Annotated in this window: 50 protein-coding genes (2 of these 50 running past the window's edge); 20 read left to right on the top strand and 30 right to left on the bottom strand. The window is 71.6% G+C overall.

Annotated elements, in window-relative coordinates; genetic code table 11:
• The 4 genes from infB to rimP all read right to left on the bottom strand — a co-directional run.
• On the bottom strand, positions 1–2,746 hold the 5' portion of the coding sequence (gene infB, locus Q5762_RS22100; protein ID WP_315893926.1) for a translation initiation factor IF-2. 371 nt of this gene lie to the left of the window's left edge; the window shows 2,746 of its 3,117 coding nt (coding positions 1–2,746); the start codon lies at positions 2,744–2,746; its stop codon lies off the left edge, out of view.
• A 149-nt stretch (positions 2,747–2,895) separates the two neighbouring features.
• Positions 2,896–3,174: a YlxR family protein gene (locus Q5762_RS22095; protein WP_315893925.1), complete on the bottom strand. Its 279-nt coding sequence runs from the start codon at positions 3,172–3,174 to the stop codon at positions 2,896–2,898.
• A 163-nt stretch (positions 3,175–3,337) separates the two neighbouring features.
• Positions 3,338–4,345: a transcription termination factor NusA gene (gene nusA, locus Q5762_RS22090; protein WP_315893924.1), complete on the bottom strand. Its 1,008-nt coding sequence runs from the start codon at positions 4,343–4,345 to the stop codon at positions 3,338–3,340.
• A 2-nt stretch (positions 4,346–4,347) separates the two neighbouring features.
• Entirely contained in the window at positions 4,348–4,845 is a 498-nt protein-coding gene (rimP, locus tag Q5762_RS22085) for a ribosome maturation factor RimP (RefSeq protein ID WP_315893923.1), read from the bottom strand.
• Between the two features lie 152 nt (positions 4,846–4,997).
• On the opposite strand from rimP, the gene Q5762_RS22080 reads away from it, so the two are divergent.
• From Q5762_RS22080 to Q5762_RS22065, 4 genes are read left to right on the top strand one after another with little or no spacing between them, the layout of a single operon-like run.
• On the top strand, positions 4,998–5,591 hold the full coding sequence (locus Q5762_RS22080; protein ID WP_315893922.1) for a hypothetical protein: 594 nt from the start codon (positions 4,998–5,000) through the stop codon (positions 5,589–5,591).
• Positions 5,588–6,004, top strand: coding sequence for a ferritin-like domain-containing protein (locus Q5762_RS22075; RefSeq protein ID WP_315893921.1), 417 nt, complete (start codon positions 5,588–5,590; stop codon positions 6,002–6,004). The genes Q5762_RS22080 and Q5762_RS22075 overlap by 4 nt, the downstream gene beginning before the upstream one ends.
• 30 nt (positions 6,005–6,034) lie before the next feature.
• A complete protein-coding gene (locus Q5762_RS22070; protein ID WP_315893920.1) occupies positions 6,035–6,946 on the top strand; it encodes an aminoglycoside phosphotransferase family protein in 912 nt (303 codons plus the stop codon).
• Between the two features lie 50 nt (positions 6,947–6,996).
• A complete protein-coding gene (locus tag Q5762_RS22065; RefSeq protein ID WP_315893919.1) occupies positions 6,997–7,911 on the top strand; it encodes a slipin family protein in 915 nt (304 codons plus the stop codon).
• Between the two features lie 322 nt (positions 7,912–8,233).
• On the opposite strand, the gene Q5762_RS22060 is transcribed toward Q5762_RS22065, so the two are convergent.
• The 9 genes from Q5762_RS22060 to Q5762_RS22020 all read right to left on the bottom strand — a co-directional run bounded on the left by Q5762_RS22060 (position 8,234) and on the right by Q5762_RS22020 (position 19,071).
• Complete coding sequence (locus Q5762_RS22060) at positions 8,234–9,934, bottom strand: proline--tRNA ligase (RefSeq protein WP_315893918.1); 1,701 nt, start codon at positions 9,932–9,934, stop codon at positions 8,234–8,236.
• A gap of 177 nt (positions 9,935–10,111) precedes the next feature.
• Positions 10,112–10,660 carry a GNAT family N-acetyltransferase gene (locus Q5762_RS22055; RefSeq protein ID WP_315893917.1) on the bottom strand — a complete coding sequence of 183 codons (549 nt, stop codon included), beginning with the start codon at positions 10,658–10,660 and terminating at the stop codon, positions 10,112–10,114.
• A gap of 21 nt (positions 10,661–10,681) precedes the next feature.
• Positions 10,682–11,527, bottom strand: a complete 846-nt coding sequence (locus tag Q5762_RS22050; RefSeq protein ID WP_315893916.1) for a GNAT family N-acetyltransferase — start codon at positions 11,525–11,527, stop codon at positions 10,682–10,684.
• A gap of 86 nt (positions 11,528–11,613) precedes the next feature.
• Positions 11,614–11,781, bottom strand: coding sequence for a hypothetical protein (locus Q5762_RS22045; RefSeq protein ID WP_315893915.1), 168 nt, complete (start codon positions 11,779–11,781; stop codon positions 11,614–11,616).
• An 84-nt stretch (positions 11,782–11,865) separates the two neighbouring features.
• Positions 11,866–13,023 (bottom strand): flavodoxin-dependent (E)-4-hydroxy-3-methylbut-2-enyl-diphosphate synthase, encoded by a 1,158-nt coding sequence (gene ispG, locus Q5762_RS22040; RefSeq protein WP_315893914.1) that lies wholly within the window; start codon positions 13,021–13,023, stop codon positions 11,866–11,868.
• A gap of 102 nt (positions 13,024–13,125) precedes the next feature.
• Entirely contained in the window at positions 13,126–14,430 is a 1,305-nt protein-coding gene (locus Q5762_RS22035) for a site-2 protease family protein (protein WP_315893913.1), read from the bottom strand.
• A complete protein-coding gene (gene dxr, locus Q5762_RS22030; protein ID WP_315893912.1) occupies positions 14,427–15,689 on the bottom strand; it encodes a 1-deoxy-D-xylulose-5-phosphate reductoisomerase in 1,263 nt (420 codons plus the stop codon). The genes Q5762_RS22035 and dxr overlap by 4 nt, the downstream gene beginning before the upstream one ends.
• A gap of 34 nt (positions 15,690–15,723) precedes the next feature.
• Complete coding sequence (aroA, locus tag Q5762_RS22025; protein ID WP_315893911.1) at positions 15,724–16,998, bottom strand: 3-phosphoshikimate 1-carboxyvinyltransferase; 1,275 nt, start codon at positions 16,996–16,998, stop codon at positions 15,724–15,726.
• Between the two features lie 144 nt (positions 16,999–17,142).
• Positions 17,143–19,071: an acyl-CoA dehydrogenase family protein gene (locus Q5762_RS22020; protein WP_315893910.1), complete on the bottom strand. Its 1,929-nt coding sequence runs from the start codon at positions 19,069–19,071 to the stop codon at positions 17,143–17,145.
• 141 nt (positions 19,072–19,212) lie between these two features.
• Here Q5762_RS22020 and Q5762_RS22015 point away from each other — a divergent pair, with 141 nt between their 5' ends.
• A complete protein-coding gene (locus tag Q5762_RS22015; RefSeq protein ID WP_315893909.1) occupies positions 19,213–19,404 on the top strand; it encodes a hypothetical protein in 192 nt (63 codons plus the stop codon).
• 71 nt (positions 19,405–19,475) lie between these two features.
• On the opposite strand, the gene Q5762_RS22010 is transcribed toward Q5762_RS22015, so the two are convergent.
• The 4 genes from Q5762_RS22010 to Q5762_RS21995 form a co-directional block, all read right to left on the bottom strand.
• Positions 19,476–20,921: an aldehyde dehydrogenase family protein gene (locus Q5762_RS22010; RefSeq protein ID WP_315893908.1), complete on the bottom strand. Its 1,446-nt coding sequence runs from the start codon at positions 20,919–20,921 to the stop codon at positions 19,476–19,478.
• 194 nt (positions 20,922–21,115) lie between these two features.
• Entirely contained in the window at positions 21,116–22,078 is a 963-nt protein-coding gene (locus Q5762_RS22005) for an EamA family transporter (protein WP_315893907.1), read from the bottom strand.
• Positions 22,079–22,840: 762 nt separating this feature from the next.
• Positions 22,841–24,400, bottom strand: coding sequence for a PucR family transcriptional regulator (locus Q5762_RS22000; protein ID WP_315893906.1), 1,560 nt, complete (start codon positions 24,398–24,400; stop codon positions 22,841–22,843).
• A gap of 168 nt (positions 24,401–24,568) precedes the next feature.
• Entirely contained in the window at positions 24,569–26,941 is a 2,373-nt protein-coding gene (locus Q5762_RS21995) for an ATP/GTP-binding protein (RefSeq protein WP_315893905.1), read from the bottom strand.
• 239 nt (positions 26,942–27,180) lie between these two features.
• On the opposite strand from Q5762_RS21995, the gene gabT reads away from it, so the two are divergent.
• The 3 genes from gabT (at position 27,181) to Q5762_RS21980 (ending at position 30,056) form a co-directional block, all read left to right on the top strand.
• Positions 27,181–28,515 carry a 4-aminobutyrate--2-oxoglutarate transaminase gene (gene gabT / locus Q5762_RS21990; protein WP_315893904.1) on the top strand — a complete coding sequence of 445 codons (1,335 nt, stop codon included), beginning with the start codon at positions 27,181–27,183 and terminating at the stop codon, positions 28,513–28,515.
• Between the two features lie 334 nt (positions 28,516–28,849).
• Positions 28,850–29,383, top strand: coding sequence for a phosphatase PAP2 family protein (locus tag Q5762_RS21985; protein WP_399495227.1), 534 nt, complete (start codon positions 28,850–28,852; stop codon positions 29,381–29,383).
• A 19-nt stretch (positions 29,384–29,402) separates the two neighbouring features.
• Entirely contained in the window at positions 29,403–30,056 is a 654-nt protein-coding gene (locus tag Q5762_RS21980; protein ID WP_315893902.1) for a hypothetical protein, read from the top strand.
• Positions 30,057–30,173: 117 nt separating this feature from the next.
• Here the strand turns inward: Q5762_RS21980 and Q5762_RS21975 are convergent, their stop codons facing one another.
• A complete protein-coding gene (locus Q5762_RS21975; protein WP_315893946.1) occupies positions 30,174–31,955 on the bottom strand; it encodes a glycoside hydrolase family 18 protein in 1,782 nt (593 codons plus the stop codon).
• Between the two features lie 133 nt (positions 31,956–32,088).
• Positions 32,089–32,559, bottom strand: a complete 471-nt coding sequence (locus tag Q5762_RS21970; protein WP_315893901.1) for a hypothetical protein — start codon at positions 32,557–32,559, stop codon at positions 32,089–32,091.
• Positions 32,560–32,886: 327 nt separating this feature from the next.
• Between Q5762_RS21970 and Q5762_RS21965 the strand changes: the two genes are divergently transcribed.
• Positions 32,887–35,172, top strand: a complete 2,286-nt coding sequence (locus tag Q5762_RS21965; protein WP_315893900.1) for an MMPL family transporter — start codon at positions 32,887–32,889, stop codon at positions 35,170–35,172.
• A 15-nt stretch (positions 35,173–35,187) separates the two neighbouring features.
• Here the strand turns inward: Q5762_RS21965 and Q5762_RS21960 are convergent, their stop codons facing one another.
• From Q5762_RS21960 to Q5762_RS21935, 6 genes are read right to left on the bottom strand one after another with little or no spacing between them, the layout of a single operon-like run.
• Positions 35,188–36,606 (bottom strand): FAD-binding oxidoreductase, encoded by a 1,419-nt coding sequence (locus tag Q5762_RS21960; RefSeq protein WP_315893899.1) that lies wholly within the window; start codon positions 36,604–36,606, stop codon positions 35,188–35,190.
• A gap of 35 nt (positions 36,607–36,641) precedes the next feature.
• On the bottom strand, positions 36,642–37,436 hold the full coding sequence (locus tag Q5762_RS21955; protein WP_315893898.1) for an ABC transporter permease: 795 nt from the start codon (positions 37,434–37,436) through the stop codon (positions 36,642–36,644).
• Positions 37,436–38,368, bottom strand: coding sequence for an ABC transporter permease (locus tag Q5762_RS21950; protein WP_315893897.1), 933 nt, complete (start codon positions 38,366–38,368; stop codon positions 37,436–37,438). The genes Q5762_RS21955 and Q5762_RS21950 overlap by 1 nt, the downstream gene beginning before the upstream one ends.
• Complete coding sequence (locus Q5762_RS21945) at positions 38,365–39,516, bottom strand: ABC transporter ATP-binding protein (protein WP_315893896.1); 1,152 nt, start codon at positions 39,514–39,516, stop codon at positions 38,365–38,367. The genes Q5762_RS21950 and Q5762_RS21945 overlap by 4 nt, the downstream gene beginning before the upstream one ends.
• 42 nt (positions 39,517–39,558) lie before the next feature.
• Positions 39,559–40,806: a spermidine/putrescine ABC transporter substrate-binding protein gene (locus tag Q5762_RS21940; RefSeq protein ID WP_315893895.1), complete on the bottom strand. Its 1,248-nt coding sequence runs from the start codon at positions 40,804–40,806 to the stop codon at positions 39,559–39,561.
• Positions 40,807–40,835: 29 nt separating this feature from the next.
• A complete protein-coding gene (locus Q5762_RS21935) occupies positions 40,836–42,350 on the bottom strand; it encodes a gamma-aminobutyraldehyde dehydrogenase (RefSeq protein ID WP_315893894.1) in 1,515 nt (504 codons plus the stop codon).
• Positions 42,351–42,524: 174 nt separating this feature from the next.
• On the opposite strand from Q5762_RS21935, the gene Q5762_RS21930 reads away from it, so the two are divergent.
• Positions 42,525–43,112, top strand: a complete 588-nt coding sequence (locus Q5762_RS21930; RefSeq protein WP_315893893.1) for an NADAR family protein — start codon at positions 42,525–42,527, stop codon at positions 43,110–43,112.
• A 270-nt stretch (positions 43,113–43,382) separates the two neighbouring features.
• Here the strand turns inward: Q5762_RS21930 and Q5762_RS21925 are convergent, their stop codons facing one another.
• Positions 43,383–44,030, bottom strand: a complete 648-nt coding sequence (locus tag Q5762_RS21925; RefSeq protein ID WP_315893892.1) for a DUF4190 domain-containing protein — start codon at positions 44,028–44,030, stop codon at positions 43,383–43,385.
• Between the two features lie 75 nt (positions 44,031–44,105).
• Between Q5762_RS21925 and Q5762_RS21920 the strand changes: the two genes are divergently transcribed.
• The 6 genes from Q5762_RS21920 to Q5762_RS21895 all read left to right on the top strand — a co-directional run bounded on the left by Q5762_RS21920 (position 44,106) and on the right by Q5762_RS21895 (position 49,790).
• Positions 44,106–45,134 carry an adenosine deaminase gene (locus Q5762_RS21920; protein ID WP_315893891.1) on the top strand — a complete coding sequence of 343 codons (1,029 nt, stop codon included), beginning with the start codon at positions 44,106–44,108 and terminating at the stop codon, positions 45,132–45,134.
• A gap of 16 nt (positions 45,135–45,150) precedes the next feature.
• Complete coding sequence (locus Q5762_RS21915; RefSeq protein ID WP_315893890.1) at positions 45,151–45,843, top strand: glycerophosphodiester phosphodiesterase; 693 nt, start codon at positions 45,151–45,153, stop codon at positions 45,841–45,843.
• Entirely contained in the window at positions 45,840–46,625 is a 786-nt protein-coding gene (locus Q5762_RS21910) for an SAM-dependent methyltransferase (RefSeq protein WP_315893889.1), read from the top strand. Before Q5762_RS21915 ends, Q5762_RS21910 begins: the two co-directional genes overlap by 4 nt.
• A gap of 150 nt (positions 46,626–46,775) precedes the next feature.
• Entirely contained in the window at positions 46,776–47,846 is a 1,071-nt protein-coding gene (locus tag Q5762_RS21905; RefSeq protein WP_315893945.1) for a histidine kinase, read from the top strand.
• Positions 47,843–48,520 (top strand): response regulator transcription factor, encoded by a 678-nt coding sequence (locus Q5762_RS21900; RefSeq protein WP_315893888.1) that lies wholly within the window; start codon positions 47,843–47,845, stop codon positions 48,518–48,520. Before Q5762_RS21905 ends, Q5762_RS21900 begins: the two co-directional genes overlap by 4 nt.
• A 103-nt stretch (positions 48,521–48,623) precedes the next feature.
• Complete coding sequence (locus Q5762_RS21895; RefSeq protein WP_315893887.1) at positions 48,624–49,790, top strand: serine hydrolase domain-containing protein; 1,167 nt, start codon at positions 48,624–48,626, stop codon at positions 49,788–49,790.
• Here Q5762_RS21895 and Q5762_RS21890 read toward each other — a convergent pair.
• The 3 genes from Q5762_RS21890 to Q5762_RS21880 all read right to left on the bottom strand — a co-directional run bounded on the left by Q5762_RS21890 (position 49,769) and on the right by Q5762_RS21880 (position 52,125).
• Positions 49,769–50,281: a hypothetical protein gene (locus Q5762_RS21890; RefSeq protein ID WP_399495226.1), complete on the bottom strand. Its 513-nt coding sequence runs from the start codon at positions 50,279–50,281 to the stop codon at positions 49,769–49,771. The two genes, Q5762_RS21895 and Q5762_RS21890, sit on opposite strands and share 22 nt — an antisense overlap.
• Positions 50,282–50,377: 96 nt before the next feature.
• On the bottom strand, positions 50,378–50,890 hold the full coding sequence (locus Q5762_RS21885) for an HXXEE domain-containing protein (RefSeq protein WP_315893886.1): 513 nt from the start codon (positions 50,888–50,890) through the stop codon (positions 50,378–50,380).
• 71 nt (positions 50,891–50,961) lie between these two features.
• Positions 50,962–52,125 (bottom strand): extracellular solute-binding protein, encoded by a 1,164-nt coding sequence (locus Q5762_RS21880; protein ID WP_315893944.1) that lies wholly within the window; start codon positions 52,123–52,125, stop codon positions 50,962–50,964.
• 218 nt (positions 52,126–52,343) lie between these two features.
• Between Q5762_RS21880 and Q5762_RS21875 the strand changes: the two genes are divergently transcribed.
• Positions 52,344–53,219 carry an AraC family transcriptional regulator gene (locus tag Q5762_RS21875; protein ID WP_315893885.1) on the top strand — a complete coding sequence of 292 codons (876 nt, stop codon included), beginning with the start codon at positions 52,344–52,346 and terminating at the stop codon, positions 53,217–53,219.
• 74 nt (positions 53,220–53,293) lie between these two features.
• Here Q5762_RS21875 and Q5762_RS21870 read toward each other — a convergent pair whose 3' ends face one another.
• Positions 53,294–54,730, bottom strand: a complete 1,437-nt coding sequence (locus Q5762_RS21870) for a gamma-aminobutyraldehyde dehydrogenase (RefSeq protein ID WP_315893884.1) — start codon at positions 54,728–54,730, stop codon at positions 53,294–53,296.
• Positions 54,731–54,918: 188 nt separating this feature from the next.
• Between Q5762_RS21870 and Q5762_RS21865 the strand changes: the two genes are divergently transcribed.
• The 3 genes from Q5762_RS21865 to Q5762_RS21855 all read left to right on the top strand — a co-directional run.
• Positions 54,919–55,425: an Lrp/AsnC family transcriptional regulator gene (locus Q5762_RS21865; protein WP_315893883.1), complete on the top strand. Its 507-nt coding sequence runs from the start codon at positions 54,919–54,921 to the stop codon at positions 55,423–55,425.
• The gene (locus Q5762_RS21860; protein ID WP_315893882.1) at positions 55,410–56,789 is read left to right on the top strand and encodes an aspartate aminotransferase family protein; all 1,380 of its coding nucleotides are present in this window, start codon (positions 55,410–55,412) and stop codon (positions 56,787–56,789) included. Before Q5762_RS21865 ends, Q5762_RS21860 begins: the two co-directional genes overlap by 16 nt.
• A 247-nt stretch (positions 56,790–57,036) precedes the next feature.
• On the top strand, positions 57,037–57,671 hold the 5' portion of the coding sequence (locus Q5762_RS21855; RefSeq protein ID WP_315893881.1) for an ATP-binding cassette domain-containing protein. 94 nt of this gene lie beyond the right edge of the window; only the first 635 of its 729 coding nucleotides appear in the window; the start codon lies at positions 57,037–57,039; its stop codon lies off the right edge, out of view.

The raw sequence follows: 57,671 nt of genomic DNA, 5'->3' as shown, positions 1-57,671 counted from the left end.
ACCGGACGTCGACGCCTTCGCGCTCCGCCATCTGGGCCGCACGGCCGGCAGCCCGGACGTTGTAGCCGATGACGATGGCGTCGGAGCCCATGGCCAGGTCGATGTCGGACTCGGTGACCGCACCCACACCGCGGTGCAGGACACGGATGTCGACCTCTTCACCGACGTCGAGCTGGAGCAGCGAGGACTCGAGAGCCTCGACCGCACCGGACGCGTCGCCCTTGATGATGAGGTTGAGTTCCTGGACCAGACCGGCCTTGAGCACCTTGTCGAGGTCCTCGAGGGACACCCGGCGGACGCGCTTGGCGAAGGCGGCGTTGCGCTCACGCGCAGCGCGCTTCTCGGCGATCTGACGGGCCGTACGGTCCTCGTCGACAACCAGGAGGTTGTCGCCGGCACCCGGCACGTTGGTGAGACCGAGCACCAGGACGGGAGTCGACGGGGTCGCCTCCTCGACGTTGTTGCCCTTGTCGTCGAGCATCGCCCGGACACGGCCGTACGCGTCGCCGACCACCACGGTGTCGCCGATGCGCAGCGTTCCGCGCTGGACCAGGACGGTCGAGACGGCACCGCGACCACGGTCGAGGTGGGACTCGATCGCAATACCCTGCGCGTCCTGGTTCGGGTTGGCCCGCAGGTCGAGCGAGGCGTCGGCGGTGAGGACGACGGCCTCGAGCAGGGAGTCGATGTGCAGACCCTGCTTGGCGGAGATGTCGACGAACATCGTGTCGCCGCCGTACTCCTCGGCCACCAGACCGAACTCGGTCAGCTGACCACGGACCTTGACCGGGTCCGCACCCTCGACGTCGATCTTGTTGACCGCGACGACGATCGGGACGCCGGCGGCCTTGGCGTGGTTGAGCGCCTCGATCGTCTGCGGCATGACGCCGTCGTTGGCCGCGACCACGAGGATCGCGATGTCGGTCGACTTCGCACCACGGGCACGCATGGCGGTGAACGCCTCGTGACCCGGGGTGTCGATGAAGGTGATGCGACGCTCTTCGCCGTTGACCTCGGTACCCACCTGGTAGGCACCGATGTGCTGGGTGATGCCACCGGCCTCGCCCGCGACGACGTTCGTCTTGCGGATCGCGTCGAGCAGTCGGGTCTTTCCGTGGTCGACGTGACCCATGACGGTGACGACCGGCGGACGGGAGACCAGAGCCTCTTCGCCACCCTCGTCCTCGCCGAACTCGATGTCGAAGGACTCGAGAAGCTCGCGGTCCTCCTCCTCGGGGCTGACGATCTGAACGGTGTAGTTCATCTCGTCGCCGAGCATCGACAGCGTGTCGTCGGAGACGGACTGCGTGGCCGTCACCATCTCACCGAGGTTCATCATCACCGCGACGAGCGACGCCGGGTTGGCGCCGATCTTCTCGGCGAAGTCGGTGAGGGAGGCACCGCGCGACAGACGAATGGTCTCGCCGCCGCCGCGGGGCAGCATCACGCCGCCGACCGACGGGGCCTGCATGGCCTCGTACTCCTGGCGCCTCTGCCGCTTCGACTTGCGACCACGACGCGCGGGACCGCCGGGGCGACCGAAGGCGCCCTGCGTGCCACCACGGCCACCGGGGCCACCGGGACGGCCACCGAAGCCGCCGGGACGACCGCCGAAGCCGCCGCCACCGCCGCCGGGACCACCCGGACGACCGCCGCCGCCGCCACCGGGACCGCCGGGACGGCCGGCGAAGCCGCCGCCGCCACCACCGGGACCGGCCGGACGGCCGGCGAAGCCGCCGCCGCCGGGACGACCGCCGCCACCGCCGCCACCACCCGGACGACCGCCGGGGCCACCGGGACCACGACCGCCGCCGGGGCCACCGCCGGGACGCGGGCTGCCGGCAGCGGGACGCTGCGGCATCATGCCCGGGTTCGGACGGTTACCGCCGGGCGCGCCGCCCGGACGGGGAGCCTGCGGGCGAGGCATGCCACCGGGGGTGGGACGCGCGCCGCCCTGACCCTGGGGACGCGGGGCGCCACCGGGGCCGCCCTGCGGACGCGGGGCACCCGGACGGGCATCGCCGCCGGGACGGGGGGCGCCGCCACCCGGACGGGGCGCCTGCGGGCGCGCCATACCGGTGGAGCCACCCGAGGTGAAGGGGTTGTTGCCCGGACGCGGACCGGCCGGACGGGCACCGCCCGGACGCGGAGCGCCCTGGCCCTGCGGACGCGGGGCACCCTGGCCCTGCGGACGCGGCGCGCCCTGACCCGGACGGGCCGGACGCTCGGGACGCTCGCCGGCGGGACGGGATGCCGGGGCCGCGCCACCGGGACGCTGACCGGCGGCGGGGGCCGACGGAGGCGCGGTGAACTCGGGGGCGGCCGGAGCCGGCGTGACCGGCTTGGGCGCGGGCTTCGGGCCCGGGCGGGGGCCCGAGGCGGCCGGAGCCGGAGAGGGGGTGCTGCTCGCGGGGGCCGCCGGGGTGACCGGGGCCGCAGGCGCGGCGGCGGCCGGCTTGGGGGCCGGTGCGCCGGGCTTGGGGGCAGCGGGACGAGCCGCGGCGGCCGGGGACGGCGCCCCGGGCTTCGCGGGGGCGGCCTTACGAGGCGCGCCAGGCTTGGCAGCGGTCTTGCCGGCGTTACCGCCGGGACCCTGCAACGCATCAGTCAACTTGCGCACGACCGGCGCCTCGATAGTCGAGGACGCCGAACGGACGAATTCACCGAGTTCTTGGAGCTTGGCCATGACGACCTTGCTCTCCACACCGAACTCCTTGGCGAGTTCGTATACCCGGACCTTAGCCACTTCGCTCCTTTTAGGTCCGGGTTACCGCCGGACCGTCGCTACTTCATGGGCGTACTCATCGCGTACTCATCGAGTGCTCATCGCAATCTCGACCTACTTCCAACTCGCGAGGTACCTGACCGCACGGTTCATCCGTGCCGTACTTCTTCTTACAAGTGCTGCTGCTCCACCTGAAACCGGATTTCCGTCGTTTCGAGCGGACCCTGGACCTTGAAGGCCCTCGGGAACGCCCGGCGACGGACCGCCAGGTCGAGACAGACCGAGGCGGGGTGCAGATACGCACCCCGGCCGGGCAGCGTACCGCGATGATCGGGGACGCAAGCGCCCTCGACCGCCACGATGCGCAGCAGATCGCTCTTGGCCGCTCGCTCCCGGCATCCCACACAGGTTCGCTCAGGGCACGCGCGGGCATGCGTCCGGCCAGACACGCTTAAGTCTACCTCCCCGTAACGACCTCACCCGTTTGGGGCAGAAATCGAACGGTCGTCTGTCGTGATCTCGCCGTCGCACAACGTGACAACGGCGTGATTCATTCCTTGGGGGACCCTCAGGGATCCCCCCAGGGACCCCTGAGGGGGTCCCCGCACACGCTCAGTCGCGGTCGCGGTCGTCCTCGGACGGGTGCTCCGTGTCCGGGCGGATGTCGATGCGCCAGCCGGTGAGGCGGGCGGCGAGGCGAGCGTTCTGGCCCTCCTTGCCGATCGCCAGCGAGAGCTGGTAGTCCGGCACGGTCACCCGGGCGGAGCGGGCCATCAGGTCGACGATCTCGACCTTGGAGACCCGGGCCGGGGAGAGCGCGCTGGCGACCATCTCGGCCGGGTCGTCGGACCAGTCCACGATGTCGATCTTCTCGCCGTGCAGCTCCGCCATGACGTTGCGCACCCGGCTGCCCATCGGGCCGATGCAGGCGCCCTTGGGGTTCAGTCCCGAACGGGTGGACCGTACGGCGATCTTGGTGCGGTGGCCGGCCTCACGGGCGATCGCCGCGATCTCGACGGAACCGTCGGCGATCTCGGGGACCTCCAGGGCGAACAGCTTCTTCACCAGATTGGGGTGCGTACGCGAAAGGGTGACGGACGGGCCGCGGACACCCTTGGCGACCCGGACGACGTACGTGCGCAGTCGCAGACCGTGCGTGTACTCCTCGCCCGGCACCTGCTCCTGCACCGGAAGGATGGCTTCCAGCTTGTCGTCCAGGCGGACGAGGACGTTCTTCGGGTCCTTGCCCTGCTGCACCTGGCCGGACACGATGTCGCCCTCACGGCGGGCGTACTCGCCGAAGGTGACGTCGTTCTCGGCGTCCCGCAGCCGCTGCTGGATGACCTGGCGGGCGGTGCTCGCCGCGATCCGGCCGAAGTCCGACGGGGTGTCGTCGAAGTCCTTGGGCTCCTGGCCCTCCTCCAGCTCGGAGGGGTCCTCCTTCGCCCACACCGTCACGTGGCCGGTCTGCCTGTTCAGCTCCACGCGCGCGTGGCGCCGGGCCGAGGGGGTGCGGTGGTACGCGATGAGGAGGGCCGACTCGATCGCCTCGACCAGCAGGTCGAACGAGATCTCCTTCTCTTGTGCCAAGCCCTTCAGGAGCTTCACGTCGATGTCCACGGCTACGCCTCCTCTTCCTTCTTGTCCTTGCGGCTGAATTCGATCTCGACACGCGCCTTGGCGATGTCCGCGAACTCGATCCGGCGGGCGGTGGGCTTGCGCCCCTTCACGCCCGGCACTTCGAGGTCCACGCCGGCGTCGTCCACGGCGAGGATCCGCGCGACGACCTCGTCCCCCTCGTGCAGCTGCAGCTTGGCAAGACGGCCGGTGGCGCGCACGTAGTGGCGGTGCTCGGTGAGCGGACGCTCGGCGCCCGGGGTGCCGACTTCGAGGGTGTACTCCCCCTCGCCCATCGCGTCGGTCTCGTCCAGCTTCTCCGAGAGCGCGCGGCTCACGTCGGCGACCTGGTCCAGGTCGGCGCCTTCATCGGAGTCGACGGTCACACGCAGCACCCGCTTGCGTCCCACGGAGGCCACCTCGATCTCTTCGAGGTCGAGTCCCTGCGAGGCGATGAGCGGCTCGAGGAGAGCTCGCAGCCTGTCGCTCTGGGTGGTGCTCATCCGGGTGACTCCTCGGCCGCGTGTGCTGTTGTGGGTTCGTCGCGTGTCAGACCAAAGGGTATCCGGTCGCGGGGGGTGTTGCCGTCCACGGGCCCGGCGGCCGCGGGTACGCTCGCCTGCGGTGATCTTCGATCCGGGCCGAGGGAGTGGATGTGGGGCGCACGGGGACCGTAGGCAGGCGCGCGCTCCTGGCGGCCGGGGCCGCCGCCGGCGCGGTGACGCTGGCCGGCTGCACCTCCGAGGGCGGCACCGAGCGGCCCGGGAAGCCGAGCGCGGCGGAGCGGGCGGCGCGGGCCGAGGCGGCGCTGCGGCGCTCGTCGGCGGCGACGAGCAGGACGCTGCGGGAACGTTACGACGCGGTGCTCGCCGCGCATCCCGCGCTGACGGGGCGGCTGACGCCGCTGCGGGCGGCGGTGGCCGAGCAGGCGGCGGCGCTTGCGGGGGACAGGGGTTCGGCGGGGAACGCCGCTCCTTCGGCGGACACCCGGTCGGCGGATCCCACCGGGTCGGCGACTCCCTCCGGGTCCGCGACTCCGGGAGCCGCCACCTCGGCGCCCGGGCCCGTACCCGTACCGGCCGATCCGGCCGTCGCGCTCAAGGAGCTGGCGGCGGTGGCGCGGAGGACCGCCGACGCGCACGCGGCGGCGCTGCTCGGTGCGGAGCCGGAGTACGCGCGGCTGCTCGCCTCGGTGGCGGCCTCCGGCGCGGCGCACGCGTATCTGCTGACCGAGGGAGGCCGGGCATGAGCGCCCTGGACGCGGCGCGGGCCGCGCTCGCCGCCGAGCACGCGGCGGTGTACGGGTACGGGGTCGTCGGCGGCCGGATCGGGGCCGAACGGCGCGTGGAGGCCACGGCGGCGTACGAGGCGCACCGGGCCCGGCGCGACGGGCTGCGCAGGACCGTACGGGACCTGGGCGGCGAGCCGGTCGCCGCGGCGGCGGGTTACGAGCTGCCGTTCGCGGTGCCGGACACGGCCGCCGCCGTAAGGCTCGCGGCCGTCCTGGAGGACCGGGTGGCCGGGGTGTACTCCGATCTCGTACGGGCGGCGGAGGGCCCGCTGCGGCGGGACGCGGCCGCCGCGTTGCGCGAGGCGGCGGTACGCGCCGTTCGCTGGCGCGGCACCGACGTAACCTTTCCTGGGCTCGCCGAGCGGGCGTAAGCCCCTTTGATCAGAAGGAACAACGCACGTATGGGTTTCGAACCGCCGCAGCGACTGGTGCGGACGCTCGGCGAGACGTACGGGGAGGATCTCGCGGCCGCGTGGCTGGAGAAGCTGCCCGAGCTGGCTCGGAGCGCGGTGGAGCACGCGTCCCTGGACGTCGAACGGGTGATGGCGCCCGGCGGGCGGAGCAGCCTGGTGGTGCTCGTACGGCAGGCGGACGGCTCCCCCGCGGCGCTGAAGATCGCCCCCGAGGCGGCCCGGCCGGATCTGGAGCGGGACGCGCTGGCGCACTGGGACGGCTGGGGCGCGGTGCGTCTGCTGGCGGCTCCCGAGGATGGTTCGCTGCTGCTTGAGCGGCTGCATCCGGAGGTCTCGCTGCGGTCCCTGCCGGAGGCGAAGGCGCTCCTGGAGGCAGCGGGCACGGTACGGAGGCTGTGGGTCGAGCCGCCCGCGGGGCACGGTTTCGAGTCGGTGACGGAGCGGACGGCGCGGCAGGCGGCGGCCATGGACGCCTACCGCGCGGACGCGGAGACCGGGGCTCTGACGGCGGCCGCGCTGGAAGCGCGGGAGGGGCTGGTCGCGCCTTCCCCGGAGACCTCCCCGGAGACGCTGCTGCTGCACGGGAACTTCCGTCAGGGCAAGGTGCTGGGCGGGGACCGGGTGCCGTGGCTGGCCGTCGGCCCTGAGCCGCTGGTCGGCGAGCGGGCGTACGACCTGGCGCGGCTGGTACGGGACCGGGTCGAGGACCTGGTGGCGGCGTCGGCCGGGGCGTCGGCGGCCCGGCGGCGGGTCAACAAGCTGGCGGACTCGCTGGAGGTGGACCGGGAGCGGCTGCGCGGCTGGACGCTGTTCCGGGCGGTGGAGTCGGCCACTCGGGCGCTGACGGCGGGGCGCCGTCAGGACGCGGAGCTGCTCCTGGAGTTCGCGGGCTGGCTGTAGGGGAATACCTATGCTGTAAGGCAGCTCGGCTCGGACCTTTGGGGGCCGTGATGGTCGAGGAGCTTCTGGCAGCGGCGGCGGCGACCGGAGCAGCGGCCGTGGTGTACGTGGCGGCGGCGGCGCGCGTGGTGAAGCAGTACGAACGGGGTGTGGTCTTCCGCTTCGGTCGGCTGATGAGCGAGGTACGGCAGCCGGGATTCACGATGATCTTGCCGGTCGTCGACCGGCTCCACAAGGTGAACCTCCAGATCGTGACGCTGCCGGTGCCGGCGCAGGAGGGCATCACCCGGGACAACGTCACCGTGCGGGTGGACGCGGTCGTCTACTTCAAGGTGATCGACGCGGCGGACGCGCTGGTGCGGGTGGAGGACTACCGGTTCGCGGTGTCGCAGATGGCGCAGACGTCGCTGCGGTCGATCATCGGCAAGAGCGACCTCGACGACCTGCTGTCGAACCGCGAGAAGCTCAACCAGGGCCTTGAGCTGATGCTCGACAGCCCGGCCATGGGCTGGGGCGTCGCGATCGACAGGGTCGAGATCAAGGACGTCTCGCTGCCGGAGACCATGAAGCGGTCGATGGCGCGGCAGGCGGAGGCGGACCGGGAGCGGCGGGCGCGGGTGATCAACGCGGACGCGGAGCTTCAGGCGTCGAAGAAGCTGGCGGAGGCGGCGGGGGTGATGTCGACGCAGCCGGCGGCGCTGCAGCTGAGGCTGTTGCAGACGGTGATGGCGGTGTCTGCGGAGAAGAACTCGACGCTGGTGCTGCCGATTCCGGTGGAACTGCTTCGGTTCCTGGAGCGCGCGGCGCCGACGCCGGGGGCGGCTGCCCCGGAGGCCGTGCAACCGGTGGTCCAGGACCCGCTCCCGGGCATCGAGAATCTGCCCCTCCCGGAGCTCCCGGAGCATGCGCCCGACACCCTGACGGGCGCCCCGGCGGAACCGTTCCCCCGAGACGAGGCGGCCTGACACGGCCCATCGCCCCCCGTGTGGGCAATCGTCCCGCAGGGCGGGACGGTGGGCACACGGGACGGCGCCCATGCGGGCGCGCTCCGCACAAGAGTCCGGACCCGCACCCCAGGGCCGTTGCACGCGCAGGGCCCTCGGGCTGGACGTAGGGACACGGGGCGGACACGCCCGCCCAGGGCGCCGTTGCGTTGTGCCCACCCTCCCCCAAGCTCTCGCCCAAGCTCTCGGCTTCGCTCGAGCAGGGGGACCCCCATCGCCTGGGGGTCCCCCCGGACGAAGTCTGGGGGAGGGACGAATGCCCACAACGGGGGTGGCTCTGGAGTTACGCCGTCAGACGGGCGATCGCCTCGGCCACCGTCAGCTCCTCGCGCTCCCCCGTGCGGCGGTCCTTCAGTTCCAGGACGCCCTCCGCCGAGCGGCGGCCCGCGACGAGGATCTTGGGGACGCCGATCAGTTCCGCGTCGGTGAACTTGACGCCCGGGGAGACACCCGCGCGGTCGTCGACCAGGACCCGGAGGCCCGCGGCGCGCAGCTGCTCCGAGACGTCGAGGGCCAGCTCGATCTGGACCGCCTTGCCCGCCGCCACCACGTGGACGTCGGCCGGGGCGACCTCGGCGGGCCAGCACAGGCCCTTGTCGTCGGCGGACTGCTCGGCCAGGGCCGCGACCGCGCGCGAGACGCCGATGCCGTACGAGCCCATCGTGACCCGGACCGGCTTGCCGTTCTGGCCGAGGACGTCGAGCTTCAGCGCGTCGGCGTACTTGCGGCCCAGCTGGAAGATGTGGCCGATCTCGATCGCGCGGTCCAGCTTCAGGCCGGTGCCGCACTTGGGGCACGGGTCGCCGTCCTGGACGACCACGACGTCGACGTACTCGTCGACCTCGAAGTCACGCCCCGCGACGACGTTCTTCGCGTGCATGCCGTCCTTGTTGGCGCCCGTGATCCACGCCGTGCCCGGCGCCACGCGCGGGTCGGCGATGTACTTCACCTTCTCCAGGCCCTGCGGGCCGACGTAGCCGCGGACGAGGTCCGCCCGCTCGGCGAAGTCCGTCTCGGTGACCATCTCGACGGTGGCCGGCGCGAAGTGCGCCTCGACCTTGCCCAGGTCGACCTCGCGGTCGCCGGGCACGCCCACGGCCACGATCTCGCCGTCGACCTTCACCAGCAGGTTCTTCAAAGTGGCGGAGGCCGCGACGCCGAGCGAGGCCGCGAGGGTCTCGATCGTCGGGGTGTCGGGGGTCGGGATGTCCTCGGCCGCCGCGACGCCGGAGCCGTCCACCGCGACCAGCCCGTACGAGACCGCCTCCGTGTTCGCCGCGAAGTCGCAGTTCGGGCAGTCGGCGAAGGTGTCCTCGCCGGCCTCGGCCGGGGCGAGGAACTCCTCGGACTTCGAGCCGCCCATCGCGCCCGCCGTGGCGGCGCAGATGCGGTAGTCGAGGCCCAGGCGCTCGAAGACGCGCCGGTAGGCCTCGCGGTGCAGGGCGTAGGACTTGGCGAGGCCCTCGTCCTCCGTGTCGAAGGAGTACGAGTCCTTCATCAGGAACTCGCGGCCGCGCAGGATGCCGGCCCGGGGGCGGGCCTCGTCGCGGAACTTGTTCTGGATCTGGTAGAGGATGACCGGCAGGTCCTTGTAGGACGAGCACTGGTCCTTCACCAGCAGGGTGAAGATCTCCTCGTGGGTCGGGCCGAGGAGGTAGTCGCCGCCCTTGCGGTCCTGGAGGCGGAAGAGCTCGGCGCCGTACTCGTCCCAGCGGCCGGTCGCCTCGTAGGGCTCGCGGGGCAGCAGGGCGGGCAGCGAGACCTCCTGCGCGCCGATGGCGTCCATCTCCTCGCGCACGATGCGCTCGACGTTGGAGAGCACCTTCTTGCCGAGCGGCAGCCAGCTCCAGATGCCGGCGGCGGTACGGCGGACGTAGCCGGCCCGGACGAGGAGCTTGTGACTGAGGACCTCGGCGTCGGCCGGGTCGTCGCGCAGCGTCTTCGCCATCAACTGGGACATGCGCTGGACCGGTGCGTTGGCCATGGTTCTCGTACTCCTGCCGGACGAAAGGTGATGGCATGGAGGTTAGCCGGGCGGCCCGCGCGGGCGGAAATCAGTTCCGGCGCGGCAACGGCAGCGGGGCGCCCATCACGGCGTACGGACGGGGTGCGCTGGGACTGCATCTCCCGGGGGCAACCCCCGGACCCCCGGCAGGACGGGTCACCCCCGCGGCAGCGGCAGCGGGGCGCCCATCACGGCGTACGGGCGGGGTGCGCTGGGGAAGTGGACCTGGCGGGCCAGGTCGACGTAGCCGAGGGAGCGGTAGAGGCCGCGGGCCGGGCTCTCGGTGTCGATGGCGGAGAGGATCGAGCGGGGCAGCTTCGACTGGTCGGTGATGGTGGTGATCAGCGCACGGCCCACGCCCCGCCCCTGGTAGCCGGGGTGGACATGGAGTTCGGTGATGACGAAGGAGTCGTCCAGCCAGGTGTCGTTGCCGGTGGCGCGGAGGTACGGCTGCACGACGGTGGACCACCAGTGGGTCCGGTCGTTCGGCATCCCGTACACGAAGCCGACCAGCCGTCGGGACCCGGTGGTCGCACCGTACGCGCGGGCGCCGGGGTTCTGGAGATGGCGCAGCATGATGTGGTGGCGGACGACGACCTCGTCCTCGCTCAGTCCGAAGGCGATGGCCTGTACGGCGAGGGCGTCGTCGACCCGGGCGGCGAGGTCGATCGGTCCGATCGTGACGTCGGTGTCAGCGTCATCCATGCGCCGCACCTTACAAGCGCCTCAGAAGAGCACGCTCATGAAGGCGCCGACCTCGCGGAATCCGACGCGGCGGTACGCGGCCCTGGCGGGGGTGTTGTAGTCGTTCACGTACAGGCTGACGACCGGGGCGACGTCGGAGAGGGCGTAGCGGAGGACGGCGGCCATGCCGGTCTCGGAGAGGCCGCGGCCCCGGTGCTCGGGGGCGACCCAGACGCCCTGGATCTGGCAGGCCTGGCGGGTGGCGGCGCCGATCTCGGCCTTGAAGACGACCTCGCCGTCCTCGATGCGGGCGAAGGAGCGGCCGGATCCGACGAGTTCGGCGACGCGGGCCTGGTAGAGCAGTCCGCCGTCGCCGGCCATCGGCGAGATGCCGACCTCCTCGGTGAACATGGCCACGCACGCGGGCATGATCAGCTCCATCTCCTCCTTGCGGATGCGACGGACGAGGGGGTCGGGGTCGACGGTCGCGGAGGGCGCCTCCGTGACCATCAGCGGCTGGTGGGCGCGGACGTCGCGGGCGGGGCCCCAGCTGGGTTCCAGGAGGCTCCAGAGCAGGGTGGTGGGCTCGGACGGGCCGACGATCGAGGAGCAGCGGCGGCCGGTCCTGCGGGCGCGGTCGGCGAAGGCGCGGACGGCTTCGGGGGTGGCGCAGATGGGGACGAGGTTGGCACCGGAGTAGCAGAGGGAGCGCAGCCGTCCGTCGGTGTACCAGCCCCACATCTCGCCGCCGAGGCGCCAGGGGTCGAGCCCGGCGGCCTGGACGCGGGCGGCGACGAAGGCGTTCTCGACGGGGGCGCTCTCCAGGACGGCGAGCGCGGCGCCGAGGTCGGCGGGTTCGAGGACCCGGGTGGTGGTCTGCGTCAACACGAGGGGGCCTCACCATGCGGTCTGCTGATTCTCCGCACTGTACCTGGCGCGTCGGGGAGGCGGCGGGTGAGTGCGCGGGGTCCCGGTCAGGAGCCCGCGGACGGCCTGCCCGGCACCTGTCGGGGCCGGTGGGCCCCTGCCGGGCTCGCCTCGCGCGAGCAGCGCGGGCCAAGCGCGGGCAGCGCGGGGCGGGAGGAGTACGCGGAGTACGTGTCGGCCACGGCAGCCACCGCGAGCGCCAGGCGCCTGGCCACGGCTGCAGGCCCGGCGGCAGAAACCCCGGGGCCCCCGGCGCTTCCGCGCCGGGGGCCCCGGGGTGTGCGTACCCGCGTACGTCGTCAGACGCCGATGGCGACCGTCGGCTCGCCCGACATCACGCCGTCCTTCTCCATCTGCTCGGCGATCTTCATCGCCTCCTCGATCAGGGTCTCGACGATCTTCGACTCGGGGACGGTCTTGATGACCTCGCCCTTGACGAAGATCTGGCCCTTGCCGTTGCCCGACGCGACGCCCAGGTCGGCCTCGCGGGCCTCGCCGGGGCCGTTGACGACGCAGCCCATGACGGCGACGCGCAGCGGGACCTCCATGCCGTCCAGGCCGGCGGTCACCTCTTCGGCGAGCTTGTAGACGTCGACCTGGGCGCGCCCGCAGGACGGGCAGGACACGATCTCCAGGCGGCGCGGCTTGAGGTTCAGCGACTCCAGGATCTGGTTGCCGACCTTGACCTCCTCGACCGGCGGCGCGGAGAGGGAGACGCGGATGGTGTCGCCGATGCCCTCGGACAGCAGCGCGCCGAAGGCGACGGCGGACTTGATGGTGCCCTGGAAGGCGGGGCCGGCCTCGGTGACGCCGAGGTGCAGCGGGTAGTCGCACTGGGCGGCGAGCTGGCGGTAGGCGTTGACCATCACGACCGGGTCGTTGTGCTTGACCGAGATCTTGATGTCGCCGAAGCCGTGCTCCTCGAAGAGGGAGGCCTCCCACAGCGCGGACTCGACCAGCGCCTCGGGGGTGGCCTTGCCGTACTTCTTCAGCAGTCGCGCGTCGAGCGAGCCGGCGTTGACGCCGATCCGGATCGGGGTGCCCGCGTCCTTGGCGGCGTGGGCGATCTCCTTGACCTTGTCGTCGAACTGCTTGATGTTGCCCGGGTTGACGCGGACGGCCGCGCAGCCGGCCTCGATGGCGGCGAAGACGTACTTCGGCTGGAAATGGATGTCGGCGATCACGGGGATCTGCGACTTCCTCGCGATCGTGGCGAGCGCGTCGGCGTCGTCCTGCGTGGGGCAGGCGACGCGCACGATCTGGCAGCCGGAGGCGGTCAGCTCGGCGATCTGCTGGAGCGTGGCGCCGATGTCGGACGTCCGGGTCGTCGTCATGGACTGGACCGAGACGGGTGCGTCGCCGCCGACGGCCACCGTGCCGACCTGGATCTGGCGGCTCTTGCGCCGCTCGGCGAGCCGGGTCGGAACGGACGGGATACCGAGAGAGATCGCGGTCATCAGCTGTACAACCCCAAGGTGTGGTTCATCGGGCTCAGGTCTTCGAGATTACCGCCCCGGCGGTGGGTGGCCGGACACCCCGGGGGTCCGGCCACCCAAGGGTCACGTCAGCTTCACCGGGTTGACGATGTCCGCGGCGAGGACGAGCAGGGTGAAGCAGACGAACACGCCCGCCACCACGTACGCGGCCGGCATCAGCTTGGCCACGTCGAACGGGCCCGGGTCGGGACGCCGGAAGATCCGCGCGGTGTGGCGGCGCAGGGACTCCCACAGGGCGCCGGCGATGTGACCGCCGTCGAGCGGGAGCAGCGGCAGCATGTTGAACAGGAACAGCGAGACGTTGAACATGACGAGCAGCTGGAGGAAGAAGACCAGCCGGGTCTCCGCCGGGGCCTCGATGCTCATCAGCTCGCCGCTGATGCGGGCCGCGCCGACGACGCCGACCGGGGAGTCCTGCTTGCGTTCGCCGTCGCCGAAGGTGGCGTCCCAGAGGTCCGGGATCTTGCCGGGCAGGGCGAGGACGGACTCGAAGCCGGCCTGGAGCTGGTCGGTCATCCGGGAGGCGGACTCGCCGAAGGTGAGCGGCACGACCTCGCGGCCGGACTCGAAGCCCAGGTAGCCGGCGGAGACGTACTGCGCGGGCTGGACGACCCGGCCGTCCGCGTCCTTCTTGAGGACCTTGTTCTCCAGGAGCGTGGCCTTGAGGTCCATCTCCTGCCCGTCCCGCTCGACCGTGACGGTGGCGGCGCCGGTCGTGGCGCGGATGCGGTCGGAGAGGGTGTTCCAGTCGGTGACGCGTTCGCCGTTGAAGGCGACGATCCGGTCGCCCTTGAGCAGGCCGGCCGCCTTCGCGGGTGAGGGCCGGTCGCCGGCCTTGCAGGTGTCGCGCTTCTCGCTCTGGTCGATGACGCAGGTGGTGACGCCCGCGACCTTGGTGGTCTGGGTCTCGAAACCGACGGCCATCGCGCTGCCGAAGAAGAGCAGGACGGCGAGGATCAGGTTCATGAACGGGCCGGCGAACATCACGATGACGCGCTTCCACGGCTTGCGCGTGTAGAAGAGCCGCTTCTCGTCGCCCGGCTGGAGCTCCTCGAAGGAGGCCTCGCGGGCGTCCTCGATCATGGCGCGCCACGGCGAGGTGGAGCGGGCTTCGATGCGGCCGTCCTTGCCGGGCGGGAACATGCCGATCATGCGGATGTAGCCGCCGGCCGGGACGGCCTTGATGCCGTACTCCGTCTCGCCCTTCTTCCGCGACCAGATGGTCGGGCCGAAGCCGACCATGTACTGGGGCACGCGGATGCCGAAGAGCTTGGCCGTGGAGAGGTGGCCGAGCTCGTGCCAGGCGATGGAGACGAGCAGCCCGAACGCGAACAGCGCGATGCCGAGCAGCGTCAGAAGTACGGTCATGCGCGCGCCTCCGCGGTCGCCTTCGCAGCCTGTGCTGCCAGTTCCCGGGCCCGGGCGCGTGCCCAGGTCTCCGCTTCCAGGACGTCCGACACGGTCAGGGAAGTTCCCCGCTCGGGGGTGCCGTGCTCCGTGACGACTGCCGTGACCGTATCCATGATTCCGTTGAACGGCAGCCTTCCGGCGAGAAACGCCTCGACGCACTCCTCGTTCGCCGCGTTGAAGACGGCGGGCGCGGTGCCGCCCAGCTCGCCGACGTGGCGGGCCAGGCCGACGGAGGGGAAGGCCTCGGTGTCGAGCGGGAAGAACTCCCAGCTGGAGGCCTTGGTCCAGTCGAAGGCGGGGGCCGCGTCCGGGACCCGCTCGGGCCAGCCGATGCCGAGGGCGATCGGGCCGCGCATGTCCGGCGGGGTGGCCTGGGCGAGGGTGGAGCCGTCGGTGAACTCGACCATCGAGTGGACGTACGACTGGGGGTGGACGACGACCTCGATGCGGTCGAAGGGGATGTCGTAGAGGAGGTGCGCCTCGATGACCTCCAGGCCCTTGTTCACCAGGGTGGCGCTGTTCACCGTGATGACCGGGCCCATGGCCCAGGTCGGGTGGGCGAGGGCGTCCTCGCGGCTGACGTGCGCCAGCTCCGCCCGCGTACGGCCGCGGAACGGGCCGCCGGAGGCGGTGACGACCAGCTTGCGCACGTCGGCGCGGGTGCCGGCGGCGAGGGCCTGGAACAGGGCGGCGTGCTCGGAGTCGACCGGGATGATCTGGCCGGGCTTGGCCAGCGCCTTGACCAGCGGGCCGCCGACGATCAGCGACTCCTTGTTGGCGAGGGCGAGGGTACGGCCGGCTTCGAGGGCGGCGAGGGTGGGCGCGAGGCCGATGGAGCCGGTGATGCCGTTGAGGACCGTGTGGCAGGGCGAGGCGGCCAGCTGGGTGGCGGCGTCGGGTCCGGCCAGGATCTCGGGGAGGGCGGCACCGGCGCCGTAGAGCCGGGTCAGCGCCTCGCGCAGCTCGGGCGCCTTGTCCTCGCGGGCGACGGCGATCGCACCGACCTTCAGCCGGTGGGCCTGCTCGGCGAGCAGCTCGACCCGGCCGCCGGAGGCGGCGAGGGCCGTGACCCGGAAGCGGTCGGGGTTGCGCAGGACCAGGTCGATGGCCTGGGTGCCGATGGACCCGGTGGAGCCGAGGACGACGATGTCACGGCGGCCTTCGGTCGGATCGAAGATCCGGTGCGGGTCGGCGAGAGGAGAGGGGCGGTCGCTCATGCCCCCCATTCTTGCCGCAAAGCCCGCGCGTCCTTCACGGGGTGCGGGTGAACGCTCCGAAGTCGTCTCCGAAGCTGTCTCGGAAGACGTCTCCGAAGACGTCGTGGAAGTCGGGGAAGGTCTTCCGTACGCAGCCGGGGTCGTCGTAGGTGATGCCGGGGGTGCGCAGGGCGGCGACGGCGAAGGACATGACGATCCGGTGGTCGCCGTGGGTGGCGATCTCGGCGGGGCCTGCGGGGGTGCCTGGCTGGATCTCGATCCAGTCGGGTCCGGTGGTGACGGTGATGCCGAGGCGGCGGAGGTTCTCGGCGCAGGCGTCGAGGCGGTCGCACTCCTTGACGCGGGTGTTGGCGACGTCCTCGATGCGTACGGGTCCGTCGGCGAAGGGCGCGAGGGCGGCGAGGGTCGGCATGGTGTCGGAGATGTCGCGCATGTTGACGGTGAGGCAGTGGAGGGTGCCCGTGCCGCGGACGGTGGTGGCCGTGTCGGTGATCTCGACGTCGGCGCCCATCCGGCGCAGGACGTCGACGAAGCCGAGGTCGCCCTGGAGGGCGCCGGTGCCGAGGCCGGGGACGGTGACCGTGGTGCCGGCCTGGAGCGCGGCGGCGGCGAAGAAGTACGAGGAGGTGGAGGCGTCGGGCTCGATGGCGTAGGTGGTGGCGGTGTAGCCGGTGGGGGCGACGGTGTACGTACGGCCCTGGTGGCCGACGTCCGCCCCGAAGGCGCGCATCATCGCGAGGGTGATCTCGACGTACGGCTCCGAGACGAGGTCGGTGACCGTGATGGTGAGGCCCTCGGCGGTGAGCGGGCCGAGCATGAGGAGCGCGGTCAGGTACTGGGAGGACTCGCCTGCGTCGAGGGTGAGTGCCCCGCCCTTGATGCCGGCGGCGTGGACGGTGAGGGGGTGGTGGCCCTCGCGCTCGTGGTGGCGGAGGTCGACGCCGAGGGTGCGGAGGGCGGTGGTGAGGGGGCCGAGGGGGCGGCGGCGCATCTGGGGGGAGGCGTCGAAGGTGTAGGTGCCGTGGCCTGCGGCGGCGGCGAGGGTGGGGAGGAAGCGGGCGGTGGTGGCGCCGTCGCGGCAGTAGACGTCGGCTGCGTCGGCTTTCGGTCCGTCGGGCCGCCCTTGGATGTGCCAGGCGCCCGGCTCCTGGCGGACCTCGTACCCGAGCGCCTTCAGCCCTTCGGCGAAGCCCTCGGTGTCGTCGGAGCGGAGGGGCCGGAGGAGGGTGCTGGTCCCGCGGGCGGCGGCGGCGAGGAAGAGCGCGCGTGCGGTGACGGACTTGGAGCCGGGGATGTCGATGACGGTCACGACCCCCATGGTGCCGTGGGCTCGGGCGCCCGGCGTCGACCGTCCGCGACGTGGACGGGTCCCCCGCCCCCGGTTGTGGGCAATCGTTCCTGCGGGACGATTGCCCACAACGGCGGTTGGGGTTGGGATCGGTGGGGGGATCCGCTACGGGATCTTGCGGTGGGCGTTCTCCTCCTGGGACGGGCCCGGGGTCGCGTCGGCGATCCAGGGGGCGTCGCCCGAGGGGTCCACCACGCCCTCCTCCAGCCAGGCGAAGCGGCCCGCCAGGACGCCGTCCACCACCCGGCGGTCCACGTCGTCCGTGTTGGACCAGAGGCGGCCGAAGAGTTCCTCCACGCGGAGGCGGGACTGCCGGCAGAAGGCGTCCGCGAGCGCGTGGGCCTCCCGGCCGTTCGGGTCGCCCGTGGAGCGGAGCCATTCCGCCCTCACGCACGCCGCGCTCATCGCGAAGAGCTCCGCACCGATGTCCACGATCCGACCGAGGAACGCCTGCTTGAGCTCCATCCGGCCCTGCCACCGCGACATCGCGTAGAACGTCGAGCGGGCCAGCTTCCTCGACGTCCGTTCGACGTAGCGGAGGTGAGTGGCGAGGGCGCCGAACTCCGCGTACGCACCCGGCAGTTGGCCCGGGCCCGCCACCAGCTTCGGCAGCCAGCGTGCGTAGAAGCCGCCCGCCCTCGCCCCCGCCTTCGCCTTGTCGCCCAGCGACTTGTCCGGGTCGATGATGTCGCCCGCCACCGCGAGATGCGCGTCGACCGCCTCGCGGGCGATGAGCAGGTGCATGATCTCGGTCGAGCCCTCGAAGATGCGGTTGATACGGAGGTCCCGCAGGAGCTGTTCCGCCGGGACCGCGCGCTCGCCCCGGGCCGCCAGCGAGTCCGCCGTCTCGTAACCCCGCCCACCCCGGATCTGGACCAGTTCGTCGGCGATGAGGCAGCCCATCTCGGAGCCGTAGAGCTTCGCGAGCGCCGCCTCGATCCGGATGTCGTTGCGGTCCTCGTCCGCCATCTGGGAGGACAGGTCCACGACCGCCTCCAGGGCGAACGTGGTCGCCGCGATGAACGAGATTTTCGTGCCGACGGCCTCGTGCCGGGCGACCGGCTTGCCCCACTGCTCCCGTACCGCCGACCACTCGCGGGCGATCTTCAGCGCCCACTTCCCCGCGCCCACGCACATCGCGGGGAGCGAGAGCCGGCCGGTGTTCAGCGTGGTGAGGGCGATCTTCAGGCCCGCGCCCTCCGGGCCGATCCGGTTCGCGGCCGGCACCCGTACGCCGTGGAAGCGCGTGACGCCGTTCTCCAGGCCGCGCAGGCCCATGAAGGCGTTGCGGTGCTCTACGGTGATGCCCGGCGAGTCCGCCTCGACGACGAAGGCGGTGATGCCGCCCCGGTGCCCCTCGGACCTTGGCACCCTCGCCATGACGACGAGCAGGTCGGCGACGACGCCGTTGGTCGTCCAGAGCTTCACCCCGTCGATGACGTAGGTGTCGTCACCGTCCGGGACGGCCGTGGTGGCGAGACGGGCCGGGTCGGAGCCCACGTCCGGCTCCGTGAGGAGGAACGCGGAGATGTCGGTGGTGGCCAGCCGCGGGAGGTAGGTGTCGCGCTGTTCCTGCGTACCGAAGACTTTCAGCGGCTGCGGTACGCCGATCGACTGATGCGCCGAGAGCAGCGCGCCGATCGCGGGGCTCGCGGAGCCGACGAGGGCGAGGGCACGGTTGTAGTACACCTGGGTGAGGCCGAGCCCGCCGTACTTCGTGTCGATCTTCATCCCGAACGCGCCGAGTTCCTTGAGGCCGGTGACGACCTCGTCGGGGATGCGGGCCTCGCGTTCGATCAGCCTGCTGTCGATCCGCGTCTCGCAGAAGTCGCGCAGCTTGGCGAGAAAGGCCTCGCCGCGCCGTACGTCCTCGTCGGAGGGGAGCGGGTGGGGGTGGATGAGGTCCAGCCGGAAGCGGCCGAGGAACAGTTCCTTGGCGAAGCTGGGTTTGCGCCAGTCCTGCTCGCGCGCTGCCTCGGCGACCTGCCGGGCCTCGCGTTCGGTGACCTTGGGCCGCTGGGTGGGTGCGGACATGAGGAGCTCACCTCGCCGCTCGTCGGATGCCTTGTGGCTACTCGTCCGTAGTACCCGATTCCGGGCGGTACGGAAAGCCGTACGGAATGGCGAGAGGTCGCCCTGGGAGAATCACGGGACCGTAGCTCTGAGGAGGGGAACATGATCGTTCCGGTGGTTCTGGTCGTCCTCGCGCTCGCAGTCGGCGGGTGCGTGTGTGTGGTGTGGGCGGATCGGGGCGGGCCGCGCTGGGTGCGCGGCGTGGCGGCCGTGACGCTCGCGGCGGGCGAGCTGGTACGCCGTTCCGGCAAGGGCGGCGGGCGGAAGAGCCAGGACCAGCTCGGCGACGGCTGAGGCCGCACACACGAAGACGGCCGGAGCCCCCGCACAGTGGGCTCCGGCCGTCGGCTTGTGTGGCGTACGGGTTACAGCGCCAGGCCCGTGAGGACCAGGACGCGCTCGTACGTGTAGTCGTCCATCGCGTACTTGACGCCCTCGCGGCCGACGCCGGACTTCTTGGCGCCGCCGTACGGCATCTGGTCGGCGCGGTAGGACGGGACGTCGCCGATGATCACGCCGCCGACCTCGAGCGCGCGGTGGGCGCGGAACGCGGTCTGGAGGTCGTGGGTGAAGACGCCGGCCTGGAGGCCGAAGTCCGAGTCGTTGACGGCGGCGAAGGCCTCGGCCTCGCCGTCGACCCTGGCGATCGTGAGGACCGGGCCGAAGGCCTCGGCGCGGGCCAGGGTGACGTCGGCCGGGAGGTCGGCGAGGACGGTCGGGGCGTAGGTCGCGCCGTCGCGCTCGCCGCCGGCGAGCAGCTTCGCGCCGCCCTTGACGGCCTCGTCGACCCAGGACTCGACGCGCTTGGCGGCGTCCTCGTTGACCAGCGGGCCGACGTCGGTGGCGTCGTCCGCCGGGTCGCCGGTGACCTGGGCCTCGACGGCGGCGACGATCTTCGGGACGAGCCGGTCGTAGACGGCGGCGTCGGCGATCACGCGCTGCACGGAGATGCAGGACTGGCCGCCCTGGTAGTTGGAGAAGGTGGCGATCCGGGTCGCCGCCCAGTCCAGGTCCTGCTCGGACGCCCAGTCGCCGAGGACGACGGCGGCGGCGTTGCCGCCGAGCTCCAGGGTGCAGTGCTTGTGCGGCACGGACTGCTGGATGGCGTAACCGACGGTGTCCGAGCCGGTGAAGGAGATGACCGGGAGGCGCTCGTCCTTGACGAGGGCGGGCATCCGGTCGTTCGGCACGGTCAGGACGGACCAGGAGCCGGCCGGCAGGTCGGTCTCGGCCAGCAGCTCGCCCAGGACGAGGGACGAGATGGGGGTGGCCGGGGCCGGCTTGAGGATGATGGGGGCGCCGACGGCGATGGCCGGGGCGACCTTGTGGGCGCTGAGGTTCAGCGGGAAGTTGAACGGGGCGATGCCGAGGACGACGCCCTTGGGGATCCGGCGGGTGAGCGCCAGGCGGCCGACGCCGCCGGCCTCGGTGTCGAGGCGCTGGACCTCTCCGCCGTTGAAGCGGCGGGCTTCCTCGGCGGCGAAGCGGAAGACGGAGACGGCGCGGCCGACCTCGCCACGGGCCCACTTGATGGGCTTGCCGTTCTCGGCGGAGATCAGCTGGGCGATCTCCTCGGTGCGCTCGGCGAGCCGCTTCGACACGTGGTCGAGGGCGGCGGCGCGGACGTGCGCCGGGGTCGCGGCGAACTCGTCGACGACGGCGTGCGCGGCGGCGACGGCCTCCTCGACCTGGGCCTCGGTGGGCACGCTGACCTTGCCGACCAGACGTCCGTCATAGGAGTTCGTGACGTCGAAGGTGGCGTCGCCGGTGGCCTCGCGGCCGGCGAGCCAGAAGGCGTGGGTGGTCGTCATTGCGTCCCGGCCCTTTCCGTTGGGTGGTGCGAGGGGGGTGCTCTCGCGCTCTCGTGCCACGTTAGGGCGAATCGGGCGGGGGGTGGTTTGTGCGGTGTGGAGTGGTGGGGTTCTTCGACTCTTACGGATTGGCTGAAGTGCGTGAGCTCTTACGGATTGGCGGACTCCGGGGGACAACCCCTGAGTCCGCTCGTTCAGCCTCTGCGTTCCGTCGTCACGATCAGGCAGACGCCCGCCACGACGATCGCGCCGCCGAGCATGATCGGCCAGGTCAGCGCCTCGCCGAGGATCAGCGAGCCGAGGGCGACGGCGACGATCGGGTTGACGTAGGCGTAGGTGGCGACGAGGGAGAGCGGTGCGGTCTGGAGGAGCCAGGCGTACGCGGTGAAGGCGATCAGGGACCCGAAGACGATGAGGTACGCGAGGGCGGTCCAGGAGCGGGTGGAGATCGCGGCGAGGTCCAGGCCGTGCTGCTCGCCCCGGATCAGGCCGACCGCGGCGCAGCCGAGGCCGCCGGCGAGCATCTCGTACGCGCTGGCGGTGAAGGGGTTGGCGGGCATCGGGATCCGGGAGGACGAGAACGAGCCGACCGACCAGAGCAGGGTCCCGACGATGACGAGGGCGACGCCGCCGATCCGGACGTCGCCGCTGAGCCCGGGGAGGGTGAGGACGGCGAGTCCGGCGAGTCCGAGGAGGACGCCCGCGAGGCCCCCGGCGGTGGGGCGGTGCCCGTAGAAGGCCTTGAGGACGACGACCCAGGCGGGGACGACGGCGACGAGGAGGGCGGCGAGGCCGGAGGGGACGGAGGTCTCGGCGAGGACGACGAGGCCGTTGCCGCCGAGGAGCAGGAGCAGTCCGACGAGCGCGGCGGAACCGAGCTGCGCGCGGGTGACGCGGAGGGCGGAGGGGCCTTGGCGCCAGGCGATCAGCCCGACGAGGAGGAGGCCCGCGACCACGAAGCGGAGTCCGGCGGAGAGGAACGGCGGCATCGTCTCGACGACGACCCGGATCCCGAGGTACGTCGACCCCCAGACGACGTACACGATCCCGAGCGCCGCCCAGACGGCCCCGGATATCCGTCGGGCGGGGGTGGGGGTGGGGGTGGGTGAGGCGGGGTGCGAGCGGACCTCGTGGGTCGGGTCGGCGGGGCTTGTCATGTGCAGGAGGTTATGCACTCCGTGGGCGGATGACCAGGAATATTGCCCGGGATCGGGCAGGGGGAAGCGGTTTCAGTGCGGTATGTCGGAGCGGGGGCACAGACTCTCCCCCACCCCGCCCCTTCCCGAAACCTTGCCGGCAGCCGGGGGCTCCGCCCCCCGCCCCCGACGCGGCAGCTCCGCGCCGCGCTCCGACGGGCGCGGAGCCCGGCGCACCGGGGCAGGCGGGGGACAACCTGCGGGCGGCCCCCGCCGAGCCATCTCGGCATGAGGGGCTCCGCCGCACCCCGTCCGTGGGCACCTCCGCGCCGCCCTCGCCGACGTCCGGGCGGGCGGCGAACCGACGGGCGCGAGGCTCGGCGCGCAGTGGCCGACGGCGCGGCCGGGCGGGCACCCGCCGGGCAATCGCGGCCCGGTGCTCCGCCGCCCCCCTCGGGGGGCAGCTTCGGCTCGCCCCGACGCGGCGGCCGGCGGGCGCGTGAGCCCGGCGCACAGGGCCGGCGGGTGCGGGCGGCGGTTCGGAGCGGGCGGGACGCCGTATGGCGAGCCCGCGCCGAGCAGCCTCGGCCCAGGGGCTCCGCCGCACCCCACCTCGCGGGCAGCTACGCCTCCGCGACCCCGACGCGGCAGCCGGGCGCACGGTGCCGACGGGCGCAGCCGGGCAAGTGCGCGCAGGCAGGGCGGGACGCAGGCGGCGGCGCACCGCCGAGCAGCCTGGGCCCCAGGGGGCTCCCGGTGCGCGCCCAGGCCCCGTCGCCGTTCCTAGCGGTCGTCCGCCTCCGATGACGTGGCCTTGAGGGCCAGCCAGAGTTCCATGCGGACGTCCGGGTCGTCGAGGGAGCGGCCGAGGATTTCTTCGACTCGGCGCATGCGGTAGCGGAGGGTGTGGCGGTGGACGCCCAGGTCTGCGGCTGCCGCGTCCCACTGGCCGTGGCGGGAGAGCCAGGCGCGGAGGGAGGCCACCAGGTCGCCGCGGCCCGTGGCGTCGTGCTCGTACAGGGCGCGCAGCATGCCGTCCGCGAAGGCGCGTACCGCGTCGTCGGCCAGGAGGGGGAGGACCGAGCCGGCCGCGAGGTCCTCGTGTTCGACCAGGGCCCTGCCGCGCCGCCGCGCCACCGAGAGGGCCTGTTCGGCCTGCTTGTACGCGGCCGCCGCCGCGATCGGACCCGCCGGGGCGGAGAGCCCGACCACGACGCCGGCCTCCTCCGCGTCCCGTTCCGTGTACGCCTCGCAGGCAGTGACCACCGCACCGCCGTCCCCGGCCAGGACCAGCAGCCGCTCCTCGCCCTCCGGGACCGTCAGGACCGTCTCGCCCGCGCGGGCCGCCGCCGACTCCAGGGCCTCGGCCAGCTCAGGAAGCGGCGGCTCGCCCTCCCGCTCCCCCGCCGCCGGTTCGGCGATGAGCAGCCGGAACGGGGCGTCGAGGAGCCCGCCGTACAGGTCGCCCGCCACCGCCCGCGCGTGGTCCGGCTGGCCGGACAGCATCATCCGCAGCACCGCCGCGCCGAGCCGCCCCTCCGCCGCCTGGAGCGAGCGCGAGCGCTCGGTGGTGAGCGTGAGCAGGGCGATCGCGGAGTGCACGGCGTACCGTTCCGCCGTCCCGAGCGGCGCGCCCGTGCCGACCGCGAGCGCGCCCCTGACCCGCCGGCCGGTGCCCAGGGACTGGAGCTCGACCCGGTCGTCCGTACCGCCGACCACCGCGCTCGCGGGCGCCGGCCGCTCCCGCAGCCGTTCGACGTCGGGCGTCAGCCTGGCGGCCCGCCGCGCCGCCCACTCGGGGGACACCGCGACGACCTTCCCGGACGTGTCGTACAGCGCGGCCCAGCCGTCCACGTGTGCCGCGAGCCGCGCCACCACCGCGTCCGGGCCTTCGGCCAGGGCCGCCCGGGTCATCTCCCGCTGGGCCTCGAAGCCCGCCGTGACCGCCCGGTACTGGTCGGCCGCGATCGCCGCGGAGACCGCCTTGCTGATGGCCAGGAACGGGGTCCGCCGCGGTACTTCGAGCAGCGGAAGACCCTCCTCCCGCGCCGCGTCCACGAGCGCCGGCGGAATGTCCTCGTGGTTGACGCCGATGGCGAAGCCGAGCCCCACCACGCCCGCGGCGAGCAGCCGCCGGACGTAGCGGCGCATCGCCTCGGCGTCCTCGGCGTCCAGGGTGAGCGCGGTGGTGAGCAGCAGCTCGCCGCCCTCCATGTACGGGACGGGGTCGGCGAGCTCGCTGACATGGGCCCAGCGCACGGGGGTGTCGAGGCGGTCCTCACCCGCGCGGACGGTGAGCTTGAGCGCCGAGTGCTGGACGAGGGAGGCGAGGGTGGGCGGCATGGAGTCCGTCGGACCTTTGAGCGAGGGGCCGCCGCTCAGCCGAGCGGCGCCCCCGATTGTGCCAGGGCCCGCGCGCGCCCGCTCCGGCTCGGCGCAGACCTCGCGACACGCTCCGGTTCGGCATGGGCCCCGCGCGCCCGCTCGGCGGCGACCCCGAACAGCCGTCCTTCAGCCGCGCAGGTCCACGAGCAGCGGTGGCGTGTGGTCGCCACGTACGTCCGTCAGGGACAGCACCGCGTGCCCGGCGGGGACCGCGTGGGCGAGGTCGGAGGCCGACCAGCGCTCCCGCTCCACCTCCCGTACGGTCACCGCCTCCGCCGTCGCCGCCCGGCCGGTCACCAGGCGGCGCATGAAGTGCAGGGCCTTGGTCAGCGGCTCGTCGGAGATGATCTGCCGGTTGGTGACGTCCCGGGTCTGCACCCATTCGGTGCCCCAGGTCTCGGCGAACCGGCCGCCGTCCCAGGGGGCGATCCCGGCGAACGCCATCCGGCAGCCGACGGCCCCGAGCAGCGGCCCGCGCAGCGCCTCCGGTACGTCCTCCAGGCTACGGAGCGCGAGCACGACGCCCGCGTTGGCGGAACGCAGCCGCTGCAGCGCCCGTACGGAGTCGCCGGTGACGGTGTACGTCGCGTCGTCCAGGACCAGACAGGCGAAGAGGGACCGGTCGCGGCGGGCGAGGGTGGCCTCCGCGAACTGGGCGAGCAGCAGGCGGGAGACGATCCGGGAGGCCTCGGCGTGCCCGCGTTCGGGCAGGTCGACGCGGACGCGGAGCGGGTGCTCGACGGCGCGGAGGGAGAACTGCGGCCGCTCCCGCTCCCCCGCACCGTCCTCCGTACGGAAGAAGCCCGCGAACGCCGGCCGGTCGAGGAAGGCGACGCGCTCGGCGAGCAGCACACCGACCTCGTCGCCGCGCTCCGCCTGCCGCTGCCGGGCGTCCAGCTCGCGCAGCTGGGCGGGGTCGCCCGCCACGGCGGCCCGCAGCGCGGTGAGCGCCTCGGCCGTGCCGCCGAGCAGCTCGCGCAGCTCGGGCACGCCCGGGAACCGGCCGTACGCGGCCCGGAACGGGCCGATCAGCTGGGCGAGCGCGGTGGCGGCCCGGCGGCTGTCGGCGACCAGGTCTCCGACCAGGGCCTCGGCGAGCATCCGGGCGGCCTCGTCGGGGTCGTCGGCGCCGCCGTACAGGTCGAGGTCGTGGGTGGAGCCGGGCCGCCCGACGGCGACGACGACGTCGAAGGCATCGTCGGGGCCGAGCGCGGCGCCCTGGGCGGTGACGGCGACGACGGCGGCGCGGTTGGCGAGGGCCTGCAGGCAGAGCGCCTCGACCACGGGGCGGACGAGCCGCACGGTCTTCCCGGCGCCCGCGGGCCCGACGGCGAGCAGCGAGGTCCCGAGCACGGCCGGCTCCAGGGCGACGCCGGTGGTGCGCCGGGCGTAGGGGTTGCGGGGGTGGTCGGCGGCGGTGCCGATGAGGACCTGGCCGGTGGCGAGGTCGTGGGTGGCGGTACGGACGGGCAGGTCGCGCAGGCCCGAGGGGTGGCCGCAGGCGGCGGCGCCCCGGGTGCGTACGGCCTCGGTGAAGGCGGCGAGGCGCTCGGGCCGGGTCCGTACGCCCTGCCAGGCGCGGCGGATCCGCGCGTAGTCGACGTCGCCGAGCACGCCCTGCCGGGTCGCCTCGGCGAGCTGGGCGGCGGCCTCGGGCAGTCCGGCGTCGCGCAGTTCCGGCCACTCGGCGGGGTTGGCGGCCGGCGAGGCCGGCGGCGACGGCGGCGACGGGGCCGCAGCGGATCCGGCACTTCCCAGACGTCGGCGTACGGCCGGCCAGGCACCGACCCGGCCGACGGCCGCCACGAGGGCGGCGATGAGGAGCACGTAGTAGAGGTTGGAGACCCAGGTGAGCCAGGTGACCGTGCGGGGCATCTCGCGCCAGACGCCCGGCAGGAGCACGAACAGGGGCCAGATGGGGACGCCGTAGCGCTGCCAGACCTCGCGCCAGTTGCCGACCCGGCCGAAACCGACGGCGAAGAGGGTGAGGAGGATCGCGTACCAGAGGTAGGTCGCGCCGACGTACACCTCGAAGTCGGGGCTCGCGGGGGTGCGCCAGTCCTCGGGCACGAGCCACAGCATCGGCAGCAGCCACCAGTCGTTGACGAAGATCCACCACCCCTCCAGGTAGCCGTTCCAGAGGAGTGACCAGAGGAGCCAGCCGCAGAGGTACGCGACGAAGGCGCCGGTGAACAGCTGGCGGCCGGGCACGAGGTCCGGTTCGAGCTCGGGCCGCTCGCGGTGCCCGAGCCGCCAGATGCCGGGGGCGGCGGCGGGGCGGGGGATGCGGAGCCACTCGGCGACCCCGATCCGGGTCGGCGCGTGGGTGGGCGGCGGCGGTACGGCGGGCTGAGCGGCCCGGTGCGCCCGAGGCGCCTGCGGCGGCGGTCCGGCCGGCACGGGCGGCCCGGCCGGCCGCGGAACGGCACCCCTCCGAGGATCACGCGACTCGGCGCCTCCCCCGGAGTCGCGCGACTCGTACGTGCCTTCGGTCTCCATGAAACCCCTGCCCCCTGACCAGCCAGGTCGCCGCATCTGTGCCACCGTCAATCTAGTGGGCACGGACCGGCCCGGAGCGGTTTCCCCGCCGCCATGCCCCCGCCAAGACCGCGCCATGTCCACACCGGACAAGGAGATACCCCGCAACACTCCCGATCGGCGCATGCCCACGTCCCTCCCCCGCGCCTAGCCTGCGGAAGAAACCCACAAGAGCGTCCAGAACACCCCAGGAGCCCCGCATGAACGCTGTCCCGCAGGAGCGGCGCGTCGTCACCGCCATTCCCGGCCCGAAGTCGCAGGAGCTTCAGGCCCGCCGCCTCGACACCGTGGCCGGCGGCGTGGGCTCCGTGCTGCCCGTCTTCACCGCGAAGGCCGGCGGCGGCATCATCGAGGACGTCGACGGCAACCGCCTGATCGACTTCGGCTCCGGCATCGCCGTGACCTCCGTCGGCGCCTCCGCCGAGGCCGTCGTGCGCCGCGCCGCCGCGCAGCTCGCCGACTTCACGCACACCTGCTTCATGGTGACGCCGTACGAGGGTTACGTCGAGGTCTGCGAGGCGCTGGCCGAGCTGACCCCGGGCGACCACGCCAAGAAGTCCGCGCTCTTCAACTCGGGCGCCGAGGCCGTCGAGAACGCGGTCAAGATCGCCCGTTCGTACACCAAGCGCCAGGCCGTCGTCGTCTTCGACCACGGCTACCACGGCCGTACCAACCTCACGATGGCGCTGACGGCGAAGAACATGCCGTACAAGCAGGGCTTCGGCCCGTTCGCGCCCGAGGTCTACCGCGTGCCGGTCGCCTACGGCTACCGCTGGCCCACCGGCGCCGAGAACTGCGGCCCCGAGGCCGCCGCCCAGGCGATCGACAACATCACCAAGCAGATCGGCGCCGAGAACGTCGCCGCGATCATCATCGAGCCGGTCCTCGGCGAGGGCGGCTTCATCGAGCCGGCCAAGGGCTTCCTGCCGGCGATCGTGAAGTTCGCCAACGACAACGGCATCGTCTTCGTCGCCGACGAGATCCAGTCCGGCTTCTGCCGCACCGGCCAGTGGTTCGCGTGCGAGGACGAGGGCATCGTCCCGGACCTGATCACGACCGCCAAGGGCATCGCGGGCGGTCTGCCGCTCGCCGCCGTCACCGGCCGCGCCGAGATCATGGACTCCGTGCACGGCGGCGGTCTGGGCGGCACCTACGGCGGCAACCCGGTGGCCTGCGCCGGCGCGCTCGGCTCCATCGAGACGATGAAGGAGCTCGACCTCAACGCCAAGGCGAAGCACATCGAGTCGCTCATGAAGACCCGCCTGTCGGCGATGGCGGAGAAGTTCGACGCCATCGGTGACATCCGCGGCCGTGGCGCCATGATCGCCATCGAGCTGGTCAAGGACCGCGCGACCAAGGAGCCGAACCCGGAGGCCGCGGGCGCGCTCGCGAAGGCCTGTCACGCCGAGGGCCTGCTGGTCCTGACCTGTGGCACCTACGGCAACGTGCTCCGCTTCCTGCCGCCGCTGGTCATCGGTGACGACCTGCTGAACGAGGGTCTCGACATCATCGAGAACGCGTTCGGCCAGATCTGAGCCGATCCACACGCGGTGTGAAGAGAGTGTGGGGGGCCGATGGCGGGATGGAGTTCCGACTGTCGGTCCCCTTCTGTCTGCCGTACGGTTTCTGCAGATGAGAGAAACACCCCGCTCGCAGGAGACTGCGGGCGACAACAGGGCGGAGCCTCCCCAGCCCCGCCCTGGTCGCGCCCTGGCGCACACCACTGGAGCCTCGCGCTCCGGAACTCCTCACCGATCGGATGGCCGCCCGCCCCACACCCCCCGGGGCGCGCGGCAGCCCGATCACCTCGGACGCCCCGGAACCACCCCCCCTGTTCCGGGGCGTCCGGCTGTCTTCTTCGCGGTCGTCGTGCTGGCGCTCGTCACCTGGCAGGTCCTGGTGGCGGGCCCACTGGCCCGCCTGGACGAGCGAATCTCCCGAGCCCTGGTCGACCTCGTCCCCCGATGGCTCTCCGAACTCGGCGCCGACCTCGGCAACATGACGGTCGCCCTGCCGGTGCTCGGCTGCGCGATGGCTTACGCGGTGTGGCGCGGCCGCCGCTCCCAGGCCCTCTTCGCGGGCCTCACCATGGCCCTTGTCCCGCTCCTGGTCATCCCGCTGAAGGAGTGGACGGCCCGCCCGGGCCCGCTGGAGCCCTGGGCGGCCGGCTACTACCCGTCGGGTCATACGGCGACGGCGATGGTGGCGTACGCAGGCGCCGCCTTCCTGGTCTCGAACCGCCTGATCCCGCTCGCCGTCGTCCTCACGGCACTGACCGCGACGGGCCTGATCCTGCGCGGCTTCCACTGGCCCCTGGACGTCCTCGCCTCGGTCGCGCTCTGCCTCCCGCTCCTGCGCTGGCCTGTCATCGCCGCGCGATACGGTCGCCCCGCACGTTCGTGACCGACGATCCGGAGCAGAGATGACGATTCAACGACCGGGGCTGCCGGGAGACCTGCCGTCCCCGGAGGTGCTGTGGGCGCGGTGGGCCCTGGTGGCCGTCCTTGCGGCGACGACCGAGGCGGAGGGGAGCACGCGGTACCGGACCGGCGTCTGGATCGACGACGAGGGGCTCCATCTCGACGACTGCGGCTGCACCTGGTGGACTTTCTCCCGCGTCGGCGAGGGGCGGTACGTGCTCTTCGGCGAGGACGAGTCGAGCGGCTGCAAGTGGCACACACCGCCGGTCGACATGCTCGCGGGCGGCCCCGACTGGCTCCCGTTCGAGGAGCTGCGCAGCCGCCTCTCGGGGAACGAACTGGGCTGCGTCTACTGGTTCGAGAACGGTGCCTGGGCGCGCGCCCCGTACCCCGGCGACCTGGACGACGACGGGCTCGACTGCGGGATGAGCCGCTTCGTGGACCGGGGCGACACCCTGAGCCTGCTGGACGACCACGTCGGGTTCGACGGGACGGCCGCCGAGACCCTGCTGGCGCACGCCGAGCAGTACCGGCTGACGCCGGAGCTGCTTGAGGCGCATGCCTCCCCCGAGGACGGGGGCGCCCCGGACCTCCCGGCCATGGGCCGGGCCCTGCGGCGGGCGGGGCTGATGACTCGCGCTGCCACGGTCGGCTGACCGCCGCAAGGACAGGGGCCGGCCGCGCCGAGGATCGTGCGGCCGGCCCTTTCTCGCCACGTACGGATCGTCACGTACGGATCGCCACGTACGGAGGTCAGCTCCAGTTGGCAGTGCTCATCCGAAATACGTGTCGAAGTTGCGGCTGAACTCGCCGCCGTTGAAGCGGTCCCAGTTGATCGACCAGGTCATCAGGCCGCGCAGGGCGGGCCAGGTGCCGTGGGTCTGGTACGAGCCGCAGTTCACCTTCTTCGTGAGGCAGTCGAGGGCCTTGTTGACCTCGGCGGGCGGCGTGTGGCCGTTGCCCGCGTTCGGGGAGGCGGGCAGGCCGAAGGCGACCTGTTCGGGGCGGAGCGCCGGGAAGACGCGGTCGGTGTTGCCGGCGACCGGGAAGCCGGTGAGGAGCATGTCGGTCATGGCGATGTGGAAGTCCGCGCCGCCCATGGAGTGGTACTGGTTGTCGAGGCCCATGATCGGGCCCGAGTTGTAGTCCTGGACGTGCAGCAGGGTGAGGTCGTCGCGCAGCGCGTGGATGACCGGGAGGTAGGCGCCGGCGCGCGGGTCCTGGCCGCCCCACGGGCCGGAGCCGTAGAACTGGTAGCCGAGCTGGACGAAGAAGGTCTCCGGGGCCATCGTCAGGACGAAGTCCGAGCCGTACTTGGCCTTCAGGGACTTGATCGCCGAGATCAGGTTGACGATCACCGGGGTGGTGGGGTTGCGGAAGTCGGTGTCGCCCGCGTCCAGCGACAGCGAGTGGCCCTCGAAGTCGATGTCGAGGCCGTCCAGACCGTACTCGTCGATGATCTTCGAGACGGAGGAGACGAAGGCGTCACGGGCGGCCGTGGTGGAGAGCTGGACCTGGCCGTTCTGGCCGCCGATGGAGATCAGGACCTTCTTGCCGGCGGCCTGCTTGGCCTTGATGGCCGCCTTGAAGTCCGCCACGGATTCCACGTTCGGGCACTCGGTGGCCGGGCAGAGGGAGAAGCGGATGTCGCCGGATGTCACCGAGGTCGGCTCGCCGAAGGCGAGGTTGATGACGTCCCAGGAGTCGGGGACGTCGGCCATCCGGGTGTAGCCGGAACCGTTGGCGAAGCTGGCGTGGAGGTAGCCGACGAGGGCACGGGCGGGCAGGCCGCCGCCGGGGTTGCCGCCTCCGCCGGAAATCGTGGTGGCCGTGACCGCCGTGGACCTCGCCGACTCGCCCGCGCTGTTCACGGCCGAGACCTGGAAGGAGTACGAGGTCGAGGGCGCGAGGCCGGTCGCGGTGTACGAGGTGCCGGTGACGGTCCCGACGACGGCTCCGCCGCGGTAGACCTTGTACGAGGTGGCGCCCGAGACCGCCGGCCAGGACAGCGGCACGGAGCTGGAGGTCGGGGAGCCCGCGGTGAGGCCGGTGGGGACGGCCGGTATCTGGACGGGGTCGCCGCCGGGACCGAGGAGGGAGACGTCGTCGGCGACGTAGGCGCCGGTGCCGTACCAGCCGTGGGTGTAGATCGTGACGGACGTCGTGGAGGCACCCGTGGTGAAGGTGGTGTTCAGCTTCTGCCAGTCGGGGGCGGACTGGGTCCACGTCGACACGTCGGTGGTGCCGGTGCCGGACGCGCCGAGGTAGACGTAGCTGCCGCGCACCCAACCGCTCAGCGTGTAGGCGGAGTTCGGTTTGACGGTGACGGTCTGCGAGCACCGGGCCTGGTCGTTGCCGACCGGGGTGGCCTGCAGCGCCTTCGACCCGCCGTGCACGGGTGACGAGACGACGGCTCCGCTGCCCGCCGTACAACTCCAGCCGTCCAGGCCGGATTCGAAGCCGCCGTTGCGGGCCAGCTCGGAGTCGGCGGCCTGGGCCACGGGGGTGAGGGCGACGAGCCCGCCGGCGGCGAGCACGCCCGCGAGCGCGAGCACGAGGGGACGGGTGCGGCGGGTGAACGGGGTGCGTCTGGTGCCTCTGGATCCTGTGGTGCGGTCCACAACTGCCTCCGGGGGTGGGGGAATCGAGGTGGAGCGCGCCACAGCATGGTCCAGACCAATCAAGTGGTCAAGACCTCTGCTCGTCCTCCCCGCGCGCCAGTCCACCCGCCGCCTCGTGCATCGCCAACTCCAGGAGCGCGGCGTCGTTGAGGGTGCCGCTGCCGTCCGGCGTCACCAGCCAGCGCACCCCGCCCGCCGCCCGGCCCGGGTACGGGACGACGATCCAGGTACCGTGGCCCGCGCTGCGCACCCCCGTGCCGAGCCAGCGGGACGCGGTGCCGGGAGGCACGAAGAAGCCCATCCGCGACTCACCGAAGTCGGCGAGGACCGGGCCCGGCCGATCCACGAGCCGGGTCAGCACATCGAGCGTGGGATACCCGAGCTCCCCCGGCAGGATCAGCACGTCCCACCGCCTGCCGGCCGGCAGCAGCGCGATCCCGAGCGGATTGCGCTCCCACTCCCACCGACAGGCGTCGGGATCCGGTGCCACCGACGCCAGCCACTCCACCGCGGTCTTGGCCGCCCCCGAACCACTCATGACCAACGGCCTCCCTTCCGTGTGCGGACACGTTGTCCACACGCAGAGAGCCGGGTGGGTGACGATCATTACGCGGGTTCGGGCCATCAGTTGGCAGTGACCTGGGTCACATCGCGAGGGAGTGGGGTGCGCCAGGGGCGCGCACCGGCCGGACCGCGCCCCCATCGGGCCGCAGCCGGTCGCACCCGAACGCGCCTGAACGCACCACCCGCGCGCGCCCGTTCGGGTGGAGAGCGGTGGGCGGGCTCGGCGGAGTCCCGTTCCCGCCCGGCGCCGCGTGTTCGGATGGCCCTCCGTACGCGCGCCGCACTCGCCCCGGGAGAACCCATGCCGAACCCCACCCCGCAGGGCAGGAGAGGGCTGCTGCGGCGGATGGGCGAGTGGTCGGCCCGTCACTTCGTCGTCGTGCTGGTCGCCTGGATCGTGGCGCTGGGCGCCCTGATCGCGCTGAACAACGCGTACGGCGGCGAGTACTCCGACAACTACTCGCTGCCGGGCACCCAGTCCCAGGAGGGGCTCGACGTGCTGCGCGCGCACGAGCCGGCCGCCGGCGGCTACAGCGCCCAGGTGGTGCTGTACGACGGCGCCAAGCCGCTCACCGACGTCGGCGACCAGGTCTCGTCCGCCGTGGACTCGCTGAAGAAGCTCCCGCACGTCCTGAACGCCACGAGCCCGCTGCCGGCGCCCGGCACCCCGCCGCCGTCCCCTCCCCCGGGCACCCCCAACGTCGGCCCGCTGTCCACCGACGGGAAGACCGGGTACATCACCGTCCGCTTCGACGTGCAGCCCGGCACCCTCGGGGACGCCTACCTGACCGGCGTGGACAGCGCCGTGGAGCCGCTGCGCGCCGCCGGGGTCCAGGTCGAGTACGGCGGTTCACTGGGCGAGTTGGCCCGGCCCGAGGCGGACGACCGGGTGAGCGAGGCGATCGGGTTCGGCGTCGCGATCGTCGTCCTGATCATCGGCTTCGGCAGCCTGATCGCCGCCGTACTGCCCCTGGTCACCGCCCTGGTGGCGGCCATCTGCGGCCTCACGATCCTCGGCCTCCTCGCGGCGGTGTGGAACTTCGCGACCGTCTCCCCCACCCTGGCCACGATGATCGGCATCGGCGTCGGCATCGACTACGCGCTCTTCCTGATCACCCGGCACCGGCAGTTGCTGATGAACGGCCAGGATCCGGTCACGGCGGCGGGGGTCGCCACCGCGACCAGCGGGCGGGCCGTCCTCGTCTCGGGCTGCACCGTCGTCATCGCCCTCGGCGGGCTGTGGGTCTCCGGACTGAGCTTCATCGGACTGCTCGGCCTGGCCGCGACCTCCACCGTGGTCACGGCCGTCGCCGGAGCCCTCACGCTCGTGCCGGCGATGCTCGGGCTCATCGGGCGCCACATCGACCGGTTCCATCTGGGCGCCCCCGTCGCCGAGGCCGACGAGACGACCGGCGAGGGGACGACCGGCGAGGCGCACGGCACCTGGCACCGCTACGCGCTGCGCGTGGAGCGCCGTCCCTGGTGGTTCCTGACCTCGGGCGTCGTCGTCCTCGCCGTGCTCGCCATCCCCCTGTTCTCCATCCAGCTCGGGCACATCGGCGACGGCGCGGACCCGAAGTCCTTCACGGACCGGCGCGCCTTCGACCTGATGTCCACGGCCTTCGGCCCCGGCTCCAACGGGCCGCTGACGCTGGTGATCGACCAGACCTCGGTCCCGGCGTCCGACCGGTCCGCGCTCGCGAGCCAGGCCCAGAAGGCGCTCACCGGCGTTCCGGACGCCGTCCTGATCACCCCGCTCACGCCGACCTCGGACGGGGACGTCCTGATCGCCACGGCCTACTCGGTCGCCGCCCCGCAGGACGAGAGGACCACGTCGCTGACCAACCACCTGGCCGACGACGTGCTCCCGCAGGCGGTCAACGGTACGAGCGCGGCCACGTACGTCACCGGCACCACAGCGGCACAGGTGGACTTCCTCGACATCGTCTCCAGCCGGCTGCTGCTCATCATCGCCGTGGTCGTCGCCCTGGCGTTCCTCGTCATCCTGGTCGTCTTCCGCGGCCCGCTCGTCGCCCTCAAGGCGGCGGTGCTCAACCTGCTGTCCATCGCCGCCTCGTACGGCGTCGTCGTCGCCGTCTTCCAGTGGGGCTGGGGCGGCCCGGCGCTCGGGGTCTCCGGCGACGTGCCCATCGAGAGCTATGTGCCGATGATGATGTTCGCCATCGTCTTCGGCCTGTCCATGGACTACGAGATCTTCCTGCTGTCCCGGGTCCACGAGGCGTGGCTGCGCACCGGCGACGCGAAGGCGAGCGTGGCGCACGCACTGGAGATCACGGCCCGGGTCATCACCTGCGCGGCGCTCATCATGGTGAGCGTCTTCGCCGCCTTCATCCTCAACGACAGCATCGTGGTGAAGATGATGGGCCTCGGCCTTGCCGCGAGCGTGCTCATCGACGCGACGGTCGCCCGGCTGCTGCTCGTACCCGCCGTGATGACACTGCTCGGCAAGTGGGCCTGGTGGACGCCGCGTTGGCTGGACCGGATCCTGCCGCACGTCGACACCGAGGGCGAGAGCGAGATGCCCCCGTCGGCCGGTGGGCCGACGGGGGCGGCGAAGCCTCGCTAGCGGTACGACTGCCGGCTAGCTGTCGAAGCCCAGCCCGACGCGGTCCATGGCCTTCAGCCACAGATTGCGCCGGCCGCCGTTCTCGTCGGCGCGCGCGAGCGACCACTTGGTGAGGCCGATGCCGGCCCAGGCGATCGGCTCCGGCGGGAACGGCAGCGGCTTGGAGCGGACCATCTCGAGGTCGGTCCGCTCGGTGCGCTCCCCCGCGAGCAGGTCGAGCATCACGTCGCCACCGAAGCGGGTGGCCCCGACGCCGAGACCGGTGTAGCCGGCGGCGTACGCGACCTTGCCCTGGTACGCCGTTCCGAAGAAGGCCGAGAAGCGCGAGCAGGTGTCGATCGCGCCGCCCCAGGCGTGGCTGAAGCGGAGCCCCTCCAGCTGCGGGAAGCAGCGGAAGAAGTGCTCGGCGAGCTTCAGGTACGTCTCCGGGCGGTGGTCCATCTCGGCGGTGACCCTGCCGCCGAAGCGGTAGATCGCGTCGTAGCCGCCCCACAGGATCCGGTTGTCGGCGGTGATCCGGAAGTAGTGGAACTGGTTGGCGCTGTCCCCGAGGCCCTGGCGGTTTTTCCAGCCGATGGCGGCGAGCTGGTCGGCCGAGAGCGGCTCGGTCATCAGGGCGTAGTCGTAGACCGGGACGGTGTACGCCCGGACGCGCTTGACCAGCGACGGGAAGACGTTGGTGCCGAGCGCGACCCGGCGGGCGAGGACCCTGCCGTACGGGGTGCGCACCCCCATGCCCGCGCCGACGGAGACCAGGTCGAGGCCGGGGGTGTTCTCGTAGATCCGTACGCCCAGGTCCTGGCAGGCCCGCTTGAGGCCCCAGGCCAGCTTGGCGGGGTTGAGCATGGCGACCCCGCGCCGGTCCCACAGGCCGCCGAGGAAGGTCGGGGAGTCGACCTCCGCGCGGACCGCGTCGGCGTCGAGGAGTTCGAGGCCGTCGGCGAGACCGAGCCGTTCGATCTCCTCGTACACCTCGTGGAGTTCTTCGACCTGGTACGCCTCGGTGGCGACGTCGATCTCGCCGGTGCGCTCGAAGTCGCAGTCGAGGTCGTAGCGGGCGACCGCCGCCTCGATTCCGTCGAGGTTGCGCTCGCCGAGCTCCTCCAGCTTCGGCAGCTCGCCCGGCCAGCGGGCGAGCCCGTTGCCGAAGCCGTGCGTGAGGGAGGCGGCGCAGAAGCCTCCGTTGCGGCCCGAGGCGGCCCAGCCCACCTCGCGGCCTTCGATCAGTACGACATCCCGGGAGGGGTCGCGCTCCTTGGCGAGGAGCGCGGTCCACAGTCCGCTGTAGCCGCCACCGACGACGAGAAGATCGCACTTCTCGGTGCCGGTGAGGGCGGGCACGGCTCCGGGCTTGCCGGGGTCTTCCAGCCAGAAGGGGACGGGCTGGGCGTCGGAGAGAGATTGTGCAGCGAGACGCATGGCGACTGGGGCCATGGTTTCCAACTCCTTCAGGTGTTGCTAGGGCGTACTCAGCTTGTCGCTGTTTTCTTGCGCCGGTTCGTGATGATCTGTCCGGCCACCACCACCAGTACAGCAATGACGAACATCGCCGTGCCGATGACGTTGATCTGGACGGGCGTGCCGCGCTGCGCCGAGCCCCAGACGAACATGGGGAAGGTGACGGTCGAGCCCGCGTTGAAGTTGGTGATGATGAAGTCGTCGAAGGAGAGCGCGAAGGCGAGCAGCGCGCCGGCGGCGATGCCGGGGGCGGCGATCGGCAGCGTGACCCGTACGAACGTCTGCACCGGCCCCGCGTAGAGGTCGCGGGCGGCCTCTTCCAGGCGCGGGTCCATGGACATCACGCGCGCCTTGACCGCCGTCACGACGAACGACAGGCAGAACATGATGTGGGCGATCAGGACCGTCCAGAAGCCCAGCTCGGCGCCCATGTTGAGGAAGAGCGTGAGCAGGGAGGCGGCCATGACGACCTCGGGCATCGCCATCGGCAGGAAGATCAGCGAGTTGATCGCGCCGCGCGCCCGGAAGCGGTAGCGGACCAGCGCGAAGGCGATCATCGTGCCGAGGACGGTGGCGCCGACGGTGGCCCAGGCGGCGATCTGCAACGACAGGGTCAGCGAGCCGCACAGGTCGGCGACGCCGCACGGGTCCTTCCAGGCGTCGAGGGAGAACCGCTGCCAGGCGTAGTTGAAGCGCCCGTTCGGCTTGTTGAACGAGAACACCATCACGACGATGTTCGGCAGGATCATGTACGCGAGCGTGAGCAGGCCCGCGATGGCGACAAGGTTCCGACGGATCCAACGCATCAGACCAGGTCCTCCGTTCCCGCGCGGCGGATGTAGACGGTGACCATGAGCAGCACGATCGCCATGAGGATGAAGGACAGCGCGGCGGCCGTCGGGTAGTCGAGGACCCGGAGGAACTGCGACTGGATGACGTTGCCGACCATCTTGGTGTCGGTGGAGCCGAGCAGTTCGGCGTTGACGTAGTCGCCGCTCGCCGGGATGAAGGTGAGCAGGGTGCCGGAGACGACACCAGGCATCGAGAGCGGGAACGTCACCTTCCGGAAGGTGGTGGCGGGGGACGCGTACAGGTCCTTCGCCGCCTCGTGCAGCCGGCCGTCGATCCGTTCCAGGGAGGTGTAGAGCGGAAGGATCATGAAGGGCAGGAAGTTGTACGTCAGGCCGCAGACGACCGCCATCGGGGTGGCGAGCACGCGGTCGCCCTCGGTCCAGCCGAGCCAGCTGGTGACGTCGAGGAGGTGCAGCGCGTTCAGCGCGTCGACCACCAGGCTGTCGTCGGCGAGGATCGTCTTCCAGGCCAGCGTCCGGATGAGGAAGCTGGTGAAGAAGGGCGCGATGACGAGGACGAGGACGAGGTTGCGCCAGCGGCCGGCCTTGAAGGCGATCATGTACGCCAGCGGGTAGCCGAGGAGCAGGCACAGGAGCGTGGCGGTACCGGCGTACAGCAGGGAGCGGACGAACTGCGGCCAGTACTCCTGGAAGGCGTCCCAGTAGGTCTGGAAGTGCCAGGTGACCTCGAAGCCCTTCTCCAGGGAGCCGGTCTGCACGGAGGTCGAGGCCTGGTAGACCATCGGCAGCGCGAAGAAGACGAGCAGCCAGATGATGCCTGGCAGCAGCAGCCAGTACGGGACGAGCCGCTTGCGGGTGGAGGGCTTGCGCGTCACCGGTTCCTCGACCGGTGCGGCTTCCTCCTTCGTCAGGGTGGTGGTGCTCATCCGGCGTCCTCCACCGTCTCCACGCCCGCGTCGATGTCCTGGGCGGCGTCCAGGCCGAAGGTGTGCGCCGGGTTCCAGTGCAGGACGACCTCGGCGCCGGGGACGAGCCGGGCGTCGCGCTCGATGTTCTGCTCGTAGACCTGGAGTTCGGCTCCCGCCGGCGAGTTCACCACGTACTGGGTGGAGACGCCGATGAACGAGGAGTCGACGATCCGGCCGGTGACCCTGTTGCGGCCGTCGCCGATCGTCCCCGCGTCGTCGGCGTGCGCGAGGGATATCTTCTCGGGCCGTACGCCGACGAGGACCTTGCCACCCGTGCGTACCGTCGCCTTACAGCGGTCGGTGGGCAGCCGGAGCTTGCCGCCGCCGGCCGTCACGACCAGGTCGGAGCCGCCGGTCTCGGCGACCTCGGCCTCGATCAGGTTCGAGGTGCCGAGGAAGTTCGCGACGAAGGTGGTCCGCGGGTTCTCGTAGAGGTCGGCCGGCGCGCCGAGCTGCTCGACCCGGCCGCCGTTCATCACCGCGACCTGGTCGGCCATGGTCATGGCCTCCTCCTGGTCGTGGGTGACGTGGACGAAGGTGATGCCGACCTCGGTCTGGATCCGCTTCAGCTCCAGCTGCATCTGGCGGCGCAGCTTGAGGTCGAGCGCGCCGAGCGGCTCGTCGAGGAGGAGGACCTGCGGGTGGTTGATGAGCGCGCGGGCGACCGCCACGCGCTGCTGCTGTCCGCCGGAGAGCTGGTGCGGCTTGTGCCGGGCCTTGTCGCCGAGCTGGACCAGCTCCAGCATGTCGTCGACCTGCTTCTTCACCGACTTGATGCCGCGCCGGCGCAGACCGAAGGCGATGTTCTCGGAGACGTCCATGTGCGGGAAGAGCGCGTAGGACTGGAAGACCGTGTTGACCGGCCGCTTGTACGGCGGGAGGGCGGTGACGTCGGTGTCGCCGAGGAAGACCGAGCCGGTGGTGGGGTCCTCCAGGCCGGCGATCATCCGCAGCGTGGTCGTCTTGCCGCAGCCGGAGGCGCCGAGGAGCGCGAAGAACGAGCCCTGCGGGACGGTCAGGTCGAGCGGGTGGACGGCGTTGAACGAGCCGTACGTCTTGCTGATGCCGGTGAGACGGACGTCGCCGCCGGTGTTCTTGTCAGTCATGGGTTGCGATCCCAGGGTTCGTAAGAGGTGGACGGCGGTGACTCAGGCGCCGATGAGCTTGGCGAACTTCTCCTCGTACGCCGTCTCTTCCTGGCTGGTCAGCGAGCGGAAGGCGTGCGACTTCGCGGCCATGGCCTTGTCCGGGAGGATCAGCGTGTTGGAGGCGAGCTCGGGGTCGATCTTGGCCAGCTCGTCCTTCACCCCGTCGACCGGGCAGACGTAGTTGATGTACGCGGCGAGCTGGGCGGCCACCGGGAGCTCGAAGTAGTAGTCGATGAGCTTCTCGGCGTTGGCCTTGTGCCGGGCCTTGGCCGGGACCATCAGGTTGTCGCTGGAGGTGATGTAGCCGGCCGAGGGGATCGCGAACTGGATGTCCGGGTTGTCGGCCTGGAGCTGGATGACGTCACCGGCCCAGGCGAGGCAGGCGGCGAGGTCGCCCTTGTCCAGGTCGGAGGTGTAGTCGTTGCCGGTGAAGCGGCGGATCTGCTTCTTGTCGACGCCCTTCTGGAGGCGGCCTATCGCCTGGTCGTACTCGGCGTCGGTGAACTTCCCCGGGTCCTTGCCCATGTCGAGCAGCGTCATGCCGACGCTGTCGCGCATCTCGGTGAGGAAGCCGACCCGGCCCTTGAGGGCGGGGTCGTCCAGGAGCTGGGTGACGGAGTCGACCTTCTTCCCGCCGGTCGCCTTGGTGTTGTACGCGATGACGGTGGAGATGCCGGTCCACGGGTACGAGTAGGCGCGGCCCGGGTCCCAGTCGGGGCGGCGGAACTGCGCGGAGAGGTTCGCGTACGCGTTGGGGAGGTTGGCCGCGTCGAGCTTCTGCGCCCAGCCGAGCCGGATGAGGCGGGCGGCGAGCCAGTCGGTGACGCAGATCAGGTCGCGGCCGGTGTCCTGGCCGGCCGCGAGCTGCGGCTTGATCTTGCCGAAGAACTCGACGTTGTCGTTGATGTCCTCGGTGTACTTGACCTTGATCCCGGTGCGCTGGGTGAACGACTCCAGGGTCGGGCGGGACTTCTCGTCCTCGCTGACGTCCATGTACTCGGTCCAGTTGGAGAAGTTGAGCTGCTTCTCCTTGGCCGAGAAGTCCGTGGACGCGGGGCCCTCGCCCTCGCGCTTGGCCGGCGGGATGCCACACGCGCTCAGCGACGCGAGACCGCCGATCGTGAGCGCGCCGACGCCGCCGGCGCGCAGCATCGAACGGCGGGTGAGGGCGCCCCGGCCACTCGTCAGACTGCGCCGCATCGCCGCGAGTTGTGCGGCGGACAGGCTGTCGGGCTCGTACTGGTCCATGCGCTGTGCCTTCCGGGGGTTGGGGAGGACTACCGGTCTCCGAAGATCGTGCGGTGCCAGTCCTTCGCGGCGACCGCGGTGTTTTCGTACATCACATGCTTGACCTGCGTGTACTCCTCGAAGGAATACGACGACATGTCCTTTCCGAACCCGGAGGCCTTGTAGCCGCCGTGCGGCATCTCGCTGATGATCGGAATGTGGTCGTTGACCCAGACACATCCCGCCGTGATCTCGCGGGTGGCGCGGTTGGCGCGGAACACGTCCCGGGTCCAGGCGGAGGCGGCAAGGCCGTACGGGGTGTCGTTGGCGAGCCGGAGCCCGTCGTCGTCGCCGTCGAAGGGCAGGACGACGAGGACGGGCCCGAAAATCTCGGACTGGACGATCTCGCTGTCCTGGGCGGCACCGGTGATCAGGGTCGGCCGGTAGTACGCGCCGTTCTTCAGCTCCCCTTGCGGGGCTTCGCCGCCGGTGACGACGGTGGCGTAGCCGCGGGCGCGCTCGACGAAGCCGGCGACGCGGTCGCGCTGGGCGTGGCTGATCAGCGGGCCGAGGTCGGTGGAGGGGTCGAAGGGGTCGCCGAGGCGGACGGTCTCCATGAGTTCGGCGACGCGGGCCACGAAGGCGTCGAAGAGCGGGCGCTGGACGTACGCGCGGGTGGCGGCGGTGCAGTCCTGGCCGGTGTTGATGAGGGAGGCGGCGACGGCGCCGTGGGCGGCGGCCTCCAGGTCGGCGTCGTCGAAGACGACGAAGGGGGCCTTGCCGCCGAGTTCGAGGTGGAGCCGCTTCACGGTGGAGGTGGCGATCTCGGCGACCCGCTTCCCGACCGGGGTGGAGCCGGTGAAGGAGGTCATGGCGACGCCGGGGTGGCCGACGAGGTGCTCGCCTGCGACGCGCCCGGCGCCGGTGACGATGTTGACGACACCGTCGGGGATTCCGGCGTCGGTGGCCGCCTGGGCGAACATCAGGGAGGTGAGCGGGGTCAGCTCGGCCGGCTTCAGGACGATCGTGTTGCCGGCGGCGATGGCCGGGAGGATCTTCCAGGCGGCCATCTGGAGCGGGTAGTTCCAGGGGGCGATGGAGCCGACGACGCCGATCGGCTCGCGCCGGACGTACGAGGTGTGGTCGCCGCTGTACTCGCCGGCGGACTGGCCCTGGAGGTGACGGGCGGCGCCCGCGAAGAAGGCCGTGTTGTCGACGGTGCCGGGGACGTCGAACTCGGTGGACAGCTTGATCGGCTTGCCGCACTGGAGGGACTCGACGCGGGCGATGTCCTCGGCGCGCTCGGCGAGGACGCCGGCGAACCGGTGCAGCGCGTCGGAGCGCTCGCCGGGGGTCGCGCCGGCCCAGCCGGGGAAGGCCGCGGTGGCGGCGGCGACGGCGTCGTCGACGTCGTTGGTGGAGGCGAGTGCGTACGTGTACACGCTCTCGCCCGTGGCCGGATCGATGACGCTGTGCTCGTCCCCCGAGGTTCCGGGCCGCAGACGCCCGCCGATGTACTGTGCGCCGGCCGCGAAGCGGTCCGTCACCTGGAAGCGGTTGCCCATGACGCTCTCCGTTGTTCCAGCTCGAATTGAGTGCCGATCCTGACAGAGGGATATCGGGCCAACAAGTGATTCCGTTGTTGCCTTTTGGTTACGCGACGGAATCGGTCGACCATGTGTCGAGGACCCGGGGAAAGAGCGTACGGACTGTCGGTGGCGGCTGCCAGAATCCCGTGCATGGGGATGATCGAGGAATTGACGCAGCAGGTCAGCCGGGGTGAGCGAAGCGAAATGGGGGTCCCCCCGGCCGGAGGCTGGGGGAGGGTCAAGTTCCTGCCGTTCTGGGGCCACCGCGCGAGCCCGGACGGCCGCCTCACGGCGAGCTGCCTGAGCCAGTGGTGGGCGTCACCGTTCGAGGTCGACGGCGTGCGCTACGCGACGGCCGAGCACTGGATGATGGCGGAGAAGGCACGGCTCTTCGGCGACCCGGAGGCGGAGCGCGCCGCGCTGTCGTCCCGTACGCCCGCGGAGGCGAAGAAGGCGGGGCGGCTGGTGCGCGGCTTCGACGACGCGGTGTGGGAGCGGGAGCGCTTCGGGATCGTGGTGGCGGGCAGCGTCCACAAGTTCGCCTCGGACGAGGCGCTGCGGGGGTTCCTGCTCGGCACCGGGGGCCGCGTCCTGGTCGAGGCGAGCCCGCTGGACCGCGTCTGGGGCATCGGCCTCGCCGCAGACGACCCCCGCACGACGGACCCCTCCCGCTGGCGCGGCCTGAACCTCCTGGGCTTCGCTCTGATGGAGGCCCGGGAACGGCTGAGGATGGCCTGACGGCCTGCGGAAGCCGACGGCGCGACCTCGGCACGGGAAGGACCCGCACCTCTGCTCCCCTACCAGCACGGGCGAGCGGAGCGAGATGGGGGTACCCCCAGGCGAAGCTCTGGGGGAGGGTGGGAACGCCAAGCCCGGCCGGAGGCCGGGCGCACCCCCCCACCGGGCCCGCGCCCGGCACCGCACCCGCACGCCCCACCGGCCGCCGCGGCGCGCGAAAGGCCCCGCACCTGACGCGGCGCGGGGCCCCTCTCCGTAGCGGAATCGCGGCTAGCGCCGCTCGACCTCCAGGATCGTCGCGAACGGGTCGTCCGAGTTCCCGTACTCCTCGCCCTGGGTGATCGCCCAGACGATGAAGGCCAGGAACACCGCGCTGACCAGGATGCCGATCGAGCCGAGCACGATGCCCGCCGTCGCCATCCCGCCGTTGTTCGCCTCGCCCCGGGTGACCTTCTTGCGGCCGATGATGCCGAAGACCAGCGCCAGGATGCCCAGGACGACACCGAGCCCGTACATGCAGAAGCCGGCCACCGCGATGATGCCGAGCACCATCGACGCCGTCCCCATGCCGTTGGACGGGGGCTGCTGCCAGCCCGGCTGACCGTAGCCGCCGCCTCCCGCGTACCCCGGGTAGCCGGGGTAGCCGTACCCCGACGGCGCGGGCGCCGTGACCGGCGGCGGGGTCGGGTAGCCGTACGAGCCCGTCGGCGAAGGACCGCCGGGTGCGACCGGCGGCGGCGGTACCTCGCCGTTCGGCATCGCGGTCATCGTGGGCTGGTCATGGACCGGCGGACGGTCCTGCGGTGCGGGCGTCGCCGGCGTCGCGGGCTTGCTCAGTTCCACCCCGTCGCGGTTCGGCGGAGCCCAGGGGTCCGCCGGGTCGTACCCGCCACGCGGCTGGTCGCTGTTGTCAGACATGGGCCTCCCCCATCGTGGTCACGCCATGCTACGACCTCACCCCGAGACGGCACCCGCCCGGCCTACGATGATCGGATGACCGATCTGCACTCCTTCATCGCGGGGCTCCCCAAGGCTGAGCTGCACGTCCACCACGTCGGCTCGGCCTCGCCCCGGATCGTCGCCGAGCTGGCCGCCCGGCACCCCGACTCCAAGGTCCCCGCCGACCCCGAGGCGCTGGCCGAGTACTTCTCCTTCACCGACTTCGCGCACTTCATCGAGGTGTACCTGTCGGTCGTGGACCTCGTCCGCACCCCCGAGGACGTCCGGCTGCTGACCTTCGAGGTCGCCCGTGACATGGCCCGGCAGAACATCCGGTACGCCGAGCTGACCATCACCCCGTACAGCTCGACCCGCCGCGGCATCGACGAGCGGGCCTTCATGGCCGCGATCGAGGACGCCCGCAAGGCCGCCGAGACCGAGCTCGGCGTCATCCTGCGCTGGTGCTTCGACATCCCCGGCGAGGCCGGTCTGGATGCCGCCGAGGAGACCGCCCGGCTCGCCGTCGACCTGCGCCCGGAGGGCCTGGTGTCGTTCGGGCTCGGCGGCCCGGAGATCGGTGTGCCGCGCCCGCAGTTCAAGCCGTACTTCGACCGGGCCATCGAGGCCGGTCTGCACTCCGTCCCGCACGCGGGCGAGACCACCGGCCCGGAGACCGTCTGGGACGCCCTGAAGGACCTGCGCGCCGAGCGCATCGGCCACGGCACCAGCTCCGTGCAGGACCCGGAGCTCCTGAAGTACCTGGCAGAGCACCGGATCGCGCTCGAGGTCTGCCCGACGTCCAACATCGCCACCCGCGCGGTCGCCGACCTGGACCAGCACCCCATCAAGGAGATGGTGGCGGCCGGTGTCCTGGTGACGATCAACAGCGACGACCCGCCCATGTTCGGTACGGACCTCAACAACGAGTACGCGGTCGCCGCCCGGCTCCTGGAGCTCGACGAGCGCGGTCTCGCGGCCCTCGCCAAGAACGCGGTCGAGGCCTCCTTCCTCGACCCGGCCGGCAAGGCCCGTATCGCCGCAGAGATCGACGACTACACGGAGAAGTGGCTGGCCGGCCGGTAGCCGCGACAATGGCCCCATGGACCACGTCACTGTCGTAGGCCACCGGGGCGACCCGTACAACGTCCGGGAGAACACCGTCCCCTCGATCGTCTCGGCGATCGAAGGGGGCGCGGACGCCGTCGAGATCGATGTACGGCTCACCCGCGACGGCGTCCCCGTCCTCCTCCACGACGACACCCTCAAGCGCCTGTGGGGCCACGACCGGCCGCTGTCCGCGCTCTCCCTCGCGCAGCTGCGGGAGCTGACGTACGGCGGTGTCCCCACCCTGCGCGAGGCGCTGATCGCGGCCGGGCCGTACCGCCTGATGCTCGATCTGCCCGGCGGGAACGAGGACTCGGTCCGCACGATCGTCGGTACGGTCCGTGAGTGCGGCGCCGCCGAGCGCGTCTACTACTGCGCGGGCGGGGTCGCGATGCTCCACGTACGGGCCACCGACCCGGCCGCCGAGATCGCGCTGACCTGGACGACCCTCGCCCCGCCGCGGGCCGCGCTGCTCGACGCGGTACGGCCGCGCTGGCTCAACTACCGCTTCGGCCTGGTGAGTCGGGCGCTGGTGGACCGGGTGCACCGGGACGGCTACCTCGTCTCCGCCTGGACGGCGGACACCAGACGCACCATGCGTAAGCTCCTGTCCCACGGGGTGGATTCGATCACCACCAACCGTGTGGACGCGCTCGCCGCCGAACTGCGAAGGGGTACTCCGACGTGACCGGAATCGAGAGGATCCGAACCGACATCGCGCACAACGCCCGAGTGTGGAACTACTGGTTGGGCGGCAAGGACAACTACCCCGTGGACCGGACGGTCGGCGAGACGGTCACCGGCTTCTACCCGAGCATCGGCGAAGTGGCGCGCGCGGACCGGGCGTTCCTCGGCCGGGTGGTGACACATCTGGCGGCCGAGGCCGGGGTGCGCCGGTTCCTGGACATCGGTACGGGCCTGCCGACCGCCGACAACACCCACGAGGTCGCGCAGCGCGTCGCCCCGGAGTCCCGGATCGTCTACGTCGACAACGACCCGATCGTGCTGACGCACGCCCGCGCGCTGCTGACCAGCGCCCCGGAGGGTCTCACCGAGTACGTCGACGCGGACGCGCGGGACCCGGAGCGCATCCTGGAGGCGGCGGGCCGGACGCTCGACCTGACGCGGCCGGTCGCCGTGATGATGCTGGGGATCCTCAACTTCGTCCTCGACACCGACGAGGCCAGGAACGTCGTCCGTACGCTGATGGACGCGATGCCCGCCGGCTCGTACCTCGTGCTGACCCACCCGACCCTGGAGCCGGAGCTCGGCGGCGAGGGGAACGTCGCGGCGATGGCGTTCTGGAACGAGAACGCGACCCCGCCGATCACGGCCCGCACACGCGCCGAGTTCGCCTCGTTCTTCGAGGGGCTCGACCTGCTGGAGCCGGGGATCGTCTCCTGCGCGAGCTGGCGGTTCGCCCCGGCGAGCGAGGTGGCGCAGTTCGGCGCGGTGGGGCGGAAGCCGTAGATGGGAATACGGGGGGCCGTAGAGGGGACAGTACGGGGATGGGGTGAGCGGGCCCGGCGGTTCGGGGTCTGGGGTGAGCGGGCCCGGCAGTTCTCGGGCTCCCATCCGCTCGCCGTGGACGTCGGGATCGCGCTGCTCGTGCAGGCGGCGATGACGATGCCGTTCGTCGTGCCGCGCGCCCCGGAGCTGCCGCCGGCGACCTGGGCGGCGTACGGCCTGATGACGCTCACCGTCCTGCCCCTCGGCTGGCGGCGGCGCGCACCGCTGGCCGTCCTCCTCGCGATCTTCGCGGCCAGCTCGCTGTACGAGCTGGCGGTCGACGGCCCCGGCCAGCCCCTCCCGTACACCGGTCTCGTCATCGTCCACACGATCGCCGCGCTCGCGCCGCCGTGGCAGCGGCGCGCGACCGTGCTGCTGCTCGTGGTCGCGGTGCCGGTGTCGGTCTGGCTCAACACCCGGTCGGCGCGTGAACTGACCTTCTCCCTCTTCGTGTTCGGGGCGGCGTACGTCTTCGGCCGGCTGACCGACGCCCGGCAGCGGGCCCACCGCGTCGAGGCCGAGCGGGCGGCGGCACGTGAACGGGCCCGGATCGCCCGGGAGATGCACGACATCCTGTCCCACGCGGTGAGCCTGATGGTCGTGCAGGCGGAGGCCGGTCCGGTGGCCGTGCGGGCGGCTCCGGAGCGGGCGGAGGCGGCGTTCGAGGCGATCTCGGCGACGGGCCGGGACGCGATGGAGCAGCTGCGCCGGATGCTGGGGGTGCTGCGGGACGGTACGGAGGGCGCACCGGTCGTCGCGCCGCGCGAGCCGCAGCCCGACCTCGGCGGGCTGCCCACCCTCGTGGAACGGGTGCGGGCCGGCGGGCTCACGGTCACGTACCGGACGACGGGCGGGGTACGGGCCCTGCCTGCGGCCGTCGGGGCGACGGTCTACCGGATCGTCCAGGAGGCCCTGACGAACGTGATGAAACACGCGGGTGCGCGGACGGCCGCCGTCCGACTGGCGTACGAGGACGGTGTCCTGGAGATCGTGGTGACGGACGACGGACGGGGACCCCGGCGCGGCGCGCGGCCGGGCGGCGAGGGGCACGGGCTCGTCGGGATCCGGGAGCGGGCCGCCGCGCACGGCGGTACGGCGGTGACCGGCCCGGGTCCGGACGGCCGGGGCTTCGAGGTACGGGTGGAACTCCCCGTACCCTCCACGGCGGAGGTGGCGCGGTGACGATCCGGGTGGTGGTGGCCGACGACCAGGAGCTGGTCAGGAGCGGCTTCTCGATGATCCTCGACGTCCAGCCGGACATCGAGGTGGTCGCGGAGGCGGGCGACGGGGCGGAGGCGGTCGCCGCGGTGCGCGCGCACTCCCCCGACGTGGCGCTGCTCGACATCCGGATGCCGAGGATGGACGGAATCGAGGCGTGTCGGGCGATCAGCGCGGAGAGCGGCTGCCGCAGCGTGATGCTGACGACCTTCGACTCCGACGCGTACGTCTACGAGGCCCTGCACGCGGGCGCGAGCGGGTTCCTGCTGAAGGACGTACGCAGGGACGATCTGGTGCACGCGGTACGGGTGGTGGCGCGCGGCGACTCGCTGCTCGCCCCGTCCGTGGCGCGGCGCCTGGTCGAGGAGTACACCCGTCCGACGCCCCGCGAGGCGCCCCGGCCCCCGGATCCGCGTCTGGACGCGCTGACGGCCCGCGAGCGGGAGACGCTGCTGCTGCTCGCGCGGGGCCTGTCGAACGCGGAGATCGCGGCGGAGCTGGTCGTCAGCGACCACACGGTGAAGACGCACGTGGGGAACGTGCTCGCGAAGCTGGGGCTGCGGGACCGGATCCAGGCGGTGATCTGCGCGTACGAGAGCGGTCTGGTCACGGCGGGCTCTCCCCCGCTCGGGGGATGAGCGGGGGAGGGGAAGATCCCCCGCTCCGGCGATCCATGGATCGCCGCAGGTCAGCAGGATGTGAGTCGTAGCAGAACAACGGCTCACAGCAACGGAGTTGACCATGAACAACGCACGCATCCGTACCCTGCTCGCCGCGACCCTCGTCCTGGGCGTGACGGCCGGCCCGGCGGTCCTGCCCGCGACGGCGGCGCCCGCCGCCGCCGCCGTGAGCATGTCGAATCCGGCGTTCGAGGCGGCGATCGCCGGCCTCCCCTCGAAGGACGCGACGGCCGCGCTGGTCCGCGTCGGCGGGCGCGAAGGCGCCTGGCAGGGCAGCTCGGGCGTGCACGACCTGAAGTCGATGCGCCCGGCCGATCCGGACGGCCGCTTCCGCGCCGGTTCGGTGACCAAGGTCTTCACGGCGGCGGTCGCCCTCCAGCTGGCGGGTGAGGGGCGGCTCGACCTGGACCGCTCGGCCCGCTCGTACCTGCCGGAACTGATCCCGGCCCGGTACGGGACGGTGACGGTCCGCCAGCTGCTCAACCACACGCACGGGATCCCGGCGCCCGACTTCGCCGGTTCGACGGTCGAGGAGCGGTACGCGCACCGCTTCGAGGTCCACGACCCGCGCGCGATGGTCCGCTCGGCGACCGCGAAGGAGCCGGAGTTCGCCCCCGGCACCCGGCAGCACTACCTCAATATCGGCTACACCATCGCGGGGCTGCTGATCGAGCGGGTCACGGGTGACACGTACGAGCACCAGGTCGCGACGCGGATCCTCGGCCCGCTCGGGCTGCGCGGCACGTACCTCCCCGGGACCGACCCGCGGATCAGGGGCCCGCACAACCGCGGCTACCAGACGATGCGGCTCGCGGACGGCACGACCGGCCTGCGCGACGTGTCGGTGTGGGGTGCCACGGACGGCTGGGCGGCGGGCGACCTGATCTCCACGACGGCCGATCTGGAGCGGTTCACGCGGGCGCTGTTCCAGGGGCGGGTGGTGCGCGGGCCGCTCCTGGAGGAGATGTTCACGCTGCCGCAGGTCACGGACTTCAGGAGCGGCGACCCGGCCGCGTACTCCGCCGGGCTCTCGATGAAGAAGCTCGGCGGGCGGGAGGTGTGGGGGAAGACGGGCGGCCGCTGGGGCTACAACGCGGCGATCGCCTCGACCCGGAACGGCTCGCGCACGCTGGTGTACAGCGTCAACTCCACGGACGCGAAGGGCCAGGACATGAACCGCGTCGCCCTGGCCCTGATGGTGGCGGCCTACGGCCCGCCGACACCCTGAGGCGCGTGAGGCGCGTGAGGCGCGTGAGCCACGGCCTTGATCGCTTCCAGCCGCTTGATCATCCGCCGTACGACGTACAGCGGAACGATCCCGAAGACCCCGAAGGACATGTCGATGACCGACCACCAGAAGGGGATGCCCCGGATCGGTCCGCAGATCAGGGCGAGCGGGATGATCCCGACGCAGGCGATCATCCCGAACTCGATCACCCAGATGTTGCGGACCGGGTCGCGGTAGGGCCCGTAGAAGGCGACGGCGATGACGAGGTGCGCGAAGGCGAGCCAGTCGGTGCCGTACAGCAGGAACGGGTACCGGGCGTCGGCGGTGTCGAGGCCGTCGCCCACCCGCGCGATCCACTCCAGGAGGCCGGGGAAGAGCTCCCCGACGGGTGCGGCCCAGGACGTCAACGCATCCTCGATGAGGCGGAGTTCGGTGACGAGCGGGAAGGCGGTCAGCCCGCTCAGCACCAGACAGACGATGAAGCCAGCCACACGCGGATACGCCGAAGAAGGGCCACGGGCCCGTTCGCCTCGTTCATGACAGCAGAGTACGCCCCTCATGAACGCGTTCAAAAAGCGGGTGGCGGATCACCTCCCGATCACTCGACGGGCGGCGGCATGCGCGGCGACGGTCACGCCGGCCGCCACCGCGAGCCCTCCCACCAGGTCCCTCGCGCGCGTCGGCCGCAGCACGCCGGCCCGCCTCAGCCGCCCCCGCGCCCAGAGCGTGAAGGGCACGACGATCAGGGGCGAGGTCACCGAGCCGGGCGTGTACCCGCGGACGGCGGCCGCCTGGGCCAGATGGACGAGGCCGTGCAGACCGAAGCCGGTCAGGGCGGCCTGGTAGAAGCCCGAGCGGCCGCCGGACCGGTGTCCCGCGGCGGCGGCCGCCGCGACGACGGCCCCGACCGCCGCCACGGCGACGGCGAACTCCCGCTCGTCGACGCTCTCCACGGTCTTCCACACCGCCTCGGGCGCCTCGGGGAAGCGCTCCCGCAACTCCGGCAGATGCTCCCGGAGCCAGCGCGGGCCGAAGAGCACCTCCTCGGTGTCGTGCAGGGCCCAGGCGGCCAACAGCCCGTAGGTGACGGCGGAGTTCACCTGCGATGTCGCGTTCGATGTCCCATGTGGTGTCCCATGTGATGTCCCGTTCGATGTCACATCGGGGGAACTCACAGACCGACGATCGAGTTCCACCGCTTCGCGAACTCCACTCGCTCCTCAGAGGTGATGTCCCGGGCGATCGCGAGCCGTCCGCGCATCGCGTCGTCGGGGAAGATCAGCGGGTCCTCGGCGAGGGCCGCGAGCTCCTCGTCGTCGGAGTCGGCCAGGACGTCACGGGCGGCCGGCACCGGGCAGACGTAGTTGACCCAGGCGGCGAGCTCGGCGGCGACCTCGGGCTCGTAGTAGTAGTCGATCAGCTTCTCGGCGTTGGCCTTGTGCTGGGCGAGGTTGGGGATCATCAGCGACTCCGCCCACAGCTCGGCGCCCTCCTCGGGGACGACGAACTCGATGTCCGGGTTGTCGGCCTGGAGCTGGATGACGTCGCCCGAGTACGCCTGGCAGGCCAGTACGTCGCCGGTGGACAGGTCCTTGATGTAGTCGTTGCCGGTGAAGCGCCGGATGTGCCGCCTGCCCACGAGCCCTTCGATCTGCTCGCACACGGTGTGGAAGTCGTCCGCGGTCCACCGGGTCACGTCGACCCCGTTGCCCTGCATGAGCAGCGCGAAGGACTCGTCGAGCCCGGACAGCAGGGTGACCTTGCCGCGCAGCTCGTCGTCCCACAGCTCCTTGACCGACCGTATCTCGCGGCCGAGCTTCTTGCGGTTGTACGCGATGCCGGTGATCCCGGACTGCCAGGGGACGGTGTGCAGCCGGCCCTCGTCGAAGGCGGGCGAGCGCAGCTGGGGGTCCAGATACCGGCCGACGTTCGGCTGCGCCGCCCGGTCCATCTCCTGCACCCAGCCGAGCCGGACGAACCGCGCGGCCATCCAGTCGCTGACGACGATCAGGTCCCGGCCGGTCTCCTGGTGGTTCATCAACGCCGGGCTGATCTTGCCGAAGAACTCGTCGTTGTCGTTGATCTCCTCGGAGTAGCGGACGGAGACCCCGGAGCGTTCGGAGAACGCGTCCAGGGTGGGCCGCTTCGAGGTGTCGTCGTCATCGGTGTCGATGTAGAGCGGCCAGTTGGCGAAGTCGAGCGTGCGGTCCCGCGCGGAGAGATCCCGGCCGGCCCGCCGCCCCGGCTCGACGTACGCGGCCGGCACTCCGCACCCGGCGAGCAGCGCCACGGCCCCGGCGCCACCCATCCCGCGGAGCAGGGACCGCCGGGACATCATCTTCCTCGCTGTCGCTCTCATCCGAGCAGCATCCCGGCCCGGCACCTACGGAGCAATGGACGGTCCGTGCGCCGGAACGCCCCTGACCGCGACACCCTGTCGATCACACGGCGCGGCGCGGTCCGTTCCACCCGACATCATCGGGCACAGGATGTCGGGTCCGGCACCCTGGGTGCTGCCTAGCGTGGTGGTCGTCAAGAGGAAGGAACCGGGGCGTGCTGGAGAGGCTCAACCAGGCGATGGAGCACGTCGAGCGCCACCTGGATCAGCCCGTCGACGTGGCGGAGCTGGCGCGGATCGCGGGCACGTCGGAGTACCACCTGCGGCGGATGTTCTCCGCGCTCGCGGGCCTTCCGCTGTCGGAGTACGTACGGCGTCGGCGGCTCACGCCGGCGGGCGCGGAGGTGCTCGCGGCGCGGGAGACGCTGCTGGAGATCGCGGTGCGGTACGGGTACGGCTCGGGCGAGGCGTTCGCCCGGGCGTTCCGGGCCATGCACGGTGTCGGGCCGGGCGAGGCCCGGCGTACCGGCGCCGCGCTGAGCTCCCAGCCCCGGATGGCCTTCCGTCTCATCGTCGAAGGGAGCACTACGATGCGCCACCGCATCAAGGAGAAGCCGGCGTTCACGGTCGTCGGCCCCAAGGCCCGGGTTCCGCTGGTGCACCTGGGCCCGAACCAGGCGATCACGGACTTCGTCCGTGGCATCGACCCGGGGACCCTGAAGCGCCTGGAGGAGCTCTCCGACCAGGAGCCGCAGGGCATCGTCGCGGTCTGCGACGACCTGGACCCGAGCCGCGCCGAAGCCACCGAACTCGACTACTACCACGGGGTGATCACGAACGCGGCCGCCCCGGAGGGCGCGTCCGCCCTGTCCGTCCCCGCCGGCACCTGGGCGGTCTTCACCGCTTCCGGAGCGGCCCCGCAGGCCGTCCAGGAGCTGTGGCGGGACGTCTACACGCAGTGGTTCCCCTCGAACCCGTACCGCGGCCGCCCCGGCCCGGAGATCGCGCGCATCCGGCTCTCCGCCGACGGCACCGAGGCGGACGCCGAACTGTGGCTGCCGGTGGAGGAGGAGCGGGCGGACAGGCCCTAGCCCCGCCGGCCGGAAACGACGACGCGGTCCTGCCGCCGAAGCGACAGGACCGCGCGCGTCGACCGTCAGACGGTTCAGCCCAGCGACGTCATCACGTGCTTGATGCGCGTGTAGTCCTCGAAGCCGTACGCCGAGAGGTCCTTGCCGTAGCCGGACTTCTTGTAGCCGCCGTGCGGCATCTCCGCGACCAGCGGGATGTGGGTGTTGATCCACACACAGCCGAAGTCGAGCGACTTCGACATGCGCATCGCGCGGGCGTGGTCCTTCGTCCAGACCGAGGACGCGAGCGCGAACTCGACGCCGTTGGCGAACTCCAGGGCCTGCGCCTCGTCACGGAACGGCTGGACCGTGATGACCGGGCCGAAGACCTCGTTCTGGATGATCTCGTCGTCCTGCTTGAGGCCGGAGACGACGGTCGGGGCGTAGAAGTAGCCCTTGTCGCCGACCTGGTGGCCGCCCGACTCGACCTTGGCGTGGGCCGGAAGGCGGTCGATGAAGCCGGAGACCTGCTTCAGCTGGTTGGCGTTGTTCAGCGGGCCGTAGAGCACGTCCTCGTCGTCCGGCTGACCGGTCTTCGTGTCGGCGGCGGCCTTGGCCAGCTGCGTCACGAACTCGTCGTGGATGGACTCGTGCACGAGGACCCGGGTCGCGGCGGTGCAGTCCTGGCCGGCGTTGAAGAAGCCCGCCACGGAGATGTCCTCGACGGCCTTGGCGATGTCGGTGTCCTCGAAGACCACGACCGGGGCCTTGCCGCCCAGCTCCAGGTGGACGCGCTTGACGTCCTTGGCCGCCGACTCGGCGACCTGCATGCCGGCCCGTACCGAACCGGTGATGGAGGCCATCGCCGGGGTCGGGTGCTCGACCATGGCGCGGCCGGTCTCGCGGTCGCCGCAGATGACGTTGAAGACACCCTTGGGCACGATGGCGCCGATGATCTCCGCCATCAGGACGGTCGACGCGGGGGTCGTGTCCGAGGGCTTGAGGACGACCGTGTTGCCCGCGGCGAGCGCCGGGGCGAACTTCCACACGGCCATCATCATCGGGTAGTTCCACGGCGCCACCTGGGCACAGACGCCCACGGGCTCGCGGCGGACGATGGAGGTCATGCCCTCCATGTACTCGCCGGCCGAGCGGCCTTCGAGCATCCGGGCGGCACCCGCGAAGAAGCGGATCTGGTCCACCATCGGCGGAACCTCTTCGCTCGCGGTGAGGGCGACCGGCTTGCCGGTGTTCTCGACCTCGGCGGCGATCAGGTCCTCGGCGCGCTCCTCGAAGGCGTCCGCGATCTTCAGCAGGACCTTCTGGCGCTCGGCGGGCGTGGTGTCCCGCCAGGCCGGGAACGCGGCCGCGGCCGCGTCCATGGCGGCGTCGACGTCCGCCTGGCCGGAGAGCGGAGACGTGGCGAAGACCTCGCCCGTGGCCGGGTTGACCACATCGATGGTCCGTCCGTCCGCGGCGTCCCGGAACTCCCCGTTGATGTAGTTACGCAGCCGGCGCAGCTCGGTGGTCACGTTGCCACCCCTCCTGTCGTTCTTGGTCGCACGTCGTCGTGCGGTGTCCCGTTTACTGGGAACCCCAGCCTAATCGCTTCCCTGACGCTTTCGACAGGTCCGGCATGCGCCAACTTCGGATTCAGTGAGATTCGGGACCCGAAACAACGGATTTCATCACTCTGGGGTTGCCAGACCGACGAGTCTCGGTGCACAGTGAGTCTGTGGCCAGTCAAAGCACGAACTCCAGAACCGGTTCCGGTTCGTCCCCGACGATCGATGCCGTCTCCCTGGCGATCATCGAGCAGCTCCAGGAGGACGGTCGCCGTCCGTACGCCGCCATCGGCAAGGCCGTGGGCCTGTCCGAGGCGGCCGTCCGGCAGCGCGTCCAGAAGCTGCTCGACCAGGGCGTCATGCAGATCGTCGCCGTCACCGACCCGCTCACCGTGGGCCTCCGGCGCCAGGCGATGGTCGGCATCAACGTCGAGGGTGACCTCGATCCGGTGGCGGAAGCGCTGACTGCCATGTCGGAATGTGAGTACGTGGTGATGACCGCGGGCTCGTTCGACCTGATGGTGGAGGTCGTCTGTGAGGACGACGACCACCTGCTGGATGTGATCAACAAGCGCATCCGCACCCTTCCCGGCGTGCGCTCCACGGAGAGCTTCGTCTACCTCAAGCTCAAGAAGCAGACCTATATGTGGGGAACTCGATAATCGTGACCCAGGACCTGTCCAAGACCGCGTACGACCACCTGTGGATGCACTTCACCCGCATGTCGTCGTACGAGAACTCCCCCGTCCCCACCATCGTGCGTGGTGAGGGCACCTACATCTTCGACGACAAGGGCAAGCGCTACCTCGACGGTCTCGCGGGTCTCTTCGTGGTCAACGCCGGACACGGCCGCAAGGAACTGGCCGAGGTCGCGTACAAGCAGGCCCAGGAACTCGCGTTCTTCCCCATCTGGTCCTACGCGCACCCCAAGGCCGTGGAGCTCGCCGAGCGCCTCGCCGACTACGCCCCGGGCGACCTGAACAAGGTCTTCTTCACCACCGGTGGCGGCGAGGCCGTCGAGACCGCCTGGAAGCTCGCCAAGCAGTACTTCAAGCTGCAGGGCAAGCACACCAAGTACAAGGTCATCTCGCGTGCGGTCGCCTACCACGGCACCCCGCAGGGCGCCCTGTCCATCACCGGCCTGCCGGCCCTGAAGGCCCCCTTCGAGCCGCTGGTCCCCGGCGCGCACAAGGTGCCGAACACCAACATCTACCGCGCCCCGATCCACGGCGACGACCCCGAGGCCTTCGGCCGCTGGTGCGCCGACCAGATCGAGCAGGAGATCCTCTTCGAGGGCGCCGACACCGTCGCCGCCGTCTTCCTGGAGCCGGTGCAGAACGCCGGCGGCTGCTTCCCGCCGCCGCCCGGGTACTTCCAGCGGGTCCGCGAGATCTGTGACCAGTACGACGTGCTGCTCGTCTCCGACGAGACGATCTGCGCCTTCGGCCGCCTCGGCACGATGTTCGCCTGTGACAAGTTCGGCTACGTGCCGGACATGATCACCTGCGCCAAGGGCATGACCTCGGGCTACTCCCCGATCGGTGCCTGCATCGTCTCGGACCGGATCGCCGAGCCGTTCTACAAGGGTGACAACACCTTCCTGCACGGCTACACCTTCGGTGGCCACCCGGTGTCCTCGGCGGTCGCCATCGCCAACCTCGACATCTTCGACAAGGAAGGCCTGAACCAGCACGTGCTGGACCAGGAGGGCAACTTCTTCGACACCCTGAAGAAGCTGCACGACCTTCCGATCGTCGGCGACGTCCGCGGCAACGGCTTCTTCTACGGCATCGAGCTCGTCAAGGACAAGGTCACCAAGGAGTCCTTCACGGACGAGGAGACCGAGCGCGTGCTCTACGGCTTCCTCTCGAAGGCGCTCTTCGAGAACGGCCTGTACTGCCGTGCCGACGATCGTGGCGACCCGGTCATCCAGCTGGCCCCGCCGCTGATCGCCGACCAGGGCACCTTCGACGAGATCGAAGGCATCCTGCGCTCGGTGCTCACGGAGGCGTGGACCAAGCTCTGACGGTTCCGGCCTCGCCTGCCTCTCCAGGCACAGAGCCTCACACCGCCCTCACGGTGTGACCCCGGCCCGGGTATGCGGCCATCCGAGTGGATGGCGGCTGCCCGGGCCGTGTGCTGTCCGTACAACCGGATCTGAATCCTTACGGTGCCCAGTGATTCCTTACGGCGCCCAGTGACCGACAGGCCCGTCCCTTCGTTCCCTCGGACGGGGGAACGCAAGTATCGGATCCGACATCGAGGTGTACGCGATGGCCCCACCGGACAACGACGTGCTCTGGGCGCGTTCCCTGCACTGCACCCTGGAGGGCTCGGACGTCCTCACCGGCGTCTCCCTCGGTGTGCGCGAGGGCGAGATCCTCGCCCTGGTCGGCCCGCGCGGCAGCGGCAAGACCACCCTGATGCGCTGCCTCTCGGGTCAGACCCTGGCCCAGCAGGGCGAGGTCTGGTTCAACAGCAGCCCGGTCCACACCCTGAGCCCGGTCCAGCGCGAACGGCTGCGCCGGGACCGGTTCGGCTGGATCGACCCGGAGCCCGGACTCGTACCGGAGCTGACCGCCTGGGAGAACGCGGCCCTGCCGCTCCTGCTGCGCGGGGTCTCGCACCGGACCGCGAAGGCCTCCGCCCTGGAGTGGCTGGACCGGCTCGACATCGGGGTGTGCTCCCGCAAGCGCCCGCACGCGCTGACGCAGTCGCAGCGGCAGCGGATCGCGATCGCACGCGCCCTCGTCACCACACCGTCGGTCCTGTTCGCCGACGAACCGACCGCCTCGCTGCACCGCGCCGACGGCGCGCAGGTACTGCGCACGCTCACGGCCGCCGCGCGCTCGCACCGGATCACCGTGCTCCTCGCCACCCACGACACCGAGGTGGCCGCCCTCGCCGA

It is taken from the genome of Streptomyces sp. P9(2023) (assembly GCF_032436795.1).
Lineage (GTDB): Bacteria > Actinomycetota > Actinomycetes > Streptomycetales > Streptomycetaceae > Streptomyces.
This window is presented reverse-complemented; position numbering and strand designations above follow the sequence as displayed.

Bases quoted from the DNA above. Each gene is read 5' to 3' on its own strand.
- rimP (WP_315893923.1), bottom strand. From the start codon at position 4,845: ATGAGCACCACCCAGAGCGACAGGCTGCGAGCTCTCCTCGAGCCGCTC.
- Q5762_RS22075 (WP_315893921.1), top strand. From the start codon at position 5,588: ATGAGCGCCCTGGACGCGGCGCGGGCCGCGCTCGCCGCCGAGCACGCG.
- Q5762_RS22070 (WP_315893920.1), top strand. From the start codon at position 6,035: ATGGGTTTCGAACCGCCGCAGCGACTGGTGCGGACGCTCGGCGAGACG.
- Q5762_RS22065 (WP_315893919.1), top strand. From the start codon at position 6,997: ATGGTCGAGGAGCTTCTGGCAGCGGCGGCGGCGACCGGAGCAGCGGCC.
- Q5762_RS22060 (WP_315893918.1), bottom strand. From the start codon at position 9,934: ATGGCCAACGCACCGGTCCAGCGCATGTCCCAGTTGATGGCGAAGACG.
- Q5762_RS22055 (WP_315893917.1), bottom strand. From the start codon at position 10,660: ATGGATGACGCTGACACCGACGTCACGATCGGACCGATCGACCTCGCC.
- ispG (WP_315893914.1), bottom strand. From the start codon at position 13,023: ATGACCGCGATCTCTCTCGGTATCCCGTCCGTTCCGACCCGGCTCGCC.
- Q5762_RS22035 (WP_315893913.1), bottom strand. From the start codon at position 14,430: ATGACCGTACTTCTGACGCTGCTCGGCATCGCGCTGTTCGCGTTCGGG.
- dxr (WP_315893912.1), bottom strand. From the start codon at position 15,689: ATGAGCGACCGCCCCTCTCCTCTCGCCGACCCGCACCGGATCTTCGAT.
- Q5762_RS22020 (WP_315893910.1), bottom strand. From the start codon at position 19,071: ATGTCCGCACCCACCCAGCGGCCCAAGGTCACCGAACGCGAGGCCCGG.
- Q5762_RS22015 (WP_315893909.1), top strand. From the start codon at position 19,213: ATGATCGTTCCGGTGGTTCTGGTCGTCCTCGCGCTCGCAGTCGGCGGG.
- Q5762_RS22010 (WP_315893908.1), bottom strand. From the start codon at position 20,921: ATGACGACCACCCACGCCTTCTGGCTCGCCGGCCGCGAGGCCACCGGC.
- Q5762_RS22005 (WP_315893907.1), bottom strand. From the start codon at position 22,078: ATGACAAGCCCCGCCGACCCGACCCACGAGGTCCGCTCGCACCCCGCC.
- Q5762_RS22000 (WP_315893906.1), bottom strand. From the start codon at position 24,400: ATGCCGCCCACCCTCGCCTCCCTCGTCCAGCACTCGGCGCTCAAGCTC.
- Q5762_RS21995 (WP_315893905.1), bottom strand. From the start codon at position 26,941: ATGGAGACCGAAGGCACGTACGAGTCGCGCGACTCCGGGGGAGGCGCC.
- gabT (WP_315893904.1), top strand. From the start codon at position 27,181: ATGAACGCTGTCCCGCAGGAGCGGCGCGTCGTCACCGCCATTCCCGGC.
- Q5762_RS21980 (WP_315893902.1), top strand. From the start codon at position 29,403: ATGACGATTCAACGACCGGGGCTGCCGGGAGACCTGCCGTCCCCGGAG.
- Q5762_RS21970 (WP_315893901.1), bottom strand. From the start codon at position 32,559: ATGAGTGGTTCGGGGGCGGCCAAGACCGCGGTGGAGTGGCTGGCGTCG.
- Q5762_RS21965 (WP_315893900.1), top strand. From the start codon at position 32,887: ATGCCGAACCCCACCCCGCAGGGCAGGAGAGGGCTGCTGCGGCGGATG.
- Q5762_RS21960 (WP_315893899.1), bottom strand. From the start codon at position 36,606: ATGGCCCCAGTCGCCATGCGTCTCGCTGCACAATCTCTCTCCGACGCC.
- Q5762_RS21955 (WP_315893898.1), bottom strand. From the start codon at position 37,436: ATGCGTTGGATCCGTCGGAACCTTGTCGCCATCGCGGGCCTGCTCACG.
- Q5762_RS21950 (WP_315893897.1), bottom strand. From the start codon at position 38,368: ATGAGCACCACCACCCTGACGAAGGAGGAAGCCGCACCGGTCGAGGAA.
- Q5762_RS21945 (WP_315893896.1), bottom strand. From the start codon at position 39,516: ATGACTGACAAGAACACCGGCGGCGACGTCCGTCTCACCGGCATCAGC.
- Q5762_RS21940 (WP_315893895.1), bottom strand. From the start codon at position 40,806: ATGGACCAGTACGAGCCCGACAGCCTGTCCGCCGCACAACTCGCGGCG.
- Q5762_RS21935 (WP_315893894.1), bottom strand. From the start codon at position 42,350: ATGGGCAACCGCTTCCAGGTGACGGACCGCTTCGCGGCCGGCGCACAG.
- Q5762_RS21930 (WP_315893893.1), top strand. From the start codon at position 42,525: ATGGGGATGATCGAGGAATTGACGCAGCAGGTCAGCCGGGGTGAGCGA.
- Q5762_RS21925 (WP_315893892.1), bottom strand. From the start codon at position 44,030: ATGTCTGACAACAGCGACCAGCCGCGTGGCGGGTACGACCCGGCGGAC.
- Q5762_RS21920 (WP_315893891.1), top strand. From the start codon at position 44,106: ATGACCGATCTGCACTCCTTCATCGCGGGGCTCCCCAAGGCTGAGCTG.
- Q5762_RS21915 (WP_315893890.1), top strand. From the start codon at position 45,151: ATGGACCACGTCACTGTCGTAGGCCACCGGGGCGACCCGTACAACGTC.
- Q5762_RS21905 (WP_315893945.1), top strand. From the start codon at position 46,776: ATGACGATGCCGTTCGTCGTGCCGCGCGCCCCGGAGCTGCCGCCGGCG.
- Q5762_RS21895 (WP_315893887.1), top strand. From the start codon at position 48,624: ATGAACAACGCACGCATCCGTACCCTGCTCGCCGCGACCCTCGTCCTG.
- Q5762_RS21880 (WP_315893944.1), bottom strand. From the start codon at position 52,125: ATGTCCCGGCGGTCCCTGCTCCGCGGGATGGGTGGCGCCGGGGCCGTG.